This is a genomic window from Pseudoduganella sp. SL102 (assembly GCF_027856995.1).
In the GTDB taxonomy this organism is placed as follows: Bacteria; Pseudomonadota; Gammaproteobacteria; order Burkholderiales; family Burkholderiaceae_D; genus Rugamonas; species Rugamonas albidiflava.
In genome coordinates, this window is sequence record NZ_CP115554.1 from 1,201,508 (window position 1) to 1,259,178 (window position 57,671).

39 protein-coding genes and 1 pseudogene (2 of these 40 running past the window's edge) are annotated in these 57,671 nt (G+C 67.3%); 20 read left to right on the forward strand and 20 right to left on the reverse strand.

Going from position 1 to position 57,671, the window contains the following annotated elements:
* Both OU994_RS05095 and OU994_RS05100 read left to right on the forward strand, forming a co-directional pair.
* Positions 1-383, forward strand: the 3' portion of a protein-coding gene (locus OU994_RS05095; protein WP_281609884.1) for a cyclic nucleotide-binding domain-containing protein. The gene continues 151 nt to the left of window position 1, outside the view; the window shows 383 of its 534 coding nt (coding positions 152-534); the start codon falls outside the window, past its left edge; the stop codon is at positions 381-383.
* 2 nt (positions 384-385) lie between these two features.
* Complete coding sequence (locus OU994_RS05100; protein ID WP_281609885.1) at positions 386-3,619, forward strand: AMP-binding protein; 3,234 nt, start codon at positions 386-388, stop codon at positions 3,617-3,619.
* Between the two features lie 106 nt (positions 3,620-3,725).
* Here OU994_RS05100 and OU994_RS05105 read toward each other — a convergent pair whose 3' ends face one another.
* The 5 genes from OU994_RS05105 to OU994_RS05125 form a co-directional block, all read right to left on the reverse strand.
* A complete protein-coding gene (locus OU994_RS05105) occupies positions 3,726-4,379 on the reverse strand; it encodes a hypothetical protein (RefSeq protein WP_281609886.1) in 654 nt (217 codons plus the stop codon).
* A 246-nt stretch (positions 4,380-4,625) separates the two neighbouring features.
* Positions 4,626-8,879, reverse strand: coding sequence for an ATP-binding cassette domain-containing protein (locus OU994_RS05110; RefSeq protein ID WP_281609887.1), 4,254 nt, complete (start codon positions 8,877-8,879; stop codon positions 4,626-4,628).
* An 85-nt stretch (positions 8,880-8,964) separates the two neighbouring features.
* Positions 8,965-11,319: a bifunctional diguanylate cyclase/phosphodiesterase gene (locus OU994_RS05115; protein WP_281609888.1), complete on the reverse strand. Its 2,355-nt coding sequence runs from the start codon at positions 11,317-11,319 to the stop codon at positions 8,965-8,967.
* A gap of 157 nt (positions 11,320-11,476) precedes the next feature.
* The gene (locus OU994_RS05120) at positions 11,477-12,910 is read right to left on the reverse strand and encodes a hypothetical protein (RefSeq protein ID WP_281609889.1); all 1,434 of its coding nucleotides are present in this window, start codon (positions 12,908-12,910) and stop codon (positions 11,477-11,479) included.
* A gap of 100 nt (positions 12,911-13,010) precedes the next feature.
* The gene (locus tag OU994_RS05125) at positions 13,011-14,747 is read right to left on the reverse strand and encodes a hypothetical protein (protein WP_373922608.1); all 1,737 of its coding nucleotides are present in this window, start codon (positions 14,745-14,747) and stop codon (positions 13,011-13,013) included.
* 192 nt (positions 14,748-14,939) lie between these two features.
* Here OU994_RS05125 and OU994_RS05130 point away from each other — a divergent pair, with 192 nt between their 5' ends.
* Positions 14,940-16,748, forward strand: coding sequence for a SagB family peptide dehydrogenase (locus tag OU994_RS05130; RefSeq protein WP_281609891.1), 1,809 nt, complete (start codon positions 14,940-14,942; stop codon positions 16,746-16,748).
* A 134-nt stretch (positions 16,749-16,882) separates the two neighbouring features.
* On the opposite strand, the gene OU994_RS05135 is transcribed toward OU994_RS05130, so the two are convergent.
* Entirely contained in the window at positions 16,883-18,526 is a 1,644-nt protein-coding gene (locus OU994_RS05135) for a M28 family metallopeptidase (protein ID WP_281609892.1), read from the reverse strand.
* Between the two features lie 67 nt (positions 18,527-18,593).
* Entirely contained in the window at positions 18,594-20,384 is a 1,791-nt protein-coding gene (kefC, locus tag OU994_RS05140) for a glutathione-regulated potassium-efflux system protein KefC (protein WP_281609893.1), read from the reverse strand.
* A gap of 103 nt (positions 20,385-20,487) precedes the next feature.
* On the opposite strand from kefC, the gene OU994_RS05145 reads away from it, so the two are divergent.
* The gene (locus tag OU994_RS05145) at positions 20,488-21,027 is read left to right on the forward strand and encodes a DUF2058 domain-containing protein (protein ID WP_281609894.1); all 540 of its coding nucleotides are present in this window, start codon (positions 20,488-20,490) and stop codon (positions 21,025-21,027) included.
* A 165-nt stretch (positions 21,028-21,192) separates the two neighbouring features.
* Positions 21,193-23,493 (forward strand): diguanylate cyclase domain-containing protein, encoded by a 2,301-nt coding sequence (locus OU994_RS05150; protein ID WP_281609895.1) that lies wholly within the window; start codon positions 21,193-21,195, stop codon positions 23,491-23,493.
* A gap of 29 nt (positions 23,494-23,522) precedes the next feature.
* On the opposite strand, the gene OU994_RS05155 is transcribed toward OU994_RS05150, so the two are convergent.
* The 3 genes from OU994_RS05155 to OU994_RS05165 form a co-directional block, all read right to left on the reverse strand.
* Positions 23,523-24,677 carry a YdcF family protein gene (locus OU994_RS05155; RefSeq protein ID WP_281609896.1) on the reverse strand — a complete coding sequence of 385 codons (1,155 nt, stop codon included), beginning with the start codon at positions 24,675-24,677 and terminating at the stop codon, positions 23,523-23,525.
* A 19-nt stretch (positions 24,678-24,696) separates the two neighbouring features.
* Complete coding sequence (locus tag OU994_RS05160) at positions 24,697-27,204, reverse strand: TonB-dependent receptor (protein WP_281609897.1); 2,508 nt, start codon at positions 27,202-27,204, stop codon at positions 24,697-24,699.
* 199 nt (positions 27,205-27,403) lie between these two features.
* On the reverse strand, positions 27,404-27,859 hold the full coding sequence (locus OU994_RS05165; protein WP_281609898.1) for a fasciclin domain-containing protein: 456 nt from the start codon (positions 27,857-27,859) through the stop codon (positions 27,404-27,406).
* Between the two features lie 139 nt (positions 27,860-27,998).
* On the opposite strand from OU994_RS05165, the gene OU994_RS05170 reads away from it, so the two are divergent.
* The 7 genes and pseudogenes from OU994_RS05170 to urtE all read left to right on the forward strand — a co-directional run bounded on the left by OU994_RS05170 (position 27,999) and on the right by urtE (position 35,983).
* Positions 27,999-28,949, forward strand: a complete 951-nt coding sequence (locus OU994_RS05170) for a MerR family transcriptional regulator (RefSeq protein WP_281609899.1) — start codon at positions 27,999-28,001, stop codon at positions 28,947-28,949.
* 164 nt (positions 28,950-29,113) lie between these two features.
* A complete protein-coding gene (locus OU994_RS05175) occupies positions 29,114-30,238 on the forward strand; it encodes a porin (RefSeq protein ID WP_281609900.1) in 1,125 nt (374 codons plus the stop codon).
* Between the two features lie 29 nt (positions 30,239-30,267).
* Positions 30,268-31,515 (forward strand): urea ABC transporter substrate-binding protein, encoded by a 1,248-nt coding sequence (urtA, locus tag OU994_RS05180; protein WP_281609901.1) that lies wholly within the window; start codon positions 30,268-30,270, stop codon positions 31,513-31,515.
* A 208-nt stretch (positions 31,516-31,723) separates the two neighbouring features.
* Positions 31,724-33,335, forward strand: a pseudogene (urtB, locus tag OU994_RS05185) (urea ABC transporter permease subunit UrtB).
* The gene (gene urtC / locus OU994_RS05190) at positions 33,332-34,477 is read left to right on the forward strand and encodes an urea ABC transporter permease subunit UrtC (RefSeq protein ID WP_281609902.1); all 1,146 of its coding nucleotides are present in this window, start codon (positions 33,332-33,334) and stop codon (positions 34,475-34,477) included. Before urtB ends, urtC begins: the two are co-directional and overlap by 4 nt.
* Positions 34,474-35,265: an urea ABC transporter ATP-binding protein UrtD gene (urtD, locus tag OU994_RS05195; RefSeq protein ID WP_281609903.1), complete on the forward strand. Its 792-nt coding sequence runs from the start codon at positions 34,474-34,476 to the stop codon at positions 35,263-35,265. The genes urtC and urtD overlap by 4 nt, the downstream gene beginning before the upstream one ends.
* A 19-nt stretch (positions 35,266-35,284) precedes the next feature.
* Positions 35,285-35,983 carry an urea ABC transporter ATP-binding subunit UrtE gene (gene urtE, locus OU994_RS05200; protein ID WP_131147841.1) on the forward strand — a complete coding sequence of 233 codons (699 nt, stop codon included), beginning with the start codon at positions 35,285-35,287 and terminating at the stop codon, positions 35,981-35,983.
* A 145-nt stretch (positions 35,984-36,128) separates the two neighbouring features.
* Here the strand turns inward: urtE and OU994_RS05205 are convergent, their stop codons facing one another.
* Both OU994_RS05205 and OU994_RS05210 read right to left on the reverse strand, forming a co-directional pair.
* A complete protein-coding gene (locus OU994_RS05205) occupies positions 36,129-37,052 on the reverse strand; it encodes a response regulator transcription factor (protein ID WP_281609904.1) in 924 nt (307 codons plus the stop codon).
* Positions 37,033-40,473: an ATP-binding protein gene (locus tag OU994_RS05210; RefSeq protein WP_281609905.1), complete on the reverse strand. Its 3,441-nt coding sequence runs from the start codon at positions 40,471-40,473 to the stop codon at positions 37,033-37,035. Before OU994_RS05210 ends, OU994_RS05205 begins: the two co-directional genes overlap by 20 nt.
* A 204-nt stretch (positions 40,474-40,677) precedes the next feature.
* Here OU994_RS05210 and OU994_RS05215 point away from each other — a divergent pair, with 204 nt between their 5' ends.
* Positions 40,678-42,672: an LTA synthase family protein gene (locus tag OU994_RS05215; protein ID WP_281609906.1), complete on the forward strand. Its 1,995-nt coding sequence runs from the start codon at positions 40,678-40,680 to the stop codon at positions 42,670-42,672.
* A gap of 7 nt (positions 42,673-42,679) precedes the next feature.
* On the opposite strand, the gene modA is transcribed toward OU994_RS05215, so the two are convergent.
* Positions 42,680-43,414: a molybdate ABC transporter substrate-binding protein gene (gene modA / locus OU994_RS05220; RefSeq protein ID WP_281609907.1), complete on the reverse strand. Its 735-nt coding sequence runs from the start codon at positions 43,412-43,414 to the stop codon at positions 42,680-42,682.
* 279 nt (positions 43,415-43,693) lie between these two features.
* Positions 43,694-44,203 carry a host attachment protein gene (locus tag OU994_RS05225; RefSeq protein ID WP_131147837.1) on the reverse strand — a complete coding sequence of 170 codons (510 nt, stop codon included), beginning with the start codon at positions 44,201-44,203 and terminating at the stop codon, positions 43,694-43,696.
* A gap of 297 nt (positions 44,204-44,500) precedes the next feature.
* On the opposite strand from OU994_RS05225, the gene OU994_RS05230 reads away from it, so the two are divergent.
* A complete protein-coding gene (locus OU994_RS05230; protein WP_281609908.1) occupies positions 44,501-44,935 on the forward strand; it encodes a hypothetical protein in 435 nt (144 codons plus the stop codon).
* A gap of 18 nt (positions 44,936-44,953) precedes the next feature.
* Here the strand turns inward: OU994_RS05230 and OU994_RS05235 are convergent, their stop codons facing one another.
* Positions 44,954-45,901: a LysR family transcriptional regulator gene (locus OU994_RS05235; RefSeq protein WP_281609909.1), complete on the reverse strand. Its 948-nt coding sequence runs from the start codon at positions 45,899-45,901 to the stop codon at positions 44,954-44,956.
* A 137-nt stretch (positions 45,902-46,038) separates the two neighbouring features.
* Between OU994_RS05235 and OU994_RS05240 the strand changes: the two genes are divergently transcribed.
* Entirely contained in the window at positions 46,039-46,572 is a 534-nt protein-coding gene (locus OU994_RS05240) for a 2,4'-dihydroxyacetophenone dioxygenase family protein (RefSeq protein ID WP_281609910.1), read from the forward strand.
* An 87-nt stretch (positions 46,573-46,659) separates the two neighbouring features.
* Entirely contained in the window at positions 46,660-48,030 is a 1,371-nt protein-coding gene (locus OU994_RS05245) for an MFS transporter (RefSeq protein WP_281609911.1), read from the forward strand.
* 54 nt (positions 48,031-48,084) lie between these two features.
* Here OU994_RS05245 and gdhA read toward each other — a convergent pair whose 3' ends face one another.
* The 3 genes from gdhA to OU994_RS05260 form a co-directional block, all read right to left on the reverse strand.
* Complete coding sequence (gdhA, locus tag OU994_RS05250) at positions 48,085-49,428, reverse strand: NADP-specific glutamate dehydrogenase (RefSeq protein ID WP_281609912.1); 1,344 nt, start codon at positions 49,426-49,428, stop codon at positions 48,085-48,087.
* 380 nt (positions 49,429-49,808) lie between these two features.
* Positions 49,809-51,392 carry an isocitrate lyase gene (locus OU994_RS05255; RefSeq protein WP_281609913.1) on the reverse strand — a complete coding sequence of 528 codons (1,584 nt, stop codon included), beginning with the start codon at positions 51,390-51,392 and terminating at the stop codon, positions 49,809-49,811.
* Between the two features lie 369 nt (positions 51,393-51,761).
* Positions 51,762-52,790: an SDR family oxidoreductase gene (locus OU994_RS05260; protein WP_281609914.1), complete on the reverse strand. Its 1,029-nt coding sequence runs from the start codon at positions 52,788-52,790 to the stop codon at positions 51,762-51,764.
* Between OU994_RS05260 and OU994_RS05265 the strand changes: the two genes are divergently transcribed.
* The 4 genes from OU994_RS05265 (at position 52,753) to OU994_RS05280 (ending at position 56,462) form a co-directional block, all read left to right on the forward strand.
* The gene (locus tag OU994_RS05265; protein ID WP_281609915.1) at positions 52,753-53,541 is read left to right on the forward strand and encodes a TetR/AcrR family transcriptional regulator; all 789 of its coding nucleotides are present in this window, start codon (positions 52,753-52,755) and stop codon (positions 53,539-53,541) included. The two genes, OU994_RS05260 and OU994_RS05265, sit on opposite strands and share 38 nt — an antisense overlap.
* Before the next feature lie 162 nt (positions 53,542-53,703).
* Positions 53,704-54,837 (forward strand): toxic anion resistance protein, encoded by a 1,134-nt coding sequence (locus OU994_RS05270; RefSeq protein ID WP_281609916.1) that lies wholly within the window; start codon positions 53,704-53,706, stop codon positions 54,835-54,837.
* 69 nt (positions 54,838-54,906) lie between these two features.
* The gene (locus OU994_RS05275; RefSeq protein WP_131147831.1) at positions 54,907-55,494 is read left to right on the forward strand and encodes a TerD family protein; all 588 of its coding nucleotides are present in this window, start codon (positions 54,907-54,909) and stop codon (positions 55,492-55,494) included.
* Positions 55,495-55,565: 71 nt separating this feature from the next.
* The gene (locus OU994_RS05280) at positions 55,566-56,462 is read left to right on the forward strand and encodes a hypothetical protein (protein WP_281609917.1); all 897 of its coding nucleotides are present in this window, start codon (positions 55,566-55,568) and stop codon (positions 56,460-56,462) included.
* A gap of 75 nt (positions 56,463-56,537) precedes the next feature.
* Here OU994_RS05280 and OU994_RS05285 read toward each other — a convergent pair whose 3' ends face one another.
* Together OU994_RS05285 and OU994_RS05290 are read right to left on the reverse strand one after the other, a co-directional pair.
* Positions 56,538-56,960, reverse strand: a complete 423-nt coding sequence (locus tag OU994_RS05285; protein ID WP_281609918.1) for a nuclear transport factor 2 family protein — start codon at positions 56,958-56,960, stop codon at positions 56,538-56,540.
* Between the two features lie 75 nt (positions 56,961-57,035).
* Positions 57,036-57,671 carry the 3' portion of an SDR family NAD(P)-dependent oxidoreductase gene (locus tag OU994_RS05290; protein WP_281611584.1) on the reverse strand. It continues 60 nt past the right edge of the window, so the window shows 636 of its 696 coding nt (coding positions 61-696); its start codon lies off the right edge, out of view; it ends in the stop codon at positions 57,036-57,038.

Consider the following 57,671-nt stretch of genomic DNA (forward strand, 5'->3'; position numbering starts at 1 on the left):
ACATGGAAGTGGCGGTGTCCGGCATCGGCATCGTCGCCACGCTGGGCAGCGGGGAAATACTGGGCGAGATGTCGTTCGTCGACAGTTCGCCCACCTCCGCCACGGTGCAGGCGCTGGACGACGTGCGCCTGCTCGACCTGCCGCGCTCCGCCCTGGAAGCGCGCTTCGCCGCCGATCCCGGGTTCGGCATGCGCTTCTTCCGCGCGGTGGCGGTGTTCCTCGCCGAGCGCATGCGCAATACCACCGCGCGGCTGGGGTATGGCAAGGACGAGCCGACGCCGGCCGGCATGCTGGAAGATGAACTCGATGACGGCCTGCTCGACAACGTGGGCATCGCCGGCGAACGCTTCGCGCGGCTGGTGCGCCTGCTGGCGGAGCGCTAGCGATGGTGCTCGTCGACCAGTTGCGCCTGCACGCGGCCCGGCATCCCGGCCGGGTGGCGCTGACGTTCCTGGAAGATGGCGATACCCGCACGCTGACATTCGGCGCGCTGCTGCAAGACGCCGAGCGGATCGCCGCGCGCCTGCTGGCCGACCTGCCGTTCGCCCGGCGCGCGCTGCTGCTGCACCGGCCCGGCCCGGCGTTCCTGGCGGCCCTGTGCGGCTGCTGGATCGCCGGCGTGACGCCGGTGCCGACCTATCCGCCCGGCTACCGGCCCGGCTCGCGTGCGGCGGACCGCTTCGCGCGGCTGGCCGCCGATGCCGATCCGCAGGCGGTCCTCATCGACAGCGCCGGGCTGGCGCGCGCCTGGCAAGCGGGTGCTGGCGCCCTGCCTGGTGTCGGCTGGCTGGCCACCGATGCCGATGGGCCGGTCCTCGGCGCCGGGCCGGCGGCGGGAGGCGCACAGGCGGCTGGCGCGGATGACGCGCTGGCACTGATCCAGTACACGTCGGGCTCCACCGGCACGCCGCGCGGCGTGCGCCTGTCGCATGCCAACCTGGCGGCGAACCTGGCGACGATTGCGCAACGCTTTCGCAGTACGCCGGACCAGGTCATCGTCAGCTGGCTGCCGCCGTACCACGACATGGGCCTGGTCGGCGGCCTGCTGCCGGTGCTCGCCTTCGGCAATCCGCTGGTGCAGATGGCGCCCGCGTCGTTCGTGGCGCAGCCGCTACGCTGGCTCCGCGCGATCGCGGCGCAGGGTGGTGCAAATGAAGGCGCAGAGGAGGGCGCGCGGGGTGGAGTGCATCCAGGAGTCATCTCGGGCGGGCCGAACTTCGCCTTCGAACTGTGCGTGCGCAAGCTGGCTGCCGCCGATGTCGAAGGTCTCGACCTGTCGGGCTGGCGCGTGGCGTTCTGCGGTGCCGAAACGGTGCGGCCGGAAACGCTGCGGCGCTTCGCAGCGCTGCTGGCGCCCACCGGCTTCGACCCCGAAGCGCTGTTGCCGTGCTATGGCCTGGCCGAGGCGACGCTGCTGGCCAGTGGCCGGTTCGGCTTGCGCACCCACCTGGTCGACGGTGTCGAGCGCACCTTGTGCGGCCCGCCGGCAGATGGCGTTGCGCTGGCGATCGTCGATGGCGCGGGCCGGCCACTGGCGGATGGCACGCCTGGCGAGATCTGGATCGCCGGCGCGGGCGTGTCGGCCGGCTACTGGCGCAAGGATGCGGTCGATGCCGCGCAGTTCGGCCAGCGGCTGGAAGTCGATCCGCGCCACTGGCTGCGCAGCGGCGATCTCGGCTACCTTCACGACGGCGAACTGGTGGTGACGGGCCGGCTGAAGGACCTGATCATCCTGCGTGGCCGCAACGTGTATCCGGCCGATGCGGAAGACGCGGCCGCGCGCAGCCACCCGGCGCTGGACCCCGCGGGGATTGCCGCCTTCGGCATCGATGACACCGATGGCGCGGATGGCGAACAGCTGGTGCTGGCCTGCGAGCTGCGCCGCGACAGCCGGCACACCGACCCTGTGCAGGTGGAGCGCGCCGTGCAGGCGGCGCTGGCCGACATGCTGGCCTTGCGCGCCGCGCACGTGGTGCTGCTGCGACCGGGCGCGCTGCCACGCACGACCAGCGGCAAGATCAGCCGATCGGCCGCACGCGATGCCTGGCTGGCAGGTACGCTGGCCGTGATCGCCCGCCCGGCGGTAGCGGCTGCGGAAGGCATGCAGGAGATTATGCATGAAGCGCCGCTGCTGGCCATCGCCGCGCGCCTGGCCGGCGTGCCGGCCGGCCAGGTCGATGCTGGCTGGACGCTAGGCGAGCTTGGCATCGATTCGCTGGCATCGGTGGAACTGCTGCTGGCGCTCGAACACGAGCTGGGCGCCACCGTACCGGCCGGGTGCCTGGCGCCGGATCTGTCGCTGGAGCAGTTGCAGGCACTGCTGGCGCCCGCGGGGCCGGGCGCCGCAGGCGACTTGCCTGCGCGCCTGCCACCGAGCCCGCAGCAGCTCGCCTTCCTCGATGCGGGCGTGCCCGATCCCGATGCCTTCATTGAAATCGTCCACCTGCGCGTGCCCGCCGCCGTCGACCGGCCCGCGCTGGAAGGCGCGCTGGCCTGGCTGGCACGCCGGCATCCGGCACTTCGCCTGCGCTTCGTGCGTGGGCCGGCAGGATGGGAAGTGGTGACGGATGGCGCGCCATTCGCGCTGGAACGCCTGGGCGCCGAACAGGCAGGGCAGGACCCTGCCGGCTGGCGCCAGGCGCTGCTGGCGCGTATCGGCGCCGCCATCGGCGTCGGGCATGGCGCGCTGGCGCATGCCGTGTGGCTGGACCGCGGGCCGCTGCACAACGGCATGCTGGTGCTGGCACTGCATCACCTGGTGGTGGACGCGGCGTCGATCGCCATCCTCGTCACCGGCTTGCAGCAGGCTTACACGCGAATTCTGGCAAGCGAGCCGCTGCCGTCCGGCCGGGATGGCTATGGGCAGTGGCTGCTGGCGCAGGCCACGCCCGGCGGCGCTCCTTCGCCGGCGGAGCTGGACTACTGGCGCGCGGTCTGTGGTGCCGCCGCACCCCGCCAGCCGGACCAAGCGGCAGATCTCGAACCCGCCATGCAGTTCCGCCTGGACCCTGAAGCGAACCGGCTGTTCCTGGCGCGCTACCCCGACAGCGCGGCGCGGCGCGATGCCTTGCTGGCCGCGTTCGCGCACGCGTGGATGGCGGAGCAGGGCGGCACGGCGGGCCGCGATCACGCGCTGGTGCGGCTGGAACACCATGGCCGCGACAGCCACTTGGCCCAGCCGGCGGCCAGTGCCGTTGGCTGGATGGTCAGCTATTACCCGGTGCGCATCGACGCTGCTGGTGGTCCGCCCGCGGCGCAGGTGGACGCGGTGCGCCGCACGCACGCGGCAGTGCCCGATGGCGGCGCCGGCTACGCCGCGGCCCGGCGCATGCTGGCGCTGCGCGAGCCCGAACTGGCGTTCAGCTACCGGGGCGCCGTCGACGAAGGCTTCCGGGGCGGCGGCCTGTTCCCCGTGCTCGGCTTCGAACATCCCGGCGTGCAGACGTGGGTGCAGGCCTGCGCGCGCAATGGCACCTTGCCGGTGCTCGATGCGCAGGCCAGCCTGGTGGGCGGCACGCTGGTGTGCCAGTTCGCGCACCAGCCATCACGCATTGCCGTGCCCATTGTCCGGGTCATTGCGGCGCGGATGGAAGCCTTCCTGCTGGCGCTGCTCGATTGAGTGGCTGGCAAAAGCGCTTGCTGCTGGAGAAATCGGCGATACACTGACCAGCCGCTATCGGCCAGGAGCGGACCATTGTGGACAGTATGCAACCTGACGCGCGTGCCTACATCGCCCACCCGTCAGGATTACGCACACGCTTCCTGTTTGTCTTCCATTTACCGTTGACCATCCTGCGCGTCGAAGTCTCGATCCACTTGCCGTCCGTCGTAAGGCTCTCATCCACTTCGGAGACCATCAGCAGTTTCCCCCCCACGTAGCGGTAGGTGGCGGAATAATGCTGGCAGCAGCCGCCACGCGAGGCCGACGTGATAGTGCCATCGCCACCGATCCCTACCTGCGTCAGGTCCGACAGCACGGGATCGAACTCGAACCTGCCGCTGCGCGGATCGAACAGATAGAAATGGTAATTGGAGTTGGGTCCCGCCCCGCCATCCGCGTACTGGAATGTGATGTCGGGACGGCCGTCGAAGTTCGCATCGACGATACCGACCAGATTACCCGCCTCGCCCCAACATGGCATCCCGTCGATGCCACCGATCTCCTGCACCGCCTGGCCGGTCTTTCGGTCGATGATGCGAATGCCCTGCACCGAAAACTTCCCGTCCCCTTCGTTCGTGGCATACGCTGAAAACGCGAAGTCCGAGGTCAGTACGCGCTGGTCGTACCAGACCGGCTGCGGGGTGGATTCATCGGCGGACGCAGGCGCTGTGCAGCAGAGGATGGCGGTTGATACGGCAGACAACAAGGCTGTTTTCATGGCTGCGGGCTCGGGTTCGGATACTGTCCATTGTAGCAAGCAGCGCCTCGCTGGCTGGCCGATGCAGATGGGGAGCCCTTGAAACGACTGTTCCTGGCATTCCTTACATTCGCCTCTGCAGCCGCACGAGTATTTCCGTTTCCTGGAGCGGCCCATTCCGGTCTCGAACACGAATCGATAGCAGATCAGGTGTCGCTTTCCAGCCAACCGGTCCACGACACGGGATCCCGTAACGTTGCCAGACGCTCAAACCAGCGCCGCCACAGCCAGCAGCAGGAACGTTGCAGCAGCTATAACGCCCCTGCGCAGCGGATGCGCCAGCAGCAGCGGCGCAGTGACGGGGCCAGCGCCCTGGTAGCGTTCCAGCGCCACGGCCCGGAACAGCCCGCGCCGCACGGTACCCTGCGGTTGCGCCGGCGCCGGGACATCCAGCGGCTCAGGCGTAGCTTCCACGTCGTCCCGCTGCTCCTGCCCCGCATGTGCGAGCAGGGCGGCGCGCACCGCCGGATCATCCGGCGCGCCGCTGCACACGATGCGGCCCGCCGCCATCACCGCCACCCGGTCGGCGCAGGCCAGGGCGCTGGCACGGTGCGACACGAGCAGGCAGGTGATGCCCAGCGCCCGCACGTTGGCCAGCACGCGCTGCTGCAGCGCGTCCGGCAGGGCGCTGGTCGCCTCGTCCAGCACCAGCACCCGGGGCCGGCGCAGCAGGCAGCGCGCGATCAGCAGCCGCTGGACCTGGCCGGTCGACAGGTTGGCGGCATCGACGATGGTCTGCAAGCCCATCGGCATGCGGGCCACGTCGTCAGCCAATTCGGCGGCGCGTAGCGCGGCTTGCACCTCCGCCAGCGGCCAGTCGCCATTGCCGGCCAGTTGCCAGCGCAGGGGGCCGGCGATCTCCAGCGTGTCATCCTGCGCCACGATACCGAGCGTGCTCCGTAGCCGTGCCAGCGCGGCGCCATCGGCCGGCCGGCCATCGCATTCGATGACGCCTCCGGCCAGCGGCAGGAAGCCGGGCAGGGCGCGCAGCAGCGTGGACTTGCCGCTGCCGGAAGGGCCGGCCAGCGCCGTGATGCGGCCGGCCGGCAGGTCGAGGGTGACGCGGTCGAGCGCGACCCGGCCACTGCCGGGGTAGGTGTAGCGGGCATCGCGGACGGCGAGTGCCGGCGCGGCGCTGAACGGTTCCCCCGCAGCCGGCGGCGCCACCGGGGCGCGGCGCAGCAGGGCCATCGCACGGCGTTCCGGCAGCGTGTCCAGCCAGCGGCCGGCAAAGGCGCCCAGCCGGCCCGCTTCGTGCAGCGCACGTTCGAACAGCAGGACCAGCGCCAGTGCCGGTACTACGCCGGGTGACATCGCGGGCAAGTACGCTGATAACAGCGCCGGCAACAGCGCCAGCGCGGCCAGTGGCCAGGCATCGCGCCAGGCCAGGGCTGCGTGGTCCGCACAGCGCAGGGACGCGGGCGCGCGCCATGGCAGCGCGAGCCAATGCGCCAGCGCGGCGTGGACGCGGCCGGCGGCCCGCAGCGTGGTGGCGTGGGCCAGCACCGTGAACAGGAAGCGGTGGCGGCGCCGTTCGACATGGGCGTGCCGCAGGCGGCACCGGGCTTGCGCAGCGGTGGCTTGCCATGCCAGCGGCAGCCATGCCGCCAGCGGCGCGCCCAGCCACAGCCACCACAGGCGCGGCGCCAGCATGCACAGCCCCGCCACGCAGGCAGCCAGCGTGGCCGCGCGCAGCGGCAGGGCGATGCCGCCTGCCCGGTCCTGCAGCATCAGCACCAGCCGGGCGCCCGCGTGCGCGCCTTCGTGGAGCAGGGCGGAGCCATGGCGTCGCAGCGCCGCCGGGGCAAGTGTGTACAACCGGGCATGCAGGCGGGCGGCAACGGCGGCAGCGGCGTGTTCGGTGATGCGGCCGATTCGGGTGTCCGCGTGCCAGGACCACAGCAGCGCCGCAGCGAGCAGCGGCAGGGCCGCCGGCAACGAGAACGGCGCTGCCGCCAGCGCGCCAGCCAGCAGCATGCCGTGGATGGCGGGAGCCGCCGCGCCGCGTAGCCATGCGGACCAGGAGCGTAAGCCCGGCACCGGCGCCCAGGCCGCCACATCGAACGTGGCTGCCGGCTGGCTGGCCAGCGGCCTGCTCCCGTTTGCGTCGATGACGGTGAAGCGCCCCGGCTGCCCAGCGTGAGGCTGCAGCACGGCCGGCGCGCCATCGCCGCGCCGGAACACCAGCAGCGGCCCCGGGTCCATGCGCCACCAGCAGGCCGCGGTCATCCGTACCGGCCGCAACGCAATACCGTGCGCCCGTGCCACCGCATCCACCACCTGGCCGCGGCTGCGGGCAGCGGCGCGTTCGGTAAGAGACACCACCGATCCGTCGCGCGACGGCAGCCCGGCGTGGCGGCACAGTGCCCGCAGGCAGGCATGCAACATGGCGGCGTCAGGGACCGGCGGCGGTACTTCCGGCAGTTCCGCGGCCAGCTCGGGGATGCCGGCGGCGCCGTGCGTGGCAGGCAGCTGGCCGCCGATCCGCCCATGCTCGAGGTGCAGCACGCGGTCGCAGGCTTGCAGCGTGCCGATGCGGTGGCTGACGACGATCGCCATGCAGCCGCGCCGGCGCAGGTTCGCCAGCAGCACCCGTTCCAGGGCCGGGTCGAGGCCATCCGTCACTTCGTCGAGGATCACGCAGCGTGGCGCGGTGGCCAGTGCCCGGGCGATCGCCAGCCGCTGGCGCTGGCCGCCGCTGAAGCCGGCGCCATCGGCCCCCATGCGGGCATCGAGGCCGCCGCGCGCGGCGATCACGTCGTCCACGCAGGCATCGCGCAGCGCCTGCCACAGCGCGTCGTCGGAAAGAGGGGCGGCCGGCTGCCACAGGCGCAGGTTGTCGCGCACGCTGCCGGCGTGGAAGAATGGCTGCTTGTCGAGCCATGCTATGGTGCCCGGCGCCAGTTGCGCCACGTCGTACCCACCCAGCGTGACGGTTCCCGACCATGGCGTTGCAAGGCCGCACAGCAGTTTCGCCAGCGTCGACTTGCCGCCGCCGGCCGCTCCGGCGATGCCGAGCACCTCGCCCGGCGCCACGGTGAGCGACACGCCGTGCACCACCGGCTCGCGGGTGCGCGCGTAGCCGAAGACGAGATCGTGCGCGGACAGTGGCCCATCCGGCGCAGGGTGCGGGACCGCTGTTTGTCCGCTTGGGTGGCCGGGCTCGTGCCGCACATCGTCCAGCAATTGCAGTTGGCCGCGCAGCTGGTACAGCACTGCCGGCAGCCGCGCCAGCGCGGGCAGGAGCCGCGCCGGTGCCAGCGCCAGCAGCAGGAATGCCACCGCCTGCACGGCATCCATGCCGGCCATCACTGGCAGCAGCGCGATCAGCAGCGCCGCGGCTTGCGCGGGCAGGTACAGGCGCCGCAGCGCGGGCGCCGCCTGCTGCGCCTGGCGGGCCGCATCGGCATGCGCGCCGGCACTGGCCTGCAACCTCTCGGCAGCCTGGTCCAGCGTGGCGGCTTGTTCCAGGTCGTCTTTCGCGCCGGCCGGCGTTGCAGATGCGCCGGCCAGCCAGGGTTGCAGTGTCCAGCGGGCGGCGTGTACTTGCCGGGTCATGGCGCCGGCAGCCAGCGCGAAGATGCCGGCGGCACCCAGTGCCGGCAGCGGCGCCAGCACGGCCAGGGCCGCCAGCAGCAGCGCGGCACCGGCGGCTTCGGCCAGCGGCAGGGCGATGTCGCGGCGCAGCGTGGCGGCCACCGTGGCCGGCAGCGCCGCCAGCCGGTGCAGCGCGGCGGGCACCCGGTAGTCGAAGAATGCCTGCGGCTGGCTGGCCAGGTGGCCGCACAGGCGCTGGCGCAGCGCCGTGCCGAGGTGTCGTTCGCCGCGGTCCAGCAGTCGCTCCAGCAGCCAGCGGGCGGCGGCGCGCCACGCCAGTGCCGCGCCGGCCAGGCCTGCCACGACGGCGGGATCACGCACAGCCGGTATCGCGGCCGCGAGCAGGACCGGCGCGGCGGACAGCGCCAGCACCACGGCCGCGATACCGGGCAGCGTGCCCTTGCCTGCGTCGGCCAGCAGGGCGCGCAGGCGTGGCCACAGCGCGGGCGCCGCGCCGCCGGGCTGGAATTCCGGTCCCGGAGCCAGGGCGATGGCGATGCCCGTGAAGCGTTCGTCGAATTCCTCGCGCGCCAGCCAGGCCTGGCCGCGCGCCGGATCGTTGAGGCGCACGCGCCGTTCGGTGATTTCCTCGACGACGGCGAAGTGGATGAAGTCGAGGTGGACGATCAGCGGCAGGCCGACGGCCGCCAGCGTCTCCGGCTCCTTGCGCAGCACGCGGGCGCACAGGCCGTAGTGGCGGGCGGCGCGGGCGGTGTCGCCGGCATGCAGGCAATGGCGCGAAATGCCGGTGAGCTCGCGCAGTTCGGCCAGCGTGGCATGGCGGCCGAAGTGCGCAAGCATGATCGCCAGCACGGCGATGCAGCATTCCGTTTCCTGTGCCTGCAGTATCAGTGGAGTGCGCATCGTGAGGTGTTGCGGGGGCGTGTGCCGATAAAAAGCGGCCATGATGCCACAGCGCGGCGCGCTCACGCGGCGGCGGCGGCAGATGTCAGGCGGGCGATCCCGCGGACGAGGAGGCGGGCGAAACGACGGTGGAAGAACCGGCTGGCGCAGCGGCGGCGCGCGGCTCGCGTTCCAGCAGGGCCAGCATGTCCGGCAGCGGCATCGGCCGCGCGAACAGGTAGCCCTGCATGCCGGGCGCGCCGTGCGCGGCCAGGAATGCCGCCTGGTCGTGCGTTTCCACGCCTTCGGCCACCACGCGCAAGCCCAGGTGCGCCGCCATCGCCAGGATCGACTGCACGATCGCGGTGCCATTCGCATCGCCCGGGGTATCGTTGATGAAGCTGCGGTCGATCTTCAGTTCATACAGCGGCATGCGCCGCAGGTATCCCAGGTTCGAGTAGCCGGTGCCGAAGTCGTCGATCGAGAAGCGGATGCCCATGCGCGCCAGTTCGTGCATGCGGGCGATGGTGTCGTCCAGGTTCTCGATCAGCAGCCCTTCGGTGACCTCGAAGATCAGCTGCGAAGCCGGCGCCCCCGTCTCGTGCAGGATGGCGCGCACCTGTGCCACGAAATCGGGCTCGCGGAATTGCGATGGGCTCACGTTGACCGACAGCGGCAGCGCATGCCCGGCGGCGGACAGCCGCAGCCAGGCGTGGCAGGCTTCGCGCAGCGCCCAGTAGCCCAGCTTGACGATCAGGCCGCTGGCTTCGGCGGCGGGAATGAACACATCCGGCGGCACCGACGTGCCGTCCGCGCGGCGCCACCGCATCAGCAGTTCGGCGCCGACCGGCCGCTCGTCGCGGTCGACCTGCAATTGCACGTGCATCTGCAGTTCGCCGTTGGCCAGCGCCTGGCCCAGGTCGCGCTCGATCGTCAGCCGGCGTTCCACCTCGGCGCGCATGGTGTCCTCGAACAGCGCCACGCCGTCGCGGCCGCCGGCCTTGGCGCGGTACATCGCGATATCGGCTTCGCGCAGCAGGTCGTCCACGCTCTGGCCGGCGCGCGGCAGCAGGGTGACGCCGATGCTGGCGGTCGACTGGTATGCCTGGCCGCCGATGTCGAACGGCTGGCCGAGCGTGGCCCGGATGCGCGCGGCCATCGCCAGCGCGCCGGCGGCGGCGCCGCCATCGCACGTGTCGAGGCCGGCCAGCAGCATCACGAATTCATCGCCGCCCAGGCGGGCCACGGTGTCGGCGGGGCCGGCCAGTTGCGACAGGCGCTGCGCGGCGGCATGGAGCAGCAGGTCGCCGGTGGCATGGCCGCGCGCGTCGTTGATATTCTTGAAGTGATCGAGGTCGATGAACATCACGGCCGCATGGGGCGCCGCGCAGCCGGCATCGAGCTGCTGCTGCAGGCGGTCCATCAGCAGGCGGCGGTTCGGCAGGCCGGTCAGCACGTCGTAGAACGCCAGCCGGTGGATCGCGTCGGCGGCCTTGCGGCGCTCGGTGACATCGCGGCCGACCAGTACCCAGTGCGTGTAGACGCCATCCTCGTCGGCGAACGGCACCATTTCCATCTCGACCCAGTAAGGTTCGCCGCTGCGCGTGTAGTTGAGGAGTTCCGCCGCCACCGGCTCGGCGTGGCACATGGCATGCACCACGCGCGCCACTTCCGCCGGGTCGGTGCCGGGGCCGTGCAGCATGCGCGTGCTCCGGCCGAGCATCTCTTCGCGGGTATAGCCCGTCTTGCGCAGCAGCGCGTCGTTGACGAACACGATCGGCTGTTCCGCGCCGCGTTGCGCCACGGCCCGTGCGATGATCACCATTTCATTCAGGTTGGCCACGGCGGCCGAGGTCAGGCGCAGTTCGGCGTTCACCGCCTGCAGCCTGCTGCGCCCTTCCTCCAGCGTGCCGGTAAACGTGCGCAAGTCGCCCAGCGAGCGCGACAGCCGCTGCAGCAGCACGCTGCAGGTCAGCGTCAGCAGCAGCCCGATGCACAGGTAATTCAGGACGATGACCAGCGTGGGAGCCAGCGCCTGGCCCGGCAGGTCGGTCACGTAAAGGCGCGCATGGCCCGTCAGGGCCAGCGTGGCGATCGTGGCGCCGGACAGCGCGAGCGCTACCAGCGCGGGCCAGGTACCGAGCAGCACCGCCGCCAATACCGGCGGCGCCAGCAGGTAGACCTGGCTGATCGGCCCCACGGTCACCATCAATGCCACGCCGACGAGGTACAGGATGGCCAGGAAGTTGAAGACCCGCACGTGGTAGGGCAGGCTGCGCGCGCGCCACAGCGCCAGCACCCAGGCCATCGCGACGGTATCGACGATCGCGATGCTCCAGCGCCCGTGGTAAGCCGTAACGGCGATGCTCGGCAGTGCCGCCGCCACGCCAAGCACGGCGACGACGGAAAGCAGCAGGGTAAAGATCTGGATGCGCCAGTGCGCGATGTCGTTGAATGCCACGATGCTGCCAGGATGAGGTTGCCTATAGGAAATAGGATAACGCGCTCGGGCAGGGTAAGTCATCCATTAAAAGCGGCAGCGCTGAAACTAAGTTGCTGGTTGTTGCAACGTGCTCACAAAAGTGGCAAGGATGCAAACAGTTGATGCCGCCTTGGCACTAGCGGTTCAATACACGGACATTGCTGATGGCCGGCGGTGCGGCGGACCGGTTCTGCAAGGTGTACACCAGTGACAGCAGCGCCAGTGTCTGCACGCTGCGGTCCTCGTGCGAGGTGCCGGCCGGCTCGGCGTAAGGCGGCACGCTGAAGTGCTTGTCGCGATAGGTCACGGCGACCGCGGCGCCCGGCGCCGGCTGGCAGCATTGCATCCGGAACAGGTAGGCCTGGCGCTGGCGGCCGATGCGGATCGTGACGGGATCGATGCGGGTGGCGTCGGCGGCGTTCTGGTAGCGGCTCAGCTCACCGAGGTAATACATCATCGATTGCGTGGAGCGCAGCACCAGCCGGGCTTCGGCGATGTCCGGTTCCGCGGCGGCGCGGGGTGGCGCCGCTTTCGTGGGGGCCTTGCCGCCCGGGCGCCGCTTGTCGCCCGGGCCGCCCACCGAGATCGACAGCGTGGACAGCGCCTTGCCGATCCGTTTCAGCGTGTCGGCCACCGGCGGCTCGGTTCCGGCGGATGGAGCCGATGTACCGGCGGCCTGGGTATCCGCCGCGGCGCCTGCGTCGGCCACGGCGGGCACGGCCTTGTCGTCGATGGCGCAATCGGCGGCGCCGGCAATGCCGGACTTGCCCGACCCATAGGAATCGAGCTTGACGCCCGCTTCCCTGCTCACTTGCGCGAGACGGTAATAGCGGGGCGCCCTGGCTTGCCGCGGGCCCGTTTCGGCCAGCTGCCTGCCCTCGGCATCCACTTCCACCGGTACCAGCCCGGCGGCCTTCGCGGCGGTGACGACGCCGACGTCCGCCAGCTTTTCGGCCGGGAATTTTTCGCCGAGGAATTCGTAGGCGGCGGATTCGGACAGCACGAGCCGGCAGCCGGCGATCACGTCGACCAGTGCGCCAAAGGCGGGAAAGGTTTCGTTGCGCGGGCTGTTGACGAGGTTGTGCAGCAGGTTGCCCTGGCTGTCATAGGTTTCCACCGAGCCCACGAACATGTAGAGCAGCAGCGGCAGCGGCCAGCCCTGGCTGGCGAAATACGCCATCAGCCTGGCGTCGACGGGCGTAGTCAGGCCGTTCATGAATTCCTGCGACACGAGGCTGACGGTATCGACCGCCGACGCCGATTCCAGCGTGGGGCGCAACGCGAAGTAGGGCGGTGCCGCGCCGCCGAATGGGATGTCGAGCCCGACGATCGGCGTGCCGAGGCCGCCGCCGCCGGGCGTGGCGCGCACCGTGTTCACCTGCGTGAAATGCATCGGCATGCGCTCGTGCGCCCGGGCGATGTTCAGGACCAGGTAGGCGTTATGCGCATCTTCCTGCACGATGTTGGAGGTGATCGCGCTTTGCACCAGAGGCCCGGAACAGCCGGCCAGCGAGGCCGCGACCGCTGCCAGCGATACCCATGTGACGATGCCGTTCCGGTTCCCTGCCATCCTGCCTCCTGCGCGATCGGTGAGAGCGCAGGCTAAGGCGGGCACTATTGAATGTCAACGCCACGGCCTTTGGGACACGGCAACAGTGGCATGGTCACGGTCACAGCAGCGACAGCGCCGGCGGGCCATCCCGGCCCAGCCAGGTGGTATCGAAGCGTTGCTGGGCCGCGGCCAGGGCCGCCGTGTCGCCGCGCTGCCGGTACACTTCGACGAGGCCGCGCAGCGCCCAGCCGTTGCTCGGCGTGCGGGCCAGCGAGGCGCGGAAGGTCTGTTCGGCGGCATCGAGGCGCCCGGCGCGCAGCTGGGCCGCGCCGAGCGATTGGCGTACCGGGTAATACCAGTACGGCGGCTCGGTGTAGGGCAGCGTGTCCTGCACGTCCACCGCTTCCTGGTAAGCCGCCATTGCCGCCGGCAGCTTGCCCTGCGCATCGGCAAGGCGGCCGGCTGCCACGGCCCGCGCCGTGCGCACGATGGCGCGCGCCGGCACGTTCGCCGCCTCGACCGGCGCGAAGTCGCCCGTGCGTTCCAGCGCCGACAGCGCGGCGATTTCCCGGTTCGCCGCGGCGTGCGCTCCCTGGCGGGCATGGCCGACGGCGCGCGCGTAATGCCACATCGCCTTCACCAGCACCAGCTCGTTGCCGGGATCGGGCAGGGCCAGCAGTGTTTCCGCGCTGGAGAACTGCACATGCGCAAAGTAGGGTGCCGCCTTCACCGGCTGCATCATGGCGAATTCCTTCACCATTCCTGCCGGCAGCGCGCGGTCCAGCCTGGCGGCGGCATCGAGCGCCGTGCGGCCATCGCCGCCCATCAGCGCCGACACCAGCACGAAGTGGATGTTGTGCGGATAGTAGGCGCCCTTGTACACGGCATCGCTGGCGGCATTGCCGAAATAGGCGTCATCGGCGGCGATCGCGTCCACGTTCGCCTGCAGCGCTTCCCGGTACAGGCCGACGCGATAGTAGATGTGGGACGGCATGTGCACCAGGTGGCCGGCACCGGGCGCCTGGGCCGCCAGCAGGCGGGCCGAGGGCAGTGCCTTTTCCGGGTGGCTCGATGCCTCCACCGCATGGATGTAGTAGTGGGCTGCGCCCGGGTGCCGCGGATTGCGTTCCAGTACGCGCTCGAGCGCATCGACCATCTCGGCGGTGCGGCCCTTGCCGCGCGTGCCGGCCGCTTCCCAGTAGTCCCATGGCGCCAGGTCCATCAGCGCCTCGGCGAACAGCACCTGCACCGTGTCGTCGTTCGGGAAGGCGCGCGCGGCGTCGGTCATCGCCGCCGCGGAGGCCTTGTCCAGCGCCGCCCGGTCGGCACCCGGCGGCGCCGCGTAGCGCCGCGCCACGGCACGGATCAGCGCCTGCTCGACGGGCCTGGCTTGCGGCGCCAGTTTCGCGGCCGCCTGCGCGGCGGCGAACGCGGGCTCCACCGCCTGCGGGAACATCGGCGCATTGATGTTGGGGCCCAGCACCAGCGCCTCGCCCCACCAGCACATGGCGCACGCCGGATCGATCGTGCGTGCCGCGCGGAATGCGCGGGCCGCCTCGGCATGGTTGAAGGCGAAGGTCAGCCGCAGGCCCTGGTCGAAATAGGCTTGCGCCTTCGGCTGCCGCGTGGTGACCGGCATGTGCAGCGTGCCCAGGTTGTCGTACAGCGGCGGCATGCCGGCCGGCGCCGCCGCGCTGTCCTTCGCCGAAGGCCGGAACGGCGCCGTTTCAGCCTGCGCCAGCACGAGCTTTTCCAGCAGCGGCGGACGGCCCGGCTGGGCCTGCAGGCAGGTGGCAGCGCCGGCCAGCACGGGATCGAAGCCGTTGCGCTGTTCCGCTCGCGAGGATGCCAACACCGCCGTGCCGGCGGCCACGGCGGCCAAGGCTGACAGAATTACCGCGGCTTTCCACATCACTGTCGTTTTCATCATCCCTCCGGTGTCGAACATGCGGTGCGTTCGGGTCCTGGACTTTCAGGGTAGGACGGGGACCGGGCTTTGAACAGCGCTTTGTGTAGAATTAACAACCGTCTTTCAACCGGGGATGCGATGCCAAGGCTGGCCTGGGTATTGTTACCGCTGGCGCTGTACGGTGCCTGGCTGGGCGTGGCGCTGGCGTGCGGCAGGCGACCGTCGCGCCACGCGCTGAACGTGCAGCTCAGCGTGCTGCTGATGCTGTACCTGCTGGCCACGGCCGGGCTGGGCATCTTCTGGGTGGCGAACCAGCAACTGCCGGTATTCGACTGGCACTACCTGTTTGGCTACGGCACCCTCGCGCTGGTGGCGCTGCACCTGTGGTTCAACCTGCCCGTTGTGTGGCGCGCGCTGCGCAGCGGTGGACGCGCCACGCCGCGTACCGCCCAGCCCCGGCGTCCAATGCCGGCACGGGCCGCCATGGCCGGGCTGGCCGTGGTGGTCTTCGGCGCCGGCTACCTGGCAGGCACGCTGCGTGCGCCGGCCCCGGCGGCGGCACCGGCCGCGCTGGAAGACGGCGTGGCCGCCGTGGTGCGCTTCCATGCCCATTCGTCGCTGTCGCGCACCGGCGTGTTCGCCAGTGCGCCCGGCATCGACTGGGGCGATGCGCCGCCGCCGTTCAAGCGCTATCCCGATGCCCCCGCCATTGCGCCCGGCCGCGCCACGGGCGCCGGCGCCGGCCTGTCCGCCGCACTGCGCGCACCGGTATCGCGCAGCGGCCCCCTGAAGCTGGCGGAGGTGGGCACCTTGCTGCACCTGGCGGCCGGTATCACGCAGCGGCGCGGCGGCCAGGCGCTGCGCGCGGCACCATCTTCCGGCGGCCTGTTCCCCAGCGAGCTGTACCTGCTGGTCCGCCGCATCGAAGGGCTGGCGCCCGGCATCTACCATTACGACGCGGAAGGCGGGCGGCTCGCAGCACTGGGGCCGCTGTCCAGGATCGATGGCGTGCCCTCCGCGGCCGATGCCGATGCCGCGGTCGTGCTCACGTCGGTCTTCCACCGCACCGGCTACAAGTATCGCGAACGGGCCTGGCGCTATGCCGTGGCAGATGGCGGCCACCTGCTGGAGAACCTGCGTGTCGCGGCGCATGCGATGGGGCTGCATGCAGCGCTGGCGCAGCGTTTCGACGAGCGCCTGCTGGCCGGCGCGCTGGGGATCGATAACCAGTTGGAAGCGCCCCTGGCGGTCATGGAATTGCGCCGCGATGGACGGGCCGCACCGCCCGTCTTCACGCCCGCGACGGAGCACCCGGCAAGCCTGGGTGCCACCAGCCGGATACAGCAGGCCACCTCGCTGCGGCTGCCGGCGGATCGCGGCGCCGGCCGCATCGCGTTGCCGCCACCCCAGCCATCGGCGATGCCGGTGATGCGGGCGATCACCGAGCGGCGCAGCCGGCGCCGATTCAGCGGCGCCGCCGTGCCGCTGCCGGCGCTGGCGGCGCTGCTGGCCGACATGCGCCAGCCGGCGCAACTGTCCGCCGCGGTGCGCATCCACCTCGTCGTCAACCGCGTGCAGGGATTGACGCCGGGTGTCTACCGGTACGGACCCGGCCACGCGCTCGACCGCGTGCGCAACGGCGATTTCGCCGCCGCCGCGCGGTCGGCCGCCCTGGCGCAGGACGTGATCGGCGATGCCGCCGTGGTGCTGGTCCTTTCCGCCGACCACCCGACCATGCTGGCGGAAGGCGCGCGCGGCTACCGCCATGCTTTCCTGGAAGCGGGCCTGGTGGGCGAACGCTGGCTGCTGGGCGCCACAGCCCGGGGCCTGGGGGCGTGTCCGGTGGGCGCGTTCTACGACGACGAAGCCGCCGCGCTGATCGGTGCCGACGGGCGGCGCGAATGGGTGCTGCACTTCGCCGCGCTGGGCGTGGCGCAGGCACAGTAAGCGGTGGCGTGGTGATGGTGGGAGGGGGGCTGCGCCACGGCACACAGCGCGGCGCAGGGTAATGCTCAGCCGCGGCCGGGCCCCGTGGGCACACGGCCGCGCTTAGTGTCCTGATTCCTGTCCTGATTCCTGCCTTAGCGCTTGCTGGCGCTGGCTTCGCGCAGCACGCGGAACTCGGAATCCTTGCCCCAGTTCGGCCAGTCGCGCGAATCGGCCAGGTCGCGGCCCAGGCCGTACAACAGTTCCAGGTCGCTGGCCATGCCGGTGAACGGCCACTTGGCATTCCACTCGTCGGCCGGCTGGTGGTAGCGGTCCTTCGTGTAGCTTTCCTCTTCCGCCTTGCCGGCCGCGGTGCCGCCGGCGACCCAGTCCTCGCCCGAGCCGAACGACAGGGCCGGCACGCCGCGCTTGGCGAACGAGAAGTGGTCGGAGCGGAAGAAGTAGCCCGCTTCCGGCTTCGGATCGGCGGCATAGGCCTGGTTGCGCTGGCGCGCCTTGGCGACCAGCAGGTCGAGCAGGTCCAGCTTCGCGCTGCCGGAAATAGTGAAGTTGCGCGACGGGCCATGCGGGCTCAAGGCGTCCAGGTTGATCACGCCCACGGTCTTTTCCAGCGGGTACACCGGGTTGGCGGCGTAGTACTCGGAACCCAGCAAGCCTTTTTCTTCCGCCGTCACGGCCAGGAATACCACGCTGCGCTTCGGTGCCGGGCCCTGCGCGTAGGCGCGCGCCAGTTCGATCAGCGCGGCCATGCCGGTGCCGTTGTCGACGGCGCCGTTGTAGATCTTGTCGCCTTTCGCATCCGGGGCGCCCACGCCGAGGTGGTCCCAGTGGCCGCTGTAGATGATGGTTTCGTCGGCGCGCTCGCTGCCCGGGATCAGGGCCACCACGTTGCGCGACTTGATCACCTGCGCATCGACCGCGTAGCGGGCCGACAGCGTCACGCCGGCCAGCGGCACGGGCTTGAAGTCGCGGCTTTGCGCCTGTTTCTTGGCCGCCTCGAAATCGAGGCCGGCGCGCTTGAACAGGTCGGCGGCCGCGTCGCGCTGGATCCACGCTTCCATCGGCGCATGCGATTTCGCCGGGTCCTTGCGCACGATGTCGTACATCACATTCGTGTTCGAATTCTTCACGGTGGCCCAGCCGTACGACGCCGGTGCCGTTTCATGCACGATGATCGTGCCCAGCGCCCCGCGGCGCGCCATTTCCTCGTACTTGTAGGTCCAGCGGCCGTAGTAGGTCATGGCCTTGCCGCCGAACTCGCCGGCCCCCGTCTCGAAATCGGGATCGTTGATCAGCACGATCGCCAGCTTGCCTTTCAGGTCCTGGCCCTTGAAGTCGTCCCACTTGCGCTCAGGCGCGGTGACGCCGTAGCCGGCGAATACCAGCGGCGCGTTCTTGAAGTCCACCAGCGGCTTGCCGTTCATCGACGCGCGCACGGCCATCTGTTCGCCCTGCGTCCACGCCAGCTTGTCCTTGCCGGCCTGCACGGACAGCGCCACCGGGCCCTGGATCTGGAAGCGGCCCAGCGGCACTTCCTGCGTCCAGCCACGCTTGCCGTCGGCGATATCGCCGCCGGGCTGCGCGCCGGCCGCCTTGAACTGTTCGACCAGGTAGTCGACCGTCTTCGTCTCGCCCGCGGTATGCGGTTCGCGGCCCTCGAAGGCGTCGGATGACAGCACTTTCACGTGCTGGGAAAGGCGTTGCGGGTCGAATGTCGGGGTGGCCGCATGCGCCGCGAACGCGGCCAGCAGCAGCGTGGCCAGCAGGGTTTTTTTCACTCGGGATCTCCTTGTGCAAAACAATGAAGCGACAAGTATCGTCCGAACCGCGCCCGCGGTAAAGCCTTCAGGGCATTTCGGTGCTCTCTCGCTTCCTGGCGTTCTGCAGGCCGATCCGGTCGTGCTCGAACGACTGGGCCAGTTCCTGCCGGGCTTCTTCCTGGATCGAGATCATCTGCGACTCGTCGCGGAAGTGCGGGAACATCGCTTCCAGCGTGGCGAGGTTATGTTCGCGGAACGTGGTGCGCGCCAGTTGGGCGCTGGCTTCGTCGATGCCCAGCTGGCGCATCGCGTGCTCGCCGATGCGCAGCGCCGCTTCGAAGGTTTCGCGCTCGACCAGGTCCACGCCCCGTTCGCGCAGCTCGAACAGGTGCGTCACGTTGCGCGCCCGGCCGATCATCTTCAGGTGCGGGAAATGCTCGCGCACCAGGTCGGCCAGGCGCAGGCTGGTGTCCATGTCGTCGATCGCGTTGATCAGCAACACCGCCTTGTCCGCCTCGGCGGCGCGCAGCAGGTCGAGCCGCGTCGCATCGCCATAGAACACCCGCAGCCCGTAGCGGCGCAGCATGTCGATCAGGTCGGGGTCGTTGTCCAGCACCGTCATGCGGATGCCGGAAGCGGCCAGCATGCGGCCGGCGATCTGGCCCACGCGGCCGAAGCCGGCGATGATGACGCGCGCGCCATCGGGCTCGATGGTGTCGGCCGGTTTCGGCGGCACGGCATGCAGGTACCGGCTCAGCCGCTCGGCGCCGGCCATCGCCAGCGGCGTCAGCGCCATCGATATCGCCACCACCAGCACCAGCGTTTCGCGCCACTGGGCCGTCAGCACGTTGGCATCCTGCGCCACGGCCAGTACCACGAAGGCGAATTCGCTGCCCTGGGCCAGCAGGCCGGCGAACGGCCAGCGCTGCACCGCCGGCACCGGCAGGGCGCGCGCGGCCACGCCGAGCAGCACCATCTTCAGCAGCACATAGCCGGCGGTCAGCGCGGCGATCAACAGCGGGGCGGCGGCCAGCAGCCCGAAGTTGACGGACATGCCGACCGACGTGAAGAACAGGCCGAGCAGCAGGCCCTTGAAGGGTTCCAGGTCGGTTTCCAGCGCCTTGCGGTATTCGGAACCGGCCAGCAGCACGCCGGCCAGGAAGGCGCCCAGGCCCATCGACAGGTCGGCCAGTTCCATCAGGTGGGCGATGCCGAGCACCAGCAGCAGCGCGAAGGCCGTGAAGATCTCGCGCAGGCCGGTGCGGGCGATCAGGCGCAGCGCCGGGCGCATCGCATAGCGGCCGACCAGCAGCACGCAGGCCACGGCGCCGACGGCGAACAGCGGGTTGAAGTCGGCCGCGCCGCTGCCGCCCAGCAGCGGCACCGCCACCAGCAGCGGGATCGCCGCCATGTCCTGGAACAGCAGGATCGCGAACGCCGCCTGGCCGGCCGGCGTGTTGTCCAGGTGGCGCTCGTTCATGTTCTGCACCGCGATCGCCGTCGACGACAGCGCCAGCGCGATGCCGGCCACCAGCGCGCCGATCCACGGCATGCCGAGCAGCCACGCCACGCCACCCAGCGCGATGCCGCAGGTGGCCATCTGCAGCGCGCCGCCGCCCAGCACCAGCCGGCGCATGGCCACCAGCTTGGCCGGCTGCAGCTCCAGGCCGATCAGGAACAGCATCAGCACCACGCCGATTTCCGCCACGTGGGCGATCAGGTCCACTTCGCCGATCAGGCCCAGCCCCCATGGCCCGATGATGGCGCCGCCGATCAGGTAGCCGAGCACGGAACCGAGACCGAGGCGCTGGGCCAGCGGCACGAGCAGCACGGCGGTGACGAGGAAGACGATGGGCGTGAGCAGCAGGTCGTGCATGGCTAGTGAAGTGCAGTTGAGTAGCTTGCAATGGTACGTCTTCCTGCCACCGCGGGCGCCACTTTTGCTATGCTGCGAGGTTCAACGAACGACGGAGCACAAGATGGTCTCGCTGCAGGAACAATTGATGAAGGCCGGCCTGGTCGACAAGAAGAAGGCGGCCAAGGTCCACCAGGACAAGAGCAAGCAAAAGAAGGAAGCACTGCGCAGCGGCACGGTGACGGTCAATGAAACCAGGGAAGCGGCCCTCGAGGCGCAGCGCCGCAATGCCGAGCGGGCGCGGGAACTGAACGCGCAACGCGACGCGGCGGCGCAACAAAAGGCCATCGCCGCCCAGATCACCCAGCTGGTCAAGCAGAACCGGCAAGCCAAGGGCAATGGCGACATCGCCTACAACTTTACCTACGGCACCAAGGTCGAGCGGATCCACGTGTCGGCCGCCGTGCGCGACCACCTGGTGGCCGGGCGGCTGGTGATCGTCGGCCAGGGCGAGACGTTCGAGCTGGTGCCACGCGTGGTGGCGGACAAGATCGCCGAGCGCGATGCATCGCTGGTGGTGCGTGTCAACAAGCCGTCCGCCGCCGTCGCGGCCGAGGACGATCCGTACGCCGACTACAAGATCCCCGACGATTTCGAGTGGTGATGTTCCGGCACCCCGGTCATCCGCGGCCGGCGGTGCAATCGTGTCGAAACGAAAACACCGTGTTGCATTTCTGCTGAAAAGCGTTAACTCCAAAACAGTTATTGACGGTTAGAAACAAGCACGCTGCTACCATGTCGGCTCAGGCTTTTCGGCCGCGAGGACAACATGGGTTCGCTCTATCAACGTATCAGACTGTCGCTGGGTGCGCGTGCGCTCCCGGTGGGGGTGTTCGTTGCCGGTGTGCTTGTCTCCGCCTATGCCGGCATGGCGCGTTTCGAGCACTTGCAGGCGCAGCAGACTGCCGAGAGACAGGACGCCGCCGAGGATTACCTGTTCCTGCTGCGCCACCGCCTCGCGCTGTACGAAGGCGCCAACCGTGACCTGGCTGCGCTGTTCAGCGCTTCCGATGCGATCCGGGCCGAAGAGTTCTCCGCGTTCGTCAACGCCAGCCGGGTATTCCAGCGGTTCGACGGTATCCGCGTGTTCGGCTACGTGGCCCGCGTGCCGGCCGGGGACGTAGCCCGGTTCGAGCGTGCCACGCGCCGCGAGGTCGCCGGGTTCCATCTTGTCCATCCCCTGCCCGCGCACGAATATTACCCGGTGGTGTATGGCGAGCACGCGTACGATCCGGCACGTACGAAGGCGCTGCAAGGGGTGGACTTCGCGGCGTTTCCCCAGCGCTGGGCGGCGATGCAGGAAGCGGCGCGGAGCGGCGAACCGGTGGCGACCCCGAGCATGCCGACCATCCTGGAGTCGCAGGGACGATCGATCATCCAGATCTTCGCACCGGTCGTCCCGCCGGGTTCGGGCACCGGACCGGCGAGCGTGAAAGGCTTTATCTTCTCAACCCTGTACACGGACGTGATGTTCGATGGCCTGGACAACGGCCGCATGGCGCGCCAGTTCGACCTGGAAGTCTATGACGGTTCGGTGGCGCCGAAAAACCTGGTGCATGGCACGGCCCGCAAGCCCCATGCGCTGGAGGGGCCCGGCACGGCTCCCGCGTACGCTGGCGCCGTGCGGTTCGCCAACCGTGCGTGGCTGATCCAGTTCCATGCCAGGCCCGGCGCCGGCGATACCGCGCCGGTCCAGGCGGCGGCGCTGTTCGCCATGGCCGGCGTGCTGCTGTCGCTGGTCGCCGCCTGGGCGATGGCGGCCTGGCCGCGCTACCGCGCACGCCGGCGCGCCATGCACGACTTCAGCGAGCGCTTCGCCGGTTTCTTCGAACACCACCCGTTTGCCGTGTATGCGATCGACAGGCAGCGGCGCTTCCTGCACGCCAACCACCAGATGCTCAAGGACCTGGGTGTCGAGCGGCATGCGCTGGTCGGCACGCGCGCCGCGGACCATGTGGGCATCGACGAGCGCGGCCTGGTGGAACGGCACCTGGAGGAAGCGCTGGCCGGGCAGGCGGTGGCCTACACGACCCGCATCGCCGTGGCGGCCGGCCGGAAGGTGGACATGTCGATCGTGCTGATCCCGATGAGCACCGGCGACGAGGTCACGCACGTGCTGGGCTTCGCGGAGAACATCACCGAGCGCAAGGAAGCGGAGCGGACGCTGTACGCGTCGCGCCAGATGCTGCAGCTCATCCTCGACAATATCCCGCAAGCCGTGTTCTGGAAAAACACCGACAGCGTGTACGAGGGCGGCAACCGCGCCCTGCTGGCCGATGCGGGGCTGGCCACCGACGCGGACCTGATCGGCCGGAGCGATGCCGACCTGCACTGGAAGGACCGGGCCGCGCATTACCGGCAGGTCGACCTGGAAGTGATGCAGTCCGGCGTGGCGCGCTTGCGCATGCAGGCGCTGGACCGCGGCATGGACGGCGCGGAGCGCTGGATCGAGACCAGCAAGATCCCGCTGAAGGATGGCGCCGGCAACGTGACCGGTGTGCTGGCCGTGAGCGAGGACATCACGGCGCGCAAGTACATGGAACAGGAACTGTTCCGCCGCGCCCACCACGATTCGATGACGGGCCTGCCCAACCGCGGCTATTTCAACGGCCAGCTGGAACAGGCCGTCGCGCGTGCCCAGCGGCACGGCGCGCTGGCGCTGATGTACTTCGACATCGACCGCTTCAAGACCATCAACGACACGCATGGCCACGACGTCGGCGACGACGTGATCCGCATGTTCGCCAGCCGGGTGCGGGCGGTGGTGCGCGAGGCCGACTTCGTGGCGCGCCTGGGCGGCGACGAATTCGTGCTGGTGGCCGAGGGCCTGCAAGGTTCCGGCGCCGCCGCCGTGATCGCGCAGAAGATCATCGACGCGATGGAACCGCCATTCCAGCTCGGCACCGTCACGCTGCGGGTGACCACCAGCATCGGCGTCGCCGCGTTCGAGGCCGGGCATACCGCGCGCACGCTGATCCGCGCCGCCGACCAGGCGATGTATGACGCCAAGCGGGCGGGGCGGAACTGCTTCCGGGTGGCGTCGCCGGAGAGCGACCGGAGCGCGGCCTAGGCCCGGGATCGAGCCTCGGCGATCAAACCTCAAGGGTCGAGCGGATCCCAGGGATCGACCCGCAGCGAGCGCAGGGAAGGCACGAATTCCAGCTCGTACGGTGACAGCCGTCGCCCCACGGTGCCTGGCTGGTAGCCCAGCTCCGCCGGATTGCGCGCCGCGAACTCGGGGCTTTCGATGTAGGCGCTCTGGCTGGCGTTGGCGACGATCAGCGTTGGCCGGTCGAGCGGCGCGCCCATGGCCACCAGGCGCCGCGTGGCGTTGCGCAGGTTGGTGGTGGTGTGGCGGGCGTACGGCTCGATGATGATGCGGTCCGCCGGGATGCCATAGCGCTCGACCAGCACCTTGCGCATCTCGACCGCCTCGTTGAAGCGCGAGTCCTTCGGATGCACGGCCGCGCCGCTGGTGATGATGAACGCCGCTTCGCCCTCGGCGAACCGGCTGGCGGCCAGCCGCAGGTGCAGCTTGCCGCGCGCGCTCAGAGAAATCGCCGGATTTTCCGGCCCCACGCCGGGGATGATGATCGCCGTGTAGCGATAGCGCTTCCAGTCCAGGCCGCGCGCCCGCGCGAACGCCGCCGCGTTGTGCGCCTTGTCGAGCGGCTCCCAGGCCACGGCGTCGCGCCGCTCGTTGACGTCGATGAGGGCGACCGCCAGCGCGATACTGGAATCGAGGCCCAGTGCCGGATCGTCCTTGCCGGCGGTGGCCAGCCAGATGGCGTCCGCCACCAGCGCCTTGAACTCGTCGCTGCCCGTCTTTTCCACCGATCCGTCGATCTTCGGGTAACGCGACTCGGTACCGAAGCCATAGATCTGCAGGATCGCGTTCAGGCCGCGCAGCTCGCGCACCACCTGCGCCTTGACGCCGTCGTCGGCGATGGGAGGTCCGTCCGGCGCTGTCTTCGGCAGCGACGGCACGGCGCGCGCCACCGCATCCATTTCCTCGTCGGTCCAGGTGGATGCCAGGAACAGGCACTTCGAAGCGCCCTGGCATGCGTCGATGCGTTTCTTGCGGGTGTCCAGCACCGGGGCCAGCGCGGCTGGCGGCCCGGCCTGGATGCTGGCCACGGCCGGGAACAGCTGGCGGGCCATCAGCGCCCAGTACTGGTCCTTGACCGGGGCGGCGTGGAGGGGGAGGGTGGCGGCCAGCGCCGCCGCGAGGATGAAATGCTTCAGGTTCTTCATGTTCTTTACCATGTTTTGCTCACCATGTTTTGCTCACCATGAATCGCGCACTGCGCCCGAATACCGGGCGGCCATAGATCGCCACGTTGCTGCCCTGGCCAGCCAGGGTGTCGGTCCGCGGATTTCCTTCGGTGAGACCTTTCTCGTTCGTGAGGTTGTCGCCGGTGAGCTGGAATTGCCAGTCGCCGCGCGTGACCGTGATGCCGGCGCCGACCGAGTGGTACGACGGCAGCGCGGTGGCGTTGAACAGGTCGACATAGCGCTTGCCCGTGTAGGCATAGCTGCCGTTCACGTCGACCGCGCTGTCGCCTACCCGGAAGCTGTAGGCCGGGCGCACGTTGCCGAACACCTTCGGTTCGCGAACGATCCGGTTGCCGACCACCCGCGACGGATCGGCGCCCGTGGCGCTCACGAAGTCGCGGTACTCCGGTTCCTGGATGGTGAGCGATGCGTTGACGACGAAGCGCTCCGTCACGTACCAGGCGCCATCGGCTTCGGCGCCGCGGATGACGGCCTTGCCGAAGAACGGCACGGTCTGGTCGTTGCGCCCGGTGACCGGGTTGAAGGCGACGAACGACGCGTTCAGCGGGTCGAACTGCGTGTAGAAACCCGTGATGTACAGGTAGGAACGGCCGAAGGTGGTCTTGAAGCCGGCTTCGTACTGGTTGGCCTTGGTCGTGAGCACCAGCGGATCGACCGATGCCGCCACCTGCATCGTCGGCGGTACTTCGAGGTGGGACGCGCGCAGGTAGCCGCCGAAGCGGGTGGAAAAATCGTAGTTCGCGCCCACTGTCCAGTTGGTGGTGTGCGGCTTGTAGATGTGTGCCTGGCGCTCGCCCGTGAAGGCGCGCGTGGCATTGTCGGCCAGCGTGGCCGCGTCGCCCAGGTCGACCGCCTTGCTCAGCAGGGCGTAGCCGTCGTACTTGTAGCGTTCCGTGCGGACGCCCGCGTCGAGGCGCAGCCGGTCGGAGAGTTCCCAGGTGTCGTTCAGGTACAGCGCCGCCATCCTGGCATCGACCTCGCCGCCGTTCAGCGTGGTCGTGTAGCGCAGCACGCCGTTGTCCGTGACGGAACCCAGCTTGGCGCCGGAGGCCGAGTAGGCCACCAGGTCGAGGGTGCGCGGCTGGCCCCGCACCTCGATCAGCATGTCGTTGTAGACCGACTGGCTGGTGGCGCCGTAGGTGCTGCCGTAGAAGCCCACCTTCAGGTCGTGGTTGCCCAACCCGGTTTGGAAGGTGCGCGTGAAATTCAGGTCGACCTGGTTCGAATGGAAATCCGACGTCAGCGCGCGGTACTGTCCCTGCATGACGAGACCGGACGCGGAGGCCGGATCGTAGGCCTGGCCGGTGCCCGTGAACGCGTAGCCCAGGCGATCGACCGCGCCGAACGCGGTCCTGGCGGCGGCCAGGAAGCCGCTGGCGAAGGTGCCCGCGTCGGCCGGACTCGAGGTCGAGTAGAACGCGTCGAAATCGAGCTTGCCCTTCGTGAAGCCGGCCTTGGCGGCGACCTGCCACGGACCCAGTTCGCCGTCATATTGCAGGCCGATGTTGCCGAAGCGGAGATGGCGGCCATTGGCCAGGTCGCGCTGGCTGGTTTGCAGCGCACCCGTGCCATCGAGGTATTGCTGGCGCACGCTGCGCAGCGATGGCGAATTCATCGTGCCCTCGAAATAGTCGATGTAGGGATCGAGGGACACGCCGGGATTGCGCGGATCGGCCACCGGGATCGGCAGGTAGAACACGTTATGGTCGTTCAGGAAGTTGGCGCTCAGCTTCCACGTTCCCGTGTCCGTCACCCGCTTGATGTTGGCGCGCAGCTGCCCGCCCCGGTCGTTCGGGAAGCCGTTGTCGCGGTGGCCGTCGTCCTCGCGGAGGAAGCCGCCGATCGCATAGAAGGTGCGGTCGTCGATCTTGCCGGCCTGGTAGGCGTCGAGGCGCTTCAGGCCCGTGGTGCCCACCGTGACCTGGGCCTTGCCCCGGGTGGTTTCCGTGCCCGTGACCGTGGTGCTGTTGACGATGGCGGCGGCCTGGCTGGCGTAGATCGGCGCCGGGCCGCCACGCACCACTTCGATGGTCTTCGTCATCAGGTCGTAGCGGTTCATGCTGTCGCCACGGAAGAAGAAGCCGTTAATCTCCGTCATCAGCGGCAGGCCATCCTGCTGGAACAGCGCATAGCCGTCGTCGGTCGGGATGCCGCGTACGCGCGTCACGTTCTGCACCTCGCCGCCGGTGGCTTCCACCTGGATGCCCGGCAGCTTGCCCAGCAGGTCCGCCATGTTCAGGGGCGCCAGCTTCTGCACCTCGCTTTGCGACAGCGCGTTCACCGCGTAGGACACGTCGAAACGGCGCTGCGGGCGGGCCGAACCGGTGACCACCACCACCTGGGAATCGGTGGCTTCGGCAGGCTGGTTCGCCTGCCCGGCTTCCTCATTCGAGACCTGGGCAAAGGCCGGCGCGGCCAGCGCAGACAGCACGCCGAGCGCGCCGAGTGCGCAGCCGACCGCCAGTGGGATTATTTTCTTGATCAAGTTTCACTCCGGGTGGATATTGAAAAAACATCAACCCGTGAGCATAGAAACTAATTGTGACCGCAATATGTATGACTTGTACGAAGCAAGCCGGCGCGCGAAAAAACGCCCGCGCTCGGCGGGCACAAGCCAGCGGCACGCCATGGGCGCATGCCGCCGGGGGGATCGATCGCCGGACAGGCCGGCGCCTGCTCCGGTCTTACTTCGGCATCACCACCGTGTCGATCACGTGGATCACGCCGTTATCGGCCGCGATATCGGTCTTCACGACATTGGCCTTGTCGACCATGACCTTGCCACCCTTGGCCGTCACGGTCAGGTTCGCGCCCTCGACCGTCTTCACGGCGCCCGGCTTCACGTCGGCGGCCATCACCTTGCCCGGCACCACGTGGTAGGTCAGGACCTTGGCCAGTGCAGCCTTGTCCTTCAGCAGTGCATCGAGCTTGGCTTTCGGGATCTTGGCGAAGGCTTCGTCGGTCGGCGCGAAGACGGTAAACGGCCCCGGGCCCTTCAGCGTATCGACCAGGCCGGCGGCCTGGACCGCCGTCACCAGCGTGTTGAAGGTGCCGGCCGATTTGGCGGTATCGACGATGTCGGCCGCTTGCGCCGCACTGAAGGCCATGCCGAATGCTGCCGCGAACAGGAATTTCTTCATTTCATTCTCCTCATCAAATTGAACAATGGTTGAACCGTTTTGTGGCAGCTCATGGCGGTAATTTACGGGTCACACGGTTGAATGTACAGGGCTTGTCGCGGTATCATGGGTACATTAATGGTTCAACTTCGGGTCAGTTATGGAAAATACATCTCAGCAACCGGTCTACCGCAGCGGCGTGGCCGCCCGGCTCGCGGGCTTGAGCGTGGAAACCCTGCGCGTCTGGGAACGGCGCTACGGCGTGTCGGACACGCTGCGTTCCGAGCGGGGCCAGCGGCTGTACACGGCCGCACAGGTGCGCCGGCTCAGCCTGCTCAAGCAACTGGTGGACAATGGCCAGCCGATCGGCACGCTGGCGGCGTTGCCCCTGGAGCGGCTCGAGGAACTGGCGGGCGTGCGCGGCAACGCACCGGCGGCACAACTGGCTCTGGTGCGCGTGGCGCTGGTGGGCGAAACGCTGGCGCGGCGCGTGGCCGTCACCGGCAATGGCCTGGAAGTGCAGCGCGTGATCGCGCGGCTGGATGGCGACCTGGCCGCGCTGCGGGGCGCGTCGGTGGATGTGCTGCTGGTGGAGTTGCCGGAGCCTGACGAAACGATGGTGCCGCTGGTTGCGGCGGCACGCGAGGCGGCCGGTGCCGCGACAGCGGTGGTACTGTACCGCTTCTGCGCCAGCGCCACGATCCGGGCACTGCGCGCGCAGGATTGCATGGTGGTGCGGATGCCCTCCGAGATGGGCGAGCTGGCGCAGCTGTGCCGCGCGGCGCTGGCGGGGCGGCAACTGCTGCCGGCGGACAGCGTAGCGGACGCGACCCCGGCGATCCGCTTCGACGAAGCCGCGCTGGCCATGATCACCGCGGCGGGCAACCGCGTCGCGTGCGAATGCCCGCGCCACCTGTCGGACCTGCTGCTGATGGTGGGCAGCTTCGAACGCTACAGCGCGCAATGCGCTTCGCGCAACGCGGCCGATGCGCAACTGCACCGGGAACTGGGCCACGCCGCCGCCCTCGCGCGCAGCGTGCTCGAGACGGCGATGGAGCGCCTGGTGGTGGCCGAAGGCCTGCCGCTGCCGGTCATGCCGCCCCGTTCCTGATTGGCTGGTCCTCATCCTTGGGGCCTGATCCTCGGGTCCTGATTCTCCGCTCCTGATCCCCCGGCGCGTGTCGGCTGCGCGCCACTACGTCACCTTACGTATGTCCTTCCGTGTCCCGGTTGGTGATGATGTGCCTACAACATCACACAACGAAAGGGATGCCAATGAGAGGGAACCGCGCGATCTGCACGGGAGTGCTGCTGGCCACGGCGTCGCTGGCCACACTGGCGCCATCCAGTGCCCTGGCGGGGGCCACGATCCCGTTCGGCGAGGACAAGTCCGTCAGCGTGGGCTTCGGCATGCGCGGCAGCTATTCCAGCATCGAGAATGGCGCACCGGACGGTTCGCACAGCAACGACTTCAACCTGGACAGCGCGCGCATTTTCCTCGGCGGCTCGCTGAACAAGAACATCAAGGGCATGTTCAACACCGAGTGGGACGGCGACCGCATCCGCGTGCTCGACGCGGCCGCGCAGTTCGCGATCTCGCCGGAACTGAACGTGTGGGCCGGCCGGCTGCTGTCGCCGAGCGACCGCGCCAACATGGCGGGGCCGTACTACTCGCTGGGCGGCGGCTACTGGGCCGGCGTGGCATCGCGCTACGGCTACAACGGCGGCATCTTCCGGGGCCGGGACGACGGCGTCGTCGTCTGGGGCAACCTGGCTGGCGGCAAGCTGGGCTACTCGTTCGGCGCCTTCGAAGGACATACCTTCGGCATCGGTTCGCTGACCGATGACCAGGCGAAAGCCGCCGGCATCAGCGCCTCCGACAAGCCGATGTTCGCGGGCCGCCTGCAATACGATTTCTGGGACGCCGAACCGGGCTACTACGGCACCGGCAGCTACCTGGGCAGCAAGGACATCCTGGCCATCGGCATGGCCGGCCGCCAGCAGAAGGATGGCGTGCTGACCACGGGCGGCATCGGCGACTACGAATCCTGGAACGTCGACTTCCTGATGGAGAAGCGCCTCGGCACCGCCGGCGCCGTTTCCATCGAAGCGGCCTACTACGACTACGACACCGGCAACGCCGTCCTTGCCGAGCAGGGCAAGGCCTGGTCGGCAGGCGGCGGCTACATCTTCCCGATCGCCCTCGGCAGCCTGCAACCCTACCTGCGCTACCAGAAGTTCGAAGCCGACACGGGCATCGACACGCGCCAGGAAGACGTGGGCGTGAACTGGATCATCGACGGCTACAACGCCCAGCTGGGCGCCGTGTATTCGCGCACCAGGATGACCCGTGCCTCCGACCAGTCCCGCTTCGTCGTCGCCCTCCAGCTGCAGTACTGATCAACACCATCACCGACATGAGGACCACCATGCAAACCCGCCGCCATTTCGTCACTTCCATCGCCGCTGCCGCCGCCCTGTGCGCCGCCGGCCTGCCTGCCTACGCCGCCGATACCATCAAGGTCGGCATCCTGCACTCGCTGTCCGGCACGATGGCGATCTCGGAAACGTCGCTGAAGGACGTGGCACTGATGACCATCGAAGAGATCAATGCCAGGGGCGGCGTGATGGGCAAGAAGCTCGAAGCCGTCGTTGTCGACCCGGCGTCGAACTGGCCGCTGTTCGCCGAGAAGGCGCGCCAGCTGGTGTCCAAGGACAAGGTGGCCGCGGTGTTCGGCTGCTGGACGTCGGTCTCGCGCAAGTCCGTGCTGCCGGTATTCAAGGAAACCAACAGCCTGCTGTTCTACCCGGTGCAGTACGAAGGCGAGGAGCTGGAGAAGAACGTGTTCTACACGGGCGCGGCGCCCAACCAGCAGGCGATTCCCGCCGTCGAGTACCTGATGAGCAAGGATGGCGGCGGCGCCAAGCGCTTCGTGCTGCTGGGCACGGACTACGTGTACCCGCGCACCACCAACAAGATCCTGCGCGCGTTCCTGAAATCGAAGGGCGTGAAGGATAGCGAGATCCAGGAAGTCTATACGCCGTTCGGCCACGCCGACTACCAGACCATCGTCGCCAACATCAAGAAGTTCTCCGCCGGCGGCAAGACGGCCGTGATTTCCACCATCAACGGCGATTCCAACGTGCCGTTCTACAAGGAACTGGGCAACGCCGGCCTGAAGGCGACCGACGTGCCGGTGGTGGCGTTCTCGGTCGGCGAGGAAGAGCTGCGCGGCGTGGACACCAAGCCGCTGCTGGGCCACCTGGCGGCCTGGAACTACTTCGAATCGGTGAAGAACCCGACCAACGCCGCCTTCGTGAAGAAGTGGAAAGCCTATGCCGCGGCGAAGAAGCTGCCGAATGCCGGCACCGCGGTGACGAACGACCCGATGGAAGCGACCTACGTGGGCATCCACATGTGGGCCCAGGCGGTGGAAAAGGCCAAGTCCACCGACACCGACAAGGTGATCGCGGCGATGGCCGGCCAGACCTTCAAGGCGCCTTCCGGCTACACGCTGACGATGGACATGACCAACCACCACCTGCACAAGCCGGTGATGATCGGCGAGATCAAGAGCGACGGGCAATTCTCGGTGGTGTGGAAGACCAAGGAACCGGTGCGGGCGCAGCCGTGGAGCCCGTTCATCCAGGGGAATGAGGGCAAGCAGAAGTTGTAAGAAAAGGCAGTGCCGTGGTGGCTCCTGACCAACCCCACGGCAGAAGCAGGGGTCAGACAGAGGGAGTGATGGCTTGCAAGCCATCACCGCTTTGCCGGCAAGGAGCAGTGCTCCTTGAAACACCGGCAAAGCCCCGCCGGGTCTGACCCCAGGTTTTGCAGTGGGGGTACTGTTTGTCAGTACTGCCCGCGACTACCGAGACTCCGACATGGCAAACCTTCTCAAGACCCTCGCTGCGCTGACGGTGCTGGCCCTTGCAAGCCTCTCCGCCCAGGCAGCCATCGACCCCAACCTCCTCAAACCCCTGGCGGGCGACGACCCCGATGCCCGCATCGAAGCCGTTGCCCGCATCGCCGCGCTGGCCAATGACGATGCCCGCAAGGTGCTGCAGGCGCTGAAGGACGACACCCTGTACACCACGCCCGATGGCGGCGTGCTGGTGGTGACGGACGACAGCGGCTGGAACCCGGCCACCGGCGCCACGGGCCCGCTGCCGGACGGTGTCGATGGCGTGGTCGTCAACAACCCCCTGCTCGGCGCGGTGGATGGCGCGCTGTCCGGCATGGCGCTGCTGTCGCCGGATGCCGGCCAGCGCCGCACCGCCGCGCAGGCGCTGCTGGCGCGCGGCGTCACGCCGGAACAGTTGCCGCTGGTGGCCAAGGCGCTGGCTGCCGAAACCGATGCCGGCATCAAGGCCACGCTGCGCACGGCCATGGCGGTGGCCGACCTGCAATCGCCCGACGTGGCCGTGCGCAAGGCCGCGGTGATCGCCCTGGCCGATGCCGGCACCGCCTCGCTGCGCCCGCAGTTACAGGCCATGCTGGACAAGAACGCCGACGGCAGCCATGCGGAGCCGGACGGCGACCTGCGCCTGGCCGCCGCCAACACCCTCAACGCCATCGACAGCCGCGAGTCGCGCGCCGAATTCGTGGGCAACCTGTTCTACGGCCTGTCGCTGGGCAGCGTGCTGCTGCTGGCGGCGCTGGGCCTGGCGATCACGTTCGGCCTGATGGGCATCATCAACATGGCCCACGGCGAGCTGCTGATGATCGGCGCCTACACCACGTACCTGGTGCAGGCGCTGTTCCGCCAGTACTTCCCCGGTGCGCTCGACTGGTACCTGGTCGCCGCGCTGCCGTGCGCCTTCTTCGTTGCCTTCGCGGTCGGCGTGCTGCTCGAGCGCACGGTGATCCGCTGGCTGTACGGCCGCCCGCTGGAAACGCTGCTGGCCACCTGGGGCATCAGCCTGATCCTGATGCAGGCGGTCCGCACCGTGTTCGGCGCGCAGAACGTCGAAGTGGCCAATCCTTCGTGGATGGCGGGCGGCGTGACGGTCATGGGTTCGCTGGTGCTGCCGTACAGCCGCATCGCGATCATCATCTTCGCCGCCCTGGTGGTGGCTGCCGTCTGGCTGATCCTAAACAAGACCCGCCTCGGCCTGTTCGTGCGCGCCGTGATGCAGAACCGCCGGATGGCCGACTGCGTGGGGGTGCCCACCAGCCGCATCGACCATGATGACCTTCGGCCTCGGCTCCGGCATCGCCGGCCTGGGCGGCGTGGCGCTGTCCCAGATCGGCAATGTGGGGCCGGACCTGGGCCAGGCCTATATCGTCGACTCGTTCATGGTGGTGGTGGTGGGCGGGGTCGGCCAGCTGGCCGGCACCGTGATCGGCGCGCTTGGCCTGGGCGAAGTCAACAAGTTCCTGGAACCCGTGGCCGGTGCCGTGCTGGGCAAGATCGCGATCCTCGTCTTCATCATCATCTTCATCCAGCGCCGGCCGCAAGGCATGTTCGCGCTGAAGGGAAGGAGCGTCGAATGAACGCCCGCATCACTTCGCGAAAATCGCTTTTTTCGAAACGGGCCTGGACCGTGCTGGCCGTGGTCACCGTGGTGGCCGCCGCGCTGCCGCTGCTGAACCTCGTGTTCCCGGCCGGCCACGCGCTGCATGTCTCCAGCTACGTGATGGGCCTGGTGGCCAAGTTCATGTGCTTCGCGCTGGCCGCGCTGGCGCTGGACCTGGTGTGGGGCTACACCGGCATCCTGTCGCTGGGCCACGGCCTGTTCTTCGCGCTGGGCGGCTATGCGCACGGCATGTACCTGATGCGCGCCATCGGCCGCGACGGCGTCTACCAGAGCCACCTGCCGGACTTCATGGTCTTCCTCGACTGGAAGGAATACCCGTGGTACTGGGCAATGACGGACAACTTCTGGTACTGCATGCTGCTGGTGGTGCTGGTGCCGGGCGTGCTGGCCTTCGTGTTCGGCTACTTCGCGTTCCGCTCGCGGATCAAGGGCGTGTATTTCTCCATCATCACGCAGGCCCTGACGTATGCGGCGATGCTGCTGTTCTTCCGCAACGATACCGGCTTCGGCGGCAACAACGGCTTCACCGACTTCAAGCGCATCCTCGGCTTCGACATCACGGCGCCGGGCACCCGTGCCGTGCTGTACATCGTCACGCTGGCCTTCCTGGTGGGCGCGCTGCTGCTGTGCCGCTGGATCGTCACGTCGCGCCTCGGCCGCGTGCTGCAGGGCGTGCGCGATTCGGAATCGCGGCTGATGTTCATCGGCTACGACCCGCTGTGGTTCAAGCTGTTCGTGTGGACCTTGTCCGCGGTGCTGTGCGGGATCGCCGGCGCGCTGTACGTGCCGCAGGTGGGCATCATCAACCCTTCCGAGATGTCGGCCGCGAACTCGATCGAGATGGTGGTGTGGGTGGCGATCGGCGGGCGCGGCACGCTGGTCGGCCCGATCATCGGCGCCTTCACCGTCAATGGCCTGAAGAGCTGGTTTACCGCGACATTCCCCGACCTGTGGCTGTTCGCACTGGGCCTGCTGTTCATCCTCGTCACGCTGTTCATGCGCAAGGGGATCCTGGGCCTGTTCGAGGATGTGAAGTCGCTGCGGCGCAAGACCCCGGCCGACACGCCGGTGGAAGAAAAATCCAGGGAGGCGGCATGACATTGGAAATCAGTGCGCTGAAACGCGATGGGCTCGACACCACGCACGGCGCGATCCTTTACCTGAGCGACATCACCGTGTCGTTCGACGGCTTCCGCGCCATCAACAAGCTCAATCTCGATATCTCGGTGGGCGAGCTGCGCTGCATCATCGGCCCGAACGGCGCCGGCAAGACGACGATGATGGACGTCATTACCGGCAAGACGCGGCCGACGTCCGGCACCGCCTTCTTCGGCCAGACCTACGACCTGGCCACGATGACGGAATACGAGATCGCCCACGCCGGCATCGGCCGCAAGTTCCAGCGCCCCACGGTGTTCGAGCAGCACACGGTGTTCGAGAACCTGGAGCTGGCGATGAAGATGGACAAGCGCGTGCGCCCCACGCTGTTCGCGCGCCTGACTTCCGAGCAGGAGGACAAGAGCGCGTCGATCCTGCGGCTGATCCGGCTGAACGGCCAGGAAGACCGGCTGGCCGGGCTGCTGTCGCATGGCCAGAAGCAGTGGCTGGAGATCGGCATGCTGCTGATGCAGGAACCGCAGCTGATCCTGCTCGACGAACCGGTGGCCGGCATGAGCGATGCCGAAACGGCGCGCACCGCCGAACTGCTGAACGAATTGCGCGGCAAGCATTCGATCATGGTGGTCGAACACGACATGGGTTTCGTGACCGAGATCGCCCAGCAGGGCAAGGTGACGGTGCTGCATGAGGGTTCGGTGCTGGCCGAGGGCCGCATGGACCAGGTGCAGGCGGACGAACGGGTGATCGACGTGTATCTGGGACGGTAAAGGAAAGGCGGGAACGCATATGCTGCAAGTCGAACATGTCAACCAGTACTACGGCTCGTCGCACACGCTGCGCGGGGTGTCGCTGACGGTGGAGAAGGGCCAGTGCATGGCGCTGCTGGGCCGCAACGGCGTGGGCAAGACCACGCTGCTGAAATGCCTGATGGGCGTGCTGCCGGTGGCGCGCGGCAAGGTGAGCTGGAACGGCCGCGACATCACGAAGCTGAAACCCCACCAGCGCGCCAGGGCCGGCATCGCCTACGTGCCGCAGGGCCGCGAGATCTTCGCCCGGCTCACCGTGGAGGAAAACCTGGTGATGGGGATGGCCACGCTGTCGTCCCGCGAGGCGGCCACGATCAGCGGCGAGGTATACGAGCTGTTCCCGGTGCTGAAGGAAATGAAGCACCGGCGCGGCGGCGACCTGTCGGGCGGGCAGCAGCAGCAGCTGGCGATCGCCCGCGCCATGCTGCAAAAGCCGGGGCTGATCATCCTCGACGAACCGACCGAGGGTATCCAGCCGTCGATCATCAAGGATATCGGGCGGGTGATCCGGTTGTTGCGCGAGCGGGGCGACATGGGCATCCTGCTGTGCGAGCAGTATTTCGATTTCGCGCACGAGCTCGCGGACAAGTTCGTGGTGATGTCGCGCGGGGAGGTAGTGGCCAGCGGGGATGCGGCGGAGATGGGCGAGGAGCATGTGCGGCGGCATCTGGCGGTGTAGATTCCCTGCCGAATCGGCCGCGCATGCGTTGAACCCTGCGGCAACAGCGGGGGTCAGACCCGCCGGGTCTGACCCCAGGGGTTGCACTTGGGGTTGGTGCACGTGCCGACGGACCGCCAGCGAAGACCCGCACGCACGGCGAATGTCAAACCGTCTCGACCGCTGGCGCACCGGCCCGCATCCGGTTCAGCGCGAGCGCGGCGGCGGCGGTGCGCGTTTCCACGCCCAGCTTGTGGAACACGTGCTCCAGGTGCTTGTTGACGGTGCGCGGGCTGGTGCCGAGGATGTCGCCGATATCCTTGTTGGTCTTGCCCATCATCACCCAATGCAGCACTTCGGATTCGCGCTGGGTGAGCTTCAGCAGCGCCATCAGGGCTTGCACCCGCGCGGTATCGGATTCCTCGCGCAGCACGATCATCCACTGTTCGCTGCCCTGGTCCGCCACCGTGAACACGAGCCGGCTGGCGCCGCGGATGACCGTTAGCGGCGCGCTCCTGTCACCGGCCAGCCAGGCGGCCAGCGCCGGCGGCGTGGCATCCGCCGGTTCGAAATACTGGCCCATCCACTGCCGCGCCAGCGGCGTTTGCCAGACGATGCGGCCGTTGTGCGGCGTGACCGCCAGCATCGCGTTGCCGAACGCGTCGAGCGCGCTGCGCGCCTGGTTCATCAGGCGCGCCGTCTGCAGGTGGGCGCCGATGCGCGCCAGCACTTCGCTTTGGCGCACCGGCTTCGTCACGTAATCGGTGCCGCCGGCGTCGAAGGCGGCCACCACGTGTTCCGGCTCCGTGAGCCCTGTCATGAACACGATCGGGATGGCCCGCGTGACCATGCTGGCGCGCAGGTGGCGGCACACTTCGAAGCCGTCCATGCCGGGCATCATCGCATCGAGCAGGATGATGTCCGGCACCAGTTGGCGGGCACGCTCCAGCGCGGCCGGCCCGTTGTTGGCGACGAGGACCGTGAAGCCGGCTTCGTCCAGCGCATCGTGCAGCACGGCCAGGTTTTCCGGCACGTCGTCGACGATCAGGACAACGTGGCTGGCGTGGCGGTCAGGTGGTTTGCTTGACATGGTGTTCTCCCTGTTCCAGGAATCGTGACATCGCCTCCAGGTCGAAGCGGGCGGCATGGCCGCGCATCGCCGCGACGAAGGCATCGTGATCGGGGCCGTGCGCGGCGATCGCGTCGAGCTGCGCGCGGATGCCGCGCACATAGCCGGCGGCGACCTGCGCGCGCAGCGCATCGAGTTGCGCCGCGGGCGGGAAGCGCATCGGCCCCGGCGTGGCGGCGGGTGCCGGCGCCGGCGGCTGCGCCAGCCATTCGAGATCCAGCCGCCGGCCGATGCGTTCCAGCAGTTCGGCCACGTTGACCGGCTTGACGATGAAGTCCTCGGCGGGGATGCCGGCCGGGTTGTCCAGCGCCTTGTCGTAGGCGTTGGCGGACACGATCAGGATCGGCACCGGCGAACCGTGTTCGTGGCGGATGATGCGGCTGGCTTCCCAGCCGTCGATGCCCGGCATTGCCAGGTCCATCAGGATCAGGTCCGGCCGGCAGTGCGGATACAGGGCCAGGCATTCCTGGCCGGACTGCGCCTGCGCCGTGTCGAAACCGAGCGGCGTGAGGATGTTGACCAGCAGTTCGCGGTCGACCTGCTCGTTGTCGACGACGAGGATTTTCCGGCGCGGGCCGGCATAGCCTGTGCGCACCGGGCCGCGCACGGCGGCCGGCGTGGCGCCATGCACGCGGGGCAGGCGCAGCAGGATGCGGAACGTGCTGCCGATGCCGGGCGTGCTGTCGAGCGTCAGCTCGCCGCCCATCATCTGCGTCAGCATCTTGCTGATCGGCAGGCCCAGGCCCGTGCCGGGCGCGGCGCCGGGGCCGTTGGCGGCACTGCCGCGCGAGAATGGCTCGAAGATGCGCTCCGCTTCGTCCGGCAGGATGCCCGCGCCCGTGTCCTCGATGTCGAACGTGACGAGGTCGCGCGCATGGCGCACGCGGAAGGTGACGCTCCCATGCTGCGTGAACTTGACGGCGTTGCCGAGGATGTTCATGAGGATCTGGCCCAGCCGCTTGCGGTCCGCCCGCACAACCTGCGGCAATTCGCCCGCCGGCTCGTAGCGGAAGGCCAACCCCCGCGCGGCGGCCTGCTGCTCGAACATGCGCACCAGCTGGCCGATGAAGTCGTGGAAATCGACCTCGCGGATGTCGAAGCTGAACTTGCCTCCTTCGATGCGGGCGATATCCAGCGTGCCTTCGATCAGCGACAGCAGGTGTTCGCCGCTGCCGCGGATCACGCGGATCGCCCCCTGCCGGTGGGCGGGAATCGCCGGATCGTTGTCCAGCAGTTGCGCGTAGCCGAGGATGCTGTTCAGCGGCGTGCGGATCTCGTGGCTGATGCCGGCGATGTAGCGGCTCTTGGCCTGGTTGGCCGCGTCGGCCTGCTTTTTCGCCAGCTGCAGGGCGGCGTCGGTGCGGCCGTGCAGTTCGATCTCGCGCTGCAGCAGGCTGGTCTGGCGATTCGATTCCTCCTGCGCCACGCGCCGGCTGGCACTCGTGAGCACCAGCCACCATGCCACGATGCCGCTGGCCAGCAGCAGGGCCGCGAAGATCTTCAGGTAGGCCAGCCGCAGCGCCGGCAGCAGCGCGGCGGCCGCCTCGCCCAGTGCCTTCTGCTCGTGCACGTACAACAGGCCGAGCAGGGTGCCGGTGAACAGCACGGTCGCCATCATCAGCACCAGGTAGTGACCGAGCCCGCTCGTCATGTACGGCCACATCGATGCCGGCAGCAGTTTCTTCATCGCCCCTTCCCACTGGTGCGAGAAGCGCGCGTGCGGCTTGCAGGCATCGTCGCAGCGGGCATCCAGGCAGCAGCACAGCGAGCAGATCGGCCCCTGGTAGGCGGGGCAATGGGCCATGTCCTCGGTTTCGTATTCCTTCTCGCAGATGCAGCAGACTTTGGTGTGCGCCGCGCCGTGCTTGTCGTGATGCCAGTCGTGGGCGGGCCGCGAAAGGTAGTAGCGGCCGGCCGTGGCCCAGGCGATCAGCGGGGACGCGGCCAGCGCGGTGCCCAGCGCGATGAAGGCTGAAAAGGCTTGCAGCTGGGCGCCGAACAGGCCGGTGAACGCCGCGATGGACAGCGCGGAAGCCAGCAGCATCGCGCCCACGCCGACCGGATTGATGTCGAACAGGTAGGCGCGGCGGAATTCGATGCCGGGCGGGCTGAGGCCCAGCGGCTTGTTGATGACGAGATCGGCCACGACCGCCGTGATCCACGCGATGGCGATGTTCGAGTACAGGCCCAGCACCTGGTCCAGCGCCTGGAACACGTCCAGCTCCATCAGCAGCACGGCGATCAGCGCGTTGAACACGGCCCACACCACGCGGCCCGGGTGGCTGTGCGTCAGGCGCGCGAAGAAATTCGACCAGGCCAGCGAGCCGGCGTAGGCGTTGGTCATGTTGATCTTCACTTGCGAGATGACGACGAACAGCGCGGTCGCCAGTACCGCCAGGGTGGGATTGGCGAACACCTGGGAAAAGCCGGCGAGGTACATCTGGTTCGGGTTCACCGCCTCGGCCAGCGACGCGCCGCCCTTGATCGCCAGCAGCGCGAGCAGCGCGCCACCCAGCATCTTGAGCATGCCGAGAACGATCCAGCCCGGCCCCGCGACCAGCACGCCCAGGTGCCAGCGGAGGCGGTTCTCCTTCGTTTGCTCCGGCATGAAGCGCAGGAAGTCCACCTGCTCGCCGATCTGCGTGATTAGCGCCACGCCCACCGCGGTGGCGGCGCCGAACAGCAGCATGTTGAAGCCGCCGTTGGCCGGCGACTGGCCCGTGAAATGCGCCAGTTCGCCGACGAGTTCCGGCTGCTTGTACAGGATCGCGATGAACGGCAGCGCCAGCAAGACCAGCCACACGGGCTGGCTGATCATCTGGATGCGGCTGATCAGCGTGACGCCGTGCGTGACCAGCGGGATCACCGCCAGCGCGCTGACCAGGTAGCCGAGATAGAGCGGCAAGTGGAAATACAGCTCCAGCGCATACGCCATGATCGCCGCTTCCAGTGCGAACAGGATGAACGTGAACGATGCGTACACGAACGACGAGATGGTCGAGCCGATGTAGCCGAAGCCGGCGCCGCGCGTCAGCAGGTCCATGTCCACGCCATGGCGCGCTGCGTAGTAACTGATCGGCAAGCCGGTCAGGAAGATGATCAGGCCGACCGTGAGGATCGCCCAGAACGCGTTGACGAAGCCGTAGTTGACGGCGATGGTGCCGCCGATCGCTTCCAGCACGAGGAACGAGATGGCGCCGAAGGCGGTGTTCGACACGCGGAATACCGACCATTTGCGGAACGAGCGGGGCGTGTAGCGCAGCGCGTAATCCTCGATCGTTTCGTTGGCGACCCACGTGTTGTAGTCGCGGCGGATCTTGATGATGCGCTGGGGCGGCTCGCCGTCGGCGGGAATGCTTTGTTTTGGTGCGGCGGTTGTCATCGTTGCGGCTTCGACGCCCCAACTTGGGGCAACAGAAGGGCTGCGCGCCGGGATGGCGCGCGGGGCGGTACTCATAACTATCTGATATGCAAGAACTTTGCCCGCTCAGCCATTATGAAAATGGAGTAACTTTTCGATTGAAAGGAGCTCAGCCATGAGCGTAGAATGGCCGATCGCCGCCAAAAATTCTTGCAGGAAAAAACGATGTTTAGAAAGAATCCAATCCTGCATGAGCTGGCCACCCGGCCGCTGGAGCGTGTGTCCTGGGCCGGCCCCTATGCCATCCTGCTGCGCATGCTGCTGATCGGCCTGGCCGTGCTGTCGCTGTCGCGCATGGGACTGATAGCGTGGCAGTGGCAGCGCGTGGCGGCCGAAGGCATTCCGGTGCAGATGCTGGTGCAGGGCGTGCGCGCCGACCTGATCCTGCTCGGCTACCTGCTGGCCGTGCCGCTGCTTCTGGCACCATTGCTGGCCTATCGCCGGCTGGCCACGCTGTGGCGTGGATTCACGCTGGCGTGGGCCACGGCCGCGCTGGTGTTCGTCGTGTTCATGGAGTTGTCCACGCCGCAGTTCGTGATGCAGTACGACGTGCGACCGAACCGCCTGTTCGTCGAGTACCTGTCGGACCCGGTCGAAGTGTGCGCCACGCTGTGGCACGGCTTTCGTGCCGCCGTGCTGCTCGGGCTGGCCGGCACGGTGCTGCTGGGCGTGGCCATCCACCGCCTGCTGCGCGCGGGAGCGACTCGCGTGACGATGTGGCCGGCGCGGAAACTGCTGCTCACCTGGCCGCTGATCTGCCTGGCGGTCGTCATGCAGATCCGCTCGACAACTGCCCACCGCCCCGCCAATGCGGCCCTGTTCGCGCTGACCAGCGATGCCATGGTCAATTCGCTGATCATCAATTCACCCTGGTCGATGCTGGAAGGCGTGGCCTCGATGCTGGAAGAAAAGACCTCGTCGGCGATCTATGGCGAGATGGACCGGGCGCGCGTGGTCGCCGAGGTGAAGGCGGCGCCGTGGCTGCGCGATCTCCGTTTCACGGATCCGGCGATGCCCACGCTGCATGTGCAGGAACCGGCGATCCGGCGCGAGCGGCCGCTCAACCTGGTGATCGTGCTGGAGGAAAGCCTGGGCGCGACGTTCGTGCAATCGCTGGGCGGTTTGCCGCTGACGCCGGAACTGGAAAAACTGAAGCACGAGGGCTGGTGGTTCGAGCAGCTGTATGCGACCGGTACCCGGTCGGTACGCGGCATCGAGGCGGTGGTGGCGGGCTATGCGCCCACGCCGGCGCGCAGCGTGGTCAAGCTGTCGCTGTCGCAGACCAATTTCTATACGCTGGCGGCCGGGCTGGGGCAGCAGGGCTACCACACGGAATTCGTGTATGGCGGCGAGGCCCACTTCGACAATATGCGCAGCTTCTTCACCGGCAACGGCTTCCAGAAGATCGTCGACCGCAAGCAGATGAAGCCGGCGTTCACCGGCAGCTGGGGGGCCTCGGACGAAGACCTGTTCGACAAGTCGCTGGAGCGGCTGCAGGCGCTGCACCGGGAAGGCAAGCCGTTCTTCAGCCTGATCTTCACGTCGTCCAACCATGAACCGTTCGAATTCCCGGACGGGAAAATCGCGCTGCATGACCCGGACAGGCAGACGGTGAACAACGCCGTCAAGTACGCCGACTTCGCACTCGGCAAATTCATCGCGGCGGCGAAACGGGAAGACTACTGGAAGGACACGGTGTTCCTGATCGTGGCCGACCACGACAACCGCGTGTACGGCAACGCCCTGGTGCCGGTGAAGAAATTCCACATCCCCGGCCTGATCCTCGGTGCGGATATCGGGCCGAAGCGCATCGCCACGATGGCCAGCCAGATCGACCCGGCGCCGACGCTGCTGTCGCTGATGGGCGTGGCCAGCGAGCACCCGATGATCGGCCGCGACCTGGTGCGCGACAGCACGTCGCCGGGCCGCGCACTGCTGCAGTTCGATAATTACTTCGCCTACCTGGAAGACAGTACCGCCACGATCCTGCGGCCGTCCGGCAGCCCGCTGCTGGGGCGCTACGATACCGCGACCGGGACGTTCGACAACGATGCGGCCGGCACGCCCACGGCGGCCCAGGTGCGGCGCGCGATGGCCCACGTGATGCTGCCGTCGCTGATGTACCGGGAAGGATCGTACCGGCTGCCGCAAGGGAAATAGCCGGGCGTCACGGCTTGCCGAAGCCGTGCTTCGCCAGGATCGCCTGGCCCGTTCCGGAGGCAACGTAGCCGGCGAACTGGCGCGCCAGTGCCGGCTGCGGCGCATTGGCGACGACGGCGATCGGATAGCGTACCGGCGTGGCGGTCGGAATCGTGGCGACGGCTTTGACCTTGTCCTTCTGCGCCAGCACGTCGGTGGCGTAGACGAAGCCCGCATCGACTTCGCCGCGCGCCACGTAGTCGAGGCTCTGGCGAACCGAGGTGGCAAAGACGAATTTCGCTTCCAGCCCTTGCCACAGGTTCGCTTTGGTCAGCGCTTCCTTCGTATAGCGGCCGATCGGCACGCTGGCCGGATTGCCGGTGGTCAGGCGCCGCGCACCGGCCAGGTCGGCCAGTGACGCGATCCGGCTGTTCAGCGGCACGACCAGCACCACCGTGTTGCTGGCGAAATCGCGTCGCGTGCCGGATGCCAGCAGCTTCTGGTTTTCAGCCTTGTCCATCGCTTCCTGGTCGGCGGAGGCGAACACGTCCACCGGGGCACCCTTGGCGATCTGCTGCACGAGCGGGTCGGAAGCGGCGAAGTTCAGCAGCACCCGGTTGCCCGGGTGCGCCGCCTCGAACGACTGCGCCAGCGCCTTGAACGCGTTGGTCAGGCTGGCCGCCGCGGACACGGTGACGTCGGCGGCACCGGCTACCATCGGGATCGCCGCCACCAGCACGGCGGCAAGGAATTTGTTTGGCATCGCCGCTCCAGGGGTATGTGCAAAGCGCAATATACATGAGTATATAGCGCTGCCGCCAGCTACTCTTTGTCATGACTTTCGATAGCCGGATGACATGGCCGGGCAATGCGGGAGGAGCGGTTGGGTAGCGTGCAGTGGCGGGGCTGGTGGGCAGCTTTGCTGCCGGAACGGCGGCGGCCACCGCGGCGCCTGGCGGTTCGGCACGGCCGGGCCAGATGCGCGAGCGCACCGTGGCACCCGGATCGGATGGCGCCCGGTGCGCAGGGAACAACGCCTGTGTTATTCCTGCTTGTCCTTCAGCGCCTGCAGCTGCTCGCGCAGTTGCGGGCCGTTGAAGTGCGTGTAGTCCTTGTTGAACTCGGTCTTGATCAGGTCTTTCAACTGAGGATCGATGACGGTGCGCAGCGTGCCCAGGAACTGTGGCGAGGCGGAAATGACCAGGTGGGCGAACCGGCCTTCCTGGTGTGCCTTGCTCAGGTAGGAGGAAATATCCTTGGCGAACCTGACCGCCTCGGCCTCGTTGGGGGTGACGGCTGGCTGGTACTGCTTGTTCGGCGCGCCGGAATTGGCATTGTGCGCGATGCCGGGCGCCTGGTTGCCGCTGCCGATGTTGTGGCTGCTCTTCGCGGCGGCCGTTGGGCCGGCCTGGTCGGTGACGACATCGGAGATGCTCTGCTTTGCGCCGGGACTGACCATGTCCTCGATTTCCTGCAGAGGTTCGGTCAGCGCGGACTCCTCGAAGATCCTTGCCCGGCCCGCATTGGCCGTGATAATCCAGGTTGGTTTCATGCTATTCCTGTCTCGGTATGTGATCGTGAATAGTATGTTTCGGCGATGAGGCACCGCCGGAAACAAGCGCAGTGCCATGAAGTCCGCATGCCCGCCGCGCGGGCCAGGAACGCCGGCTGCCATCCGCATGCCGGTCATGGCGAGCCCAGTATAGCCCCGGCGCCGGAACCCCGGCGCACCAACGCGGCGGGGCGCAAATCCGCTGAGAAACAGCCGGGCTGGCGGCACGCCAGCCTGCCGTGCGCGCGCCGGCGCGCGACTTGCGCACAATGTGCCGATTCCAGACCACAGGAGGGCATGATGGCAAACGAACAGAAAGACTTGCAGAACCAGGGCGGCCAGGGTGCCGGCAATGCACAGCGCGCCACCAACCAGGATACGCTGGCCGAGCAGGGCGCCCGGCCAGTGCCGGCGCATCCCGCACCGGCGGCGCCGGGCGCGGAAGTGGTGGGCGCCGCCGGCGGCACCGATGCTTCCGCAGCGGCAAAACAGTCCGGGAATTCCGGCCCCGGCGGCAAGGGCTTGCGCGATGATGGCGCCGATACGACCGGCATGCCCGGAACGCCGGGCGGCACGGTGTCCACGGACCGGATGCGCCCGGCCACCGACTCGGCGGTAGCCGGCGGTACAGGGCTTGGCGAGGCCGCCAGTGCCGGCGATACGCGGACTGGCACCGGCACGCCGTCCGGCCATGGCACGTCGCTGGCGGGCGGGGATGGGCGGCAGCCTTGAGGTCGCGCGCGCGGCGGCTCAGCCGGCCGGCCGAACGGCGGGCCGGTGGTCGGCGTGCCGTGTCTCCGGCCGGGCCGCCGCCGTGAACTTTTCCTGCATGTAGTCCAGGAAAGCCCGCACGCGCGGGCTCAGGTGCTTGCGACTTTGCCAGGCCAGGTACAGCGGTTCCTGTCCCGCAGGCTGGAATGCCGCCAGCACTGGTACCAGCAGGCCCGCGGCCAGGTCGTCGTCGACATGGAAGCGGGCCAGGCGGACCAGCCCGAGCCCGTGGCGCGCCAATGCGAGCAGCATGTCGCCCTGGTTTGCGCCGAGGTTGCCTCTGGCCGCGACCGTTCGCGGCGCGCCGTCCTGCATCACCGGCCACAGGTTCCAGTCGGCGCGGTGGCTGAAGTTGATGCAGTTGTGGTGCGCCAGGTCATCCGGCGTTTGTGGCGTGCCATGGCGCGCCAGGTAGGAAGGCGCGGCGCAGATGATCCACGGACTGTCGAGCAGGCGCCGGGCCACCAGCGAGGAATCGGGCAGCGGGCCGCCCTGGATCGACACGTCGATACGCTGCTCGACGAAATCGACCGGCTCGTTCGTCAGGTGAAACTCCACCCGCAGCTTCGGGTACCGCGCCAGGAATTCACCGATCACCGGCACCAGCTGGTGCTTGGCGAAGCTGACCATCGAATGCACCCGCAGCGTGCCGCTGATCGTGCCCGAGCAGGACAGCACGGCGTTTTCGGCGCTGCTCAGCGCCGCGAAGATATCCTGGCCTTCGTCATACAGCACCCGGCCCGCATCGGTCGGCGTCAGCATGCGCGGCGTGCGATGGAACAGCCGCACGGCGAGCCGGTCCTCCAGCCGCGAGACCAGCTTGCTCACCGCCGATGGCGACAGATCAAGGCGGCGCCCTGCCGCTGAAAAGCTGCCTGTCTCGACCGCCGCCAGGAACACTTCCAACTCGCTCAACTGGATCGTCACCGGCTCTCCGCTGCTGTGAATTTTCGTCATAACCCATTGACGATTATCGCATTGCGGGCGTGCCCCCGCGCGCCGCAAGATAGGACACACCGTGCGCCCGACGCACACCTTCCCAGCGCCAAACCAGGAGATCCAGCGTGTCCAAGTCCACCGAACGTACCCACCCGAAAAGCCTTGTCGGCTTCCCCCAGCCGCTGCCCCGTTTCGCCATCGACGACCTTGTCGTGCCGGATGCCGTGCCGGAGGACGAACGCGAATGGGTGCCGCAGGCCCCGGATGTGTGGTTTCGCCCACTGATCCTGAACGTGACGCAGGGCTATTTCGTGAACGTGCTGCGCGTGCGCAAGAGCGGCGTGCTGTCGCGCCACCGGCATGACGGCCCGGTGCACGCCCACGTATTGAAAGGCCGCTGGTATTACCTCGAGCATGACTGGACCGCGACAGAGGGCTCGTATGCCCACGAGATTCCCGGCGAAATCCACACGCTGTACGTGCCGGACGACGTGAGCGAAATGATGACGCTGTTCCATGTGACCGGGGCATACACCTACCTCGACGAGGAAGGCAAGCCGGTCGGCTATGAAGACGTGTTTACCAAGCTCGAAGCGGCGGTGAAGCACTACGAGGCGGTCGGCCTCGGTACCGATTACGTTCGGCGCTTCATCCGGTAGCGGCGCGATCCGGTTCCAACTGCGCTTGCCCGACACAGGAGACACCCGCCGCCCGGCGGGCCCGACAACAATCAAAGGAGCAGCAACATGAGTACCGATACCGGCGGCATCGCCGTTCCCTTCGCGGGCAGCACGGCACAGCCCGATGAAATATCCCGTCAACAGGCCCGCGAACAGGCCACCGTTTACCGGAAGGTCAACCTGCGCCTGATCCCCTTCCTCTTCATTTGCTACGTGGCGGCTTACCTCGACCGCATCAACATCGGCTTCGCGCAACTGCAGATGAAGGCGGACCTGGGTTTCAGCGACGCCGTGTACGGCCTGGGCGCGGGCATCTTCTTTTTTGGCTATGCGCTGTTCGAAGTGCCCAGCAACCTGCTCCTTGAAAAGATCGGCGCGCGCAAGACGCTGTTGCGCATCATGGTGCTGTGGGGCCTTACCTCGGCCGGGATGATGTTCATCACCACGCCGACCCAGCTGTACATCGCGCGTTTCCTGCTCGGCCTGTTTGAAGCGGGATTCTTCCCCGGCATCATCCTGTACTTCACGTACTGGTACCCATCCGGCATGCGCGCCAGGATCATTGCCCTGTTCATGTCCGGCATGGCGGTAGCCGGTATCATCGGCGGGCCGCTGTCGGGGTGGATCATGAATGACATGGCCGGCGTCAACGGCTGGGCCGGCTGGCAGTGGATGTTCCTGCTCGAAGGGTTGCCGGCTGTGTTGCTCGGCGTACTGGCCTGGTTCGTACTGCAGGACCGTCCGCATGACGCCCGCTGGCTGTCGGCACGCGACAAGGAGGTGATCGACAATACGCTCCAGCAAGACCGGCAGGCACTGGGTCCCGCGCACCACGGATCGCTGCGCGACGCCATGCGCGATCCCAAGATCTACATCCTGGCGTTCGCATACTTCACCTTCATCGCCGGCACCTATGTGATCACGTTCTGGCTGCCTGCCATCGTGAAGAGCTTCGGCGTCAGCGATCCACTGCGCATCGGCCTGCTGACGGCGATCCCGTACATCATCGGCGCCATCGGCATGGTCTTGCTGGGCAAAAACTCGGACCGCACCCGTGAGCGGCGCTGGCATGCCGCGGGCGCCGCCTTACTCGGTGGCGCGGGGCTGGTCGTATCCACGCTGCTGCCCGGGAACCTGACGCTGGCGCTGGTCGCCTTGTCGTTCGCGGCGATCGGCATCCTGGCGACGATGCCTCTGTTCTGGGCAATGCCCGCGGCCTATCTGTCCGGACCGGCTGCGGCGGGCGGGATTGCACTGATCAATTCGCTTGGCCTCGTCGGCGGCTTCGTCAGCCCGTTCGTGATCGGCTGGTTCAAGACCGAAACGGGCAGTGTGGATGGCGGCTTGTACTTCGTGGCAGCAATGATGGTGCTGGGCGCACTCGTCCTGCTGGTCGGCATGCCGGCAAAGTCGCTGCGCGAACGGCGCGGAAGCTGAACGGATAAACAAAAACGCCACCCGGAAGTGGCGTTCGTTTTCACTGCGCGACGATCAGATCACGCCTTGCGCCAGCATCGCATCGGCCACCTTCACGAAGCCGGCGATGTTCGCGCCATCCACGTAGCTGACGCTGCCGTCCGGCCGGGCGCCGTACTTCAGGCAGGCCGCGTGGATGCCCTGCATGATCTGCAGCAGGCGGCCATCCACTTCCTCGCGCGGCCAGCTGATGCGCTCGGCGTTCTGGCTCATTTCCAGGCCGGACGTGGCGACACCGCCGGCATTGCTGGCCTTGCCCGGCGCATACAGCACGCCGGCGGCCTCGAAGGCTTTCGCCGCCTCGATGGTGGAGGGCATGTTGGCGCCTTCCGCCACGCACAGTACGCCGTTCCGGATCAGCATGGCGGCATCGTCCGCATCGAGCTCGTTCTGCGTCGCGCAGGGCAGGGCGACGTCCACCGGGATGTGCCATGGCCGGACGCCGGCTTCGAAGCGGCTGCCGGTGCGTTCCGCGTAGTCGCTGACGCGGCCATAGTGATGATTCTTCACCTCCATCAGGATCGCCAGCTTTTCAGGCGTGAAACCATCCTCGTCGATCACGGTGCCGCTCGAATCCGATACGGTGATGACCCTGGCGCCCAGTTCCATCGCCTTTTCCACCGCGTATTGCGCCACGTTGCCCGAGCCGGAGACGCTGACCCGCAAGCCTTCGAAGGAACGGCCGCGCGTTTTCAGCATCTCGTCCGCGAAGTAGACCGTGCCGTAGCCGGTCGCTTCCGGGCGGATCAGCGAGCCGCCGAAGCTCAGGCCCTTGCCGGTAAACACGCAGTCGGCGCGATTGCTGAGCTTTTTCATCATGCCGGCCATGTAGCCGACTTCGCGGCCGCCCACGCCGATGTCGCCGGCGGGAACGTCGGTGTCCGAGCCCACGTGGCGGAACAGTTCGCTCACGAAGGCCTGGCAGAAGCGCATCACCTCACCGGGGCTCTTGCCTTTCGGGTCGAAGTCGGAGCCGCCCTTGCCGCCGCCCATCGGCAGCGTCGTCAGCGCATTCTTGAAGGTCTGCTCGAAGGCCAGGAATTTCAGCACGGACAGGGTGACGGACGGGTGGAAGCGCAGGCCGCCCTTGTACGGGCCGATGGCCATGCTGTGCTGGATGCGGTAGCCGCGATTGACCTGCACCTGGCCATGGTCGTCGACCCAGGAGACGCGGAACATCACGACCCGCTCGGGTTCGACCAGGCGGTCCAGCAAACCCTGCTCGGCATATTTCGGGTGTGCTTCGATGAAGGGCCACAGGCTTTCCATCACTTCGGTAACGGCCTGCAGGAATTCAGGCTGGCCAGGATTGCGGTCGGCGACGTGCTGCAGGAACTGGTGTACGGATGCGTATTTCATGTGAATCCCAAAGAACGAAAGGCGTCGCTGCGGGAGAGACGGCGGAGAGCGGATATGCATCATTCGGGTGCATTGCGCACCAAAGCCGTGCATAGCAAGGCCGATCATAACAAATAAAGATGCTTCGGCAAAAGTGTCACTTGCAAAATTTTAGTGGGCGACGGGCGTCGAATCAGGAATTTGATTGCTTGGAGCGCCGGATGCCAAGGTGGCGCCGGTGCGGGGAGGCGGGAAAAGCGGGACCGCGGCGGACGCGGTAATCAGCTCCCGCTGCGAAGACACGGCAATAAAAAACGCCACCCGAACCGCTGTTCGAGTGGCGTTTTCCCAGGACCGCTGGCTGGCCTGCAAGCTCGTGGCCTGCAAGCCGTTCGGCTCAATCAGAACTGGTTCATCGTGTTGTGCTTGCCTGAGGCCTTCAGCGCAGCTTCGCCGCTGAAATATTCCTTGTGGTCGTCGCCGATGTCCGAACCCGACATGTTCTGGTGCTTGACGCAGGCGATGCCCTGGCGGATTTCCTTGCGCTGGACGCCGGCCACGTAGCCCAGCATGCCCTGCTCGCCGAAGTATTCCTTCGCCAGGTTATCGGTCGACAGTGCGGCCGTATGGTAGGTCGGCAGCGTGATCAGGTGGTGGAAGATACCGGCTTCGCGGGCAGCGTCGGCCTGGAACGTACGGATCTTTTCGTCCGCGGCGATCGCCAGTTCGGTGCCATCGTATTCCACGCTCATCAGTTGCGAACGCTCGTAAGCGGACACATCCTTGCCTGCTTCCTTCATGGCGTCATAGGCTTGCTGGCGGAAGTTCAGGGTCCAGTTGAAGGACGGGCTGTTGTTGTACACCAGCTTGGCGTTGGGGATCACCTTGCGGATTTCCTTCACCATGCCGCCGATCTGGGCGATATGCGGTTTTTCGGTCTCGATCCACAGCAGGTCGGCGCCGTTTTGCAGCGAGGTGATGCAATCGAGTACGCAACGCGCTTCGCCGGTGCCAGGACGGAACTGGAACAGGTTGCTCGGCAAGCGCTTCGGCCGAACCAGCTTGCCATCGCGCTTGATCACGACATCGCCGTTGGCGATCGAATCGACCGTCACTTCGTCCGCATCCAGGAAGGAATTGTACTGGTCGCCCAGGTCGCCCGGTTCGCGGGTGAAGGCGATCTGCTTGGTCAGGCCGGCACCCAGCGAGTCGGTACGCGCAACGATCAGGCCGTCATCCACGCCCAGTTCCAGGAAGGCGTAGCGCACCGCGCGGATCTTGGCGAGGAAGTCTTCATGCGGAACCGTGACCTTGCCATCCTGGTGGCCGCACTGCTTTTCATCGGAAACCTGGTTCTCGATCTGGATGCAGCAGGCACCCGCCTCGATCATCTGCTTGGCCATCAGGTAGGTTGCTTCGGCGTTGCCGAAACCGGCGTCGATGTCGGCGATGATGGGCACCACGTGCGTCACGTGGTTGTCGATCTGGTCCTGGATCGCTTGCCGGGCAGGGCCTTCGGGGGCGGCGTCCAGCTGGCGGAACAGGCCGCCCAGTTCGCGCGCATCGGCCTGGCGCAGGAAAGTGTACAGCTCGCGGATCAGGCCGGCGACGGCGGTCTTTTCATGCATCGACTGGTCAGGCAGCGGACCGAACTCGGAGCGCAAGGCGGCGATCATCCAGCCGGAGAGGTACAAGTAGCGGCGCTCGGTGCTCTGGAAGTGTTTCTTGATCGAGATCATTTTTTGCTGGCCGATGAAGCCGTGCCAGCAGCCCAGCGACTGGGTGTACTTGGAGGAATCGGCGTCGTAGTTCGCCATGTCGGCGCGCATGATCGCGGCCGTGTACCGGGCGATATCGAGGCCGGTCTTGAACCGGTTCTGGGCGCGCATCCGTGCGGCGGACTCGGGGTTGATGGCATTCCATGCGCTGCCTTCCTTGTCCTTGAGGGTGGCGATGGCTTGGATATCGTCTTGGTACTGTGACATGTGAAACTCCCGGTAGAAGTAGTAAGAGTAAGCGGATCGAAAGTCGTGTCGTTGTGCGTTGCGCCGGTTCACAGCCTGCTTTGGAAGGCGGTGAATCAAGCGCGTCTCCATGTACACAGAATAGACCTTCTGGCCGGGTCGCGTCCACTCTTATATAAGACACATGAGTGAATTTATTTCGATCAAAAACAATGGGTTATCGTAAGTTTTTCATGATGCGGCATGAAAAATCAGTAAATGAAATGACCCGGCCGTTTCCCGTCCGGCTGGAATCCACATTGTGAAATGGATTTTCAGCTGCAGGAACCACAGCGTCGCATTCAAGATTTGGGCCAGGTCGATTGGAGCAGGGCGCGTACCGGACTGGCGTCAAAACCAGCCCTGGCCGCGGTACCAGGCAACCGTATCGGCCACGGTGGTTTCGAACGGCCTGAACGCCAGGCCAAGTTCTCGCTCGCTCTTGGCGTGATTAAAATGGGTACGACCGGCTTCCCTGGCCATCAGCCGCACCGTGGCCAGGCTGAGCAGGACAGGCCGGCCGGTGACGCGTGCATAGAGTTCCTGCACTGCCGCCAGGAGGTACAGCATGGGCAAAGGCAGCTCCCGCGTCGGTGTCGCGACATTGGCAACCCTGCCCAGCAAGGGCACCAGCTGCCGCATCGTCATGTGGCGGCCCGCCGCCAGATAACGTTCGCCTCGCTGGCCTCGCAATGCCGCCGCGATATGTGCTTGCGCCACGTCGCGGGCGTCCACCACGGAAAAGCTGCCAGGGACCACGCCCGGCAGCTTGCCGCGCACCACGTCGTTGACGAACTGTCCGGACGAGGTAGGGCCGATGTCGGCCGGCCCCCACATCCACCCGGGCAGCACCAGGCTCGCATGCATGTCCGGATGGGTCGCCAGGAAGTGCAGCACGGCTTGGTCGGCCAATATCTTGCTGCGGTAGTAATCGTCGGCGTCGTCCAGGTCGCGCAGGCATGACTCGTCGACCGATATCCCGGGTTTCCCCTGCAGCACGCCGATGGACGAGGTGTGGACGAAGCGGCGTACCCCGGCGCGGTAGGCCAGCTCGATCAGCGAAGCCGTGCCCTGCACATTGATGCGTTCCAGTTCCTGCCAGTGGCTGCCGCCCTTGTAGTTATCGCGAAAAAAAGCCGCGGTATGAAATACCGCATCGCACCCTTGCAACTGGTGGGCGAAGGCCGCCACATCGGCCATGTCGCCCTCTACCAGGTCAATTCCCGTCAAGCCTGCAAACTGGCGTGTTCCTTTCGGCGCCGAGCGGACCAGGGCCTTGACGGTAACGCCACGCCAGACGAGTTCCCGTACCAGGTTGTTGCCGAGCAGCCCGGTTGCTCCCGTGACGAAAGCGCAGCGCAATGAGGTGTTATCTTGCATATCAATTGATTTTCAAAGTTCAAGTGATATCTACTCTGCGGGATGGCTTTTTAAATGTCAATTGATATCTGGATTTTCTGAAATCCGGATTTCATGTGCTATCTTTACGAGCATGAATGTTTCCCCATCGAGAAAGCGCCTGAGCCGCGCGGAAAACCAGGCGCAAACCCGCACCCGGCTGATCGAAACCGCACAGCAGCTGTTCGTTGCAAATGGTTATGGCGCCACCTCGATTCGCGACATCGCGGAGCAGGCCGGTTTTTCGCAGGGCGCCTTCTATTCCAACTTCGCCAGCAAGGAAGAGGTCTTGCTCGAGTTGCTGACTGGGCATATGGAAGCGGAAGCCGTGCAGCTGTCGGGTGTGATGCAGGCCGGAGACAGCACGCCCGAGCAGATCTTCGCGGGACTGGAAGCGTGGGCCGCCACGCTCAACCAGGACATCAACTGGAGCATGATGTCGATCGAGCTGCAGTTGCATGCCACCCGCAGCCCGACGTTCGCAGCGAAATACCAGGCCGTATGGGATACCCACCGGAGCAGGCTGGGCCACGTGGTCCGCAAACTGTTTACCGCCCTGGGTCGCCTGCCGCCAGCCGAGCCGGAAGAGCTGGCCGCCGCGTTCATGGCGCTGGCCCATGGCCTGGCGCTGCAAGGCGGAGATGGGCGGCCCGACCCGTCGGGGCGGTTGATCCTGGTATTCCTGCGCGGGTTGGTCGCCGGTGCGCCGCTGGCCGGGGCAGCCGATCGTTGAATCCGCCGGACCGGGTTGTCACGGGATGCCATCCCGGCGCGGACCGGTAGCGCATGGTAGCCACGGCATCCTGGAAACCGGCCATGGCGGGCGGCGACGCTCGCCCAGCCGGATGGTCCGGTGTAAGCTGTGAATGTTGTCACTCCAACCTGAAGGAAATTTATGAAACCGCTGTTTTCCGACGAGGAAGCGAACGCGGCATCCGCGCTGCCCGTGGCTCCCGCTCCCGCGTTCCCGCCGCTGCTCGACCCTTCCCGCCCGACGGACAATCTGCCCGCGGCGCGCCCCGAGGCGAGCGCAGCCCCGGTGGTCCGTGTCGATCTCTCCGGTATCGATGACAAGGCCATCGAGAGCCTGGGTGGCTCCACCGGCGCCGGAGTGGCGAAGGTGTCGGCCAAGCTGCTCGGCACCGTGCGGGCGTCGGATGCCGATGTGTTCGGCACACAGTTGAATGAACTGATCGCCACGTCCAAGGGCCTGGATCCGGCCAGGCTGCGCTCGGGCGGCCTGCTGTCGCGCGTCACGAACATGTTCGGCTCGGTCAAGGAAAAGATGCTGTCGCAATACCAGGTGGTCGAATCGCGCATGGATACGCTGGTGGCGGAGATGACGCGCCACGCCAATGTGCACAGGGGACGCATCCAGGATTTCGACGAGATGTACAAGGGCCTGGAAAGCTACTACCAGGGCCTGGATGCCGACGTGAAGAAGGGCGAGGGCTGGGCGGTCCAGCTGCGGCAGGCGGTCGCGCAGCAGGGCACGGCCGCCAACGCTTTCGAAGCGCAGCAGGCTACCGAGCTCAAGCGGCGTCTCGAACGCCTGGAAAAGCGCATCGACGACCTGCGCCGCGCGATGCTGATGGCCACGCAGATGGTGCCGCAGATCCGCCTGTCGCAAGACAATGCCCGCGCGCTGACGGACACGTTCACGGATATCGTCAACGTGTCCATTCCAGCCTGGCGCAACGTCTTCTCGCTCTACCTGTTGCAGCTGGAAGCCAAGCAGAGCGCGGCGGTCGCCAACGCCGCCTACGACGCCACCGACGCGGCATTCCGCGCCCAGGCCGACATGCTGCTGGAAAATACCGAAACGGTGGCCCGCGCCAAACAGCGTTCACTGGTCAGCCTGGAAACCGCCCAGCATGTGCAGGCGCAGCTGGTGTCCGCGTTCGACAAGCTCGAACAGATATCGAACGAAGGCCAGCAGCGCCGCAAGGACGAGCTGCCGAAACTGCAGGAGCTGGAGCGCGAACTGATCACGCGCTTTTCGCCAGGCGCGCAGGCGGGCGTGCAATGACCGGCAGCGGCCATTGATCCGGCTGCGCATTCCAGCGAAAATATTCTTTTCACCATATAAGGAAAGCCCATGTCGACGATGCTCGAAACTGGCCATCGCATCAATCTCGAAAAAGCCGCGCCGGGCTTGAAGCGTGTTCGTATCGGTCTCGGCTGGAAGGTCAACGCAGCCGAAGGCCAGGCATTCGATCTCGATTCGTCAGTATTCCTGTGCGGGAAGAACGCGGACGACCACCCGGTCATGCTCAGCAATGCCCACTTCGTTTACTACAATCACACGAAGTCCCCGGATGGCGCCGTGGTGCACTCCGGCGACAACCGCACGGGCGACAAGGATGGCGACGACGAAGTCATCACCGTCGACCTGGCCAGGGTGGAACCGGGCGTTGTGGAGATGCCGATCGTGGTCACGATCCACGATGCCGAGGCGCGCAAACAGACTTTCGGCCGCGTCAACGACGCCTACGTGAAGGTGTACAACGACGATACCGGCGAGATCATCGCGCAATACGACCTGGACGAAGACTACTCGGACAAGACCGCCTTGCAGTTCGGCTCGCTGTACCGCAAGGATGGCGAATGGCGTTTCCAGGCCGTCGGCGCCGGTTTCAAGCTGAACCTGGCAACCTTCATCCGCAAGCTCGGCGGCACCGTCTGAAGACGGTCGCGCCTTCCCGCCGCAACGCCTTGTGCCGGGCGACGCCGATTGCTCCCGATGCCGATTGACCGATGACACACCAGAAGCCCAGGGCATTCGACTTCGGCGAGGAGCCGGAGCCTCCCGCCGATCCAGCCGGTCCTCCTGCCGTGCCGCGGGCATTCGACTTCGGCGACGCGCAGGAACCCGCGCAACCCGCTGCGCCGGCGGCAAGGGGCGGGGCGCCCAAGGCGCTGTCGTTCGACGATCTTCCCGCGACAGTTGCACCCACGGGAATGATCCCAAACGCCGTGGCCAGGGCGCTGTTCGAGAGCGAAGATCATCCCGCGGTGCGTGATGCCCTGGCAACCGCCCGCGTCAGCTTCCCGGCATTGTTCGAGCACTCGGAACAGCGCCTGGCCGCGCTGTTCCGCCGCCTCCTGCCGGTCAGGCTGTCACTGGTGGCCGAGTGGGCGGAAGGGCCGCTGATGGGGCAGGCCGCGCTGCTCCAGCCCATTACCGAGCTGGTCCTGGCGTTTTCCCGGATGGGCGTGCCCGCGCTGCTGGACGAAGCGCTCGAGAGCACCCGGGACACGCCGGGCATGTTCGGCAAGCTGTTCCGCCGCCCGGCATCGCCTGCCCGGTTCAAGCCCGCGCTCACGGCAGCCCGGGCGCAGCTCCTGCAGCTCATGGCGGACAGCGAAGTGGCCATGCGCGACCTGGAAGAGTCGGCGCGGAACCTCACGCTGCACGGGGCGGCGCTTGCCGTGGCGAGTGAACTGGCCGGTGGCGCTGCGGATGCGGCGCTGCTGGATGCGCTCACGCAGCGGCGCACGCTGATCCAGCAGGCCATGCGCCAGGCCGAGCTGTCGATCCTGCAGATGGGGCAGGTGCGCCAGCAGGCCGCCGACCTGATCGGCCAGGTGTCGTCCTTCCTGACCGTCACCTTGCCCGCGCTGGAAATGGCACAGGCGCAGGGCGGCGAATGAAGGGATTGGCAGCGGCAGTTTTCTTGCGTGCCGTGCGCCGATAACGCGTCAAGCCACCGGCATGGACTGCCGGTTTCAGAACACCGCTTCGGCCCTGGGGCCGGCATCGCTGGCGGAAATGCTGACCAGCTTCCATCCATTTTCGGAACGGGACCAGACTTGTGTGCCACCACCGGCTTGTTGCACCGTCCCGGCGTTTTTCAACAGAATGGTCTGCCTGTATTCATTCACGAGAATGGCAGTCGAGGCATCGATGACGGTCACTTTGACGTTGGAAAACTCGAGGGAGACGATTTTCTGGACCATTTCGAAGCCGGCCGAGATGAGCTTTTCGAGGTCCTCGAAGGCGTGCCAGACCTTGCCATCGGCACCGAGGCCGGTGAATTTTTCTCTGTCGATGAATTCAAGATAGCGGCTTGCATCGAGTGCTTCGGAGGCATCGACCAGCCCTTTGAAGGCACGGAGGACTTCTGCTTCGATCGAGTCGTTGTCTGTCATTGTCGAATTCGCCGGCTGAGTTGCTGAATGAGTTGCTGAATGCGGGCCAGGGCCGCGCTGGCGTGGCGGGCATCCCTACCAGGGCAGTTCCGCCCCATTATAGGACCTGAACGAGCCGCTGTCGGCAGGTGTCAGCGCGTCGAGCACGCGCAGCATGTCGGCCACGGCATCCTGGGCTTGCCGCCCGATGGTCTCGCCCCGGAACGGTTGCGACAGGCGTGAGTTGACGGTGCCCGGGTGCAGCGCCACCAGCACGCTGTTTTTCTGGCTGCGCGCCACTTCGATGGCGGCGGTCCTGACGAGCATGTTGAGGGCGGCCTTGGATGCGCGATAGCTGTACCAGCCACCCAGCCGGTTGTCGCCGATGCTGCCCACCTTCGCCGACAGCATGGCCATGATCGCGCGCTCGCCGGCGAGCAGCGGAACGAAATGGCGCAGCACCAGTGCGGGGCCGAAGGTATTGGCCTGGAACGTCGCCTGCATTTGCGCGTAGTCGAGATCGGCCAGGCGCTTTTCCGGCATGAAGTCGTCGCCGTGCAACAGCCCCGCCGCATTGACGATCAAGTGGTAACGCCGGCCGTCGCCAAGGATGCGTGCCGCCTCGGCGACACTGTGTTCGTCGGCGAAGTCGATGGGCGGCGTCGAGTGGCGATGCAGGCCATGCACCGCTGCACAGCCCGGCGTATCTCCCAGCAGGTTGACGAAGGCCGC

Excerpts from the sequence above, each read along its gene's own strand:
- OU994_RS05285 (WP_281609918.1), bottom strand. The coding sequence starts at position 56,960 with ATGACAGACAACGACTCGATCGAAGCAGAAGTCCTCCGTGCCTTCAAA.
- urtA (WP_281609901.1), top strand. The coding sequence starts at position 30,268 with ATGCAAACCCGCCGCCATTTCGTCACTTCCATCGCCGCTGCCGCCGCC.
- OU994_RS05275 (WP_131147831.1), top strand. The coding sequence starts at position 54,907 with ATGTCGACGATGCTCGAAACTGGCCATCGCATCAATCTCGAAAAAGCC.
- OU994_RS05205 (WP_281609904.1), bottom strand. The coding sequence starts at position 37,052 with ATGTCAAGCAAACCACCTGACCGCCACGCCAGCCACGTTGTCCTGATC.
- gdhA (WP_281609912.1), bottom strand. The coding sequence starts at position 49,428 with ATGAAATACGCATCCGTACACCAGTTCCTGCAGCACGTCGCCGACCGC.
- urtC (WP_281609902.1), top strand. The coding sequence starts at position 33,332 with ATGAACGCCCGCATCACTTCGCGAAAATCGCTTTTTTCGAAACGGGCC.
- OU994_RS05215 (WP_281609906.1), top strand. The coding sequence starts at position 40,678 with ATGTTTAGAAAGAATCCAATCCTGCATGAGCTGGCCACCCGGCCGCTG.
- OU994_RS05105 (WP_281609886.1), bottom strand. The coding sequence starts at position 4,379 with ATGAAAACAGCCTTGTTGTCTGCCGTATCAACCGCCATCCTCTGCTGC.
- OU994_RS05280 (WP_281609917.1), top strand. The coding sequence starts at position 55,566 with ATGACACACCAGAAGCCCAGGGCATTCGACTTCGGCGAGGAGCCGGAG.
- OU994_RS05145 (WP_281609894.1), top strand. The coding sequence starts at position 20,488 with ATGGTCTCGCTGCAGGAACAATTGATGAAGGCCGGCCTGGTCGACAAG.
- OU994_RS05230 (WP_281609908.1), top strand. The coding sequence starts at position 44,501 with ATGATGGCAAACGAACAGAAAGACTTGCAGAACCAGGGCGGCCAGGGT.
- OU994_RS05150 (WP_281609895.1), top strand. The coding sequence starts at position 21,193 with ATGGGTTCGCTCTATCAACGTATCAGACTGTCGCTGGGTGCGCGTGCG.
- OU994_RS05170 (WP_281609899.1), top strand. The coding sequence starts at position 27,999 with ATGGAAAATACATCTCAGCAACCGGTCTACCGCAGCGGCGTGGCCGCC.
- OU994_RS05270 (WP_281609916.1), top strand. The coding sequence starts at position 53,704 with ATGAAACCGCTGTTTTCCGACGAGGAAGCGAACGCGGCATCCGCGCTG.
- urtE (WP_131147841.1), top strand. The coding sequence starts at position 35,285 with ATGCTGCAAGTCGAACATGTCAACCAGTACTACGGCTCGTCGCACACG.
- OU994_RS05110 (WP_281609887.1), bottom strand. The coding sequence starts at position 8,879 with ATGCGCACTCCACTGATACTGCAGGCACAGGAAACGGAATGCTGCATC.
- OU994_RS05175 (WP_281609900.1), top strand. The coding sequence starts at position 29,114 with ATGAGAGGGAACCGCGCGATCTGCACGGGAGTGCTGCTGGCCACGGCG.
- OU994_RS05225 (WP_131147837.1), bottom strand. The coding sequence starts at position 44,203 with ATGAAACCAACCTGGATTATCACGGCCAATGCGGGCCGGGCAAGGATC.
- OU994_RS05255 (WP_281609913.1), bottom strand. The coding sequence starts at position 51,392 with ATGTCACAGTACCAAGACGATATCCAAGCCATCGCCACCCTCAAGGAC.
- OU994_RS05165 (WP_281609898.1), bottom strand. The coding sequence starts at position 27,859 with ATGAAGAAATTCCTGTTCGCGGCAGCATTCGGCATGGCCTTCAGTGCG.
- OU994_RS05120 (WP_281609889.1), bottom strand. The coding sequence starts at position 12,910 with ATGGCAGGGAACCGGAACGGCATCGTCACATGGGTATCGCTGGCAGCG.
- OU994_RS05210 (WP_281609905.1), bottom strand. The coding sequence starts at position 40,473 with ATGACAACCGCCGCACCAAAACAAAGCATTCCCGCCGACGGCGAGCCG.
- OU994_RS05245 (WP_281609911.1), top strand. The coding sequence starts at position 46,660 with ATGAGTACCGATACCGGCGGCATCGCCGTTCCCTTCGCGGGCAGCACG.
- OU994_RS05155 (WP_281609896.1), bottom strand. The coding sequence starts at position 24,677 with ATGAAGAACCTGAAGCATTTCATCCTCGCGGCGGCGCTGGCCGCCACC.
- kefC (WP_281609893.1), bottom strand. The coding sequence starts at position 20,384 with ATGCACGACCTGCTGCTCACGCCCATCGTCTTCCTCGTCACCGCCGTG.
- OU994_RS05100 (WP_281609885.1), top strand. The coding sequence starts at position 386 with ATGGTGCTCGTCGACCAGTTGCGCCTGCACGCGGCCCGGCATCCCGGC.
- urtD (WP_281609903.1), top strand. The coding sequence starts at position 34,474 with ATGACATTGGAAATCAGTGCGCTGAAACGCGATGGGCTCGACACCACG.
- OU994_RS05260 (WP_281609914.1), bottom strand. The coding sequence starts at position 52,790 with ATGCAAGATAACACCTCATTGCGCTGCGCTTTCGTCACGGGAGCAACC.
- OU994_RS05130 (WP_281609891.1), top strand. The coding sequence starts at position 14,940 with ATGCCAAGGCTGGCCTGGGTATTGTTACCGCTGGCGCTGTACGGTGCC.
- modA (WP_281609907.1), bottom strand. The coding sequence starts at position 43,414 with ATGCCAAACAAATTCCTTGCCGCCGTGCTGGTGGCGGCGATCCCGATG.